The 46,165-nt window shown below is 51.2% G+C and carries 53 protein-coding genes and 4 pseudogenes (1 of these 57 running past the window's edge); 38 read left to right on the top strand and 19 right to left on the bottom strand.

The window, feature by feature from the left end; all coding sequences use genetic code 11:
* Both HV355_RS22725 and HV355_RS22720 read left to right on the top strand, forming a co-directional pair.
* On the top strand, positions 1-370 hold a 370-nt coding region (locus HV355_RS22725; RefSeq protein ID WP_182403592.1), incomplete at its 5' end, for a family 1 glycosylhydrolase.
* A 1,216-nt stretch (positions 371-1,586) separates the two neighbouring features.
* On the top strand, positions 1,587-3,131 hold the full coding sequence (locus HV355_RS22720) for a cyclic diguanylate phosphodiesterase (protein ID WP_182403590.1): 1,545 nt from the start codon (positions 1,587-1,589) through the stop codon (positions 3,129-3,131).
* On the opposite strand, the gene HV355_RS22715 is transcribed toward HV355_RS22720, so the two are convergent.
* The 7 genes and pseudogenes from HV355_RS22715 to HV355_RS22690 all read right to left on the bottom strand — a co-directional run bounded on the left by HV355_RS22715 (position 3,128) and on the right by HV355_RS22690 (position 13,181).
* Positions 3,128-5,383, bottom strand: a complete 2,256-nt coding sequence (locus tag HV355_RS22715) for a P-loop NTPase fold protein (RefSeq protein WP_182403589.1) — start codon at positions 5,381-5,383, stop codon at positions 3,128-3,130. The genes HV355_RS22720 and HV355_RS22715 overlap by 4 nt on opposite strands.
* 2 nt (positions 5,384-5,385) lie before the next feature.
* Positions 5,386-6,480 (bottom strand): transcriptional regulator, encoded by a 1,095-nt coding sequence (locus HV355_RS22710; protein ID WP_182403598.1) that lies wholly within the window; start codon positions 6,478-6,480, stop codon positions 5,386-5,388.
* Between the two features lie 604 nt (positions 6,481-7,084).
* On the bottom strand, positions 7,085-9,295 hold the full coding sequence (locus HV355_RS22705; RefSeq protein ID WP_182403587.1) for an AAA family ATPase: 2,211 nt from the start codon (positions 9,293-9,295) through the stop codon (positions 7,085-7,087).
* Positions 9,296-9,704: 409 nt separating this feature from the next.
* The gene (locus HV355_RS22700) at positions 9,705-10,637 is read right to left on the bottom strand and encodes an S-4TM family putative pore-forming effector (RefSeq protein ID WP_182403585.1); all 933 of its coding nucleotides are present in this window, start codon (positions 10,635-10,637) and stop codon (positions 9,705-9,707) included.
* Between the two features lie 3 nt (positions 10,638-10,640).
* Positions 10,641-11,636 (bottom strand): nucleotidyltransferase, encoded by a 996-nt coding sequence (locus HV355_RS22695; RefSeq protein ID WP_182403583.1) that lies wholly within the window; start codon positions 11,634-11,636, stop codon positions 10,641-10,643.
* A 612-nt stretch (positions 11,637-12,248) separates the two neighbouring features.
* Positions 12,249-12,438, bottom strand: a pseudogene (locus HV355_RS24325) (N-acetyltransferase); the annotation flags it as partial.
* Between the two features lie 143 nt (positions 12,439-12,581).
* A complete protein-coding gene (locus tag HV355_RS22690; RefSeq protein WP_182403581.1) occupies positions 12,582-13,181 on the bottom strand; it encodes a TetR/AcrR family transcriptional regulator in 600 nt (199 codons plus the stop codon).
* 137 nt (positions 13,182-13,318) lie between these two features.
* Between HV355_RS22690 and HV355_RS22685 the strand changes: the two genes are divergently transcribed.
* The 8 genes from HV355_RS22685 to HV355_RS22650 all read left to right on the top strand — a co-directional run bounded on the left by HV355_RS22685 (position 13,319) and on the right by HV355_RS22650 (position 18,240).
* Positions 13,319-13,648, top strand: coding sequence for a multidrug efflux SMR transporter (locus HV355_RS22685; RefSeq protein WP_319026229.1), 330 nt, complete (start codon positions 13,319-13,321; stop codon positions 13,646-13,648).
* Positions 13,649-14,016: 368 nt separating this feature from the next.
* Entirely contained in the window at positions 14,017-14,346 is a 330-nt protein-coding gene (locus tag HV355_RS22680) for an SMR family transporter (protein ID WP_182403577.1), read from the top strand.
* A 25-nt stretch (positions 14,347-14,371) separates the two neighbouring features.
* Positions 14,372-15,007: a GNAT family N-acetyltransferase gene (locus tag HV355_RS22675; protein WP_182403575.1), complete on the top strand. Its 636-nt coding sequence runs from the start codon at positions 14,372-14,374 to the stop codon at positions 15,005-15,007.
* Between the two features lie 717 nt (positions 15,008-15,724).
* Positions 15,725-16,060 carry a hypothetical protein gene (locus HV355_RS22670; RefSeq protein ID WP_182403573.1) on the top strand — a complete coding sequence of 112 codons (336 nt, stop codon included), beginning with the start codon at positions 15,725-15,727 and terminating at the stop codon, positions 16,058-16,060.
* A 33-nt stretch (positions 16,061-16,093) separates the two neighbouring features.
* Positions 16,094-16,423: a hypothetical protein gene (locus HV355_RS22665; RefSeq protein ID WP_182403571.1), complete on the top strand. Its 330-nt coding sequence runs from the start codon at positions 16,094-16,096 to the stop codon at positions 16,421-16,423.
* Positions 16,424-16,453: 30 nt separating this feature from the next.
* Positions 16,454-17,113, top strand: coding sequence for a hypothetical protein (locus HV355_RS22660; RefSeq protein WP_182403569.1), 660 nt, complete (start codon positions 16,454-16,456; stop codon positions 17,111-17,113).
* Between the two features lie 3 nt (positions 17,114-17,116).
* Positions 17,117-17,464, top strand: a complete 348-nt coding sequence (locus tag HV355_RS22655) for a hypothetical protein (RefSeq protein ID WP_182403567.1) — start codon at positions 17,117-17,119, stop codon at positions 17,462-17,464.
* Positions 17,461-18,240, top strand: coding sequence for a site-specific integrase (locus HV355_RS22650; RefSeq protein WP_182403565.1), 780 nt, complete (start codon positions 17,461-17,463; stop codon positions 18,238-18,240). Before HV355_RS22655 ends, HV355_RS22650 begins: the two co-directional genes overlap by 4 nt.
* Positions 18,241-18,345: 105 nt before the next feature.
* Here HV355_RS22650 and HV355_RS22645 read toward each other — a convergent pair whose 3' ends face one another.
* Both HV355_RS22645 and HV355_RS22640 read right to left on the bottom strand, forming a co-directional pair.
* Positions 18,346-18,624: a hypothetical protein gene (locus HV355_RS22645; protein ID WP_022650037.1), complete on the bottom strand. Its 279-nt coding sequence runs from the start codon at positions 18,622-18,624 to the stop codon at positions 18,346-18,348.
* On the bottom strand, positions 18,624-19,262 hold the full coding sequence (locus tag HV355_RS22640; RefSeq protein ID WP_045891871.1) for an AAA family ATPase: 639 nt from the start codon (positions 19,260-19,262) through the stop codon (positions 18,624-18,626). Before HV355_RS22640 ends, HV355_RS22645 begins: the two co-directional genes overlap by 1 nt.
* Positions 19,263-19,500: 238 nt before the next feature.
* Here HV355_RS22640 and parM point away from each other — a divergent pair, with 238 nt between their 5' ends.
* Together parM and HV355_RS22630 are read left to right on the top strand one after the other, a co-directional pair.
* A complete protein-coding gene (gene parM, locus HV355_RS22635; protein ID WP_049221677.1) occupies positions 19,501-20,472 on the top strand; it encodes a plasmid segregation protein ParM domain-containing protein in 972 nt (323 codons plus the stop codon).
* A gap of 4 nt (positions 20,473-20,476) precedes the next feature.
* Complete coding sequence (locus tag HV355_RS22630) at positions 20,477-20,866, top strand: plasmid partitioning/stability family protein (protein ID WP_045891868.1); 390 nt, start codon at positions 20,477-20,479, stop codon at positions 20,864-20,866.
* Between the two features lie 3 nt (positions 20,867-20,869).
* Here the strand turns inward: HV355_RS22630 and HV355_RS22625 are convergent, their stop codons facing one another.
* The 3 genes from HV355_RS22625 to HV355_RS22615 form a co-directional block, all read right to left on the bottom strand.
* Positions 20,870-22,141 (bottom strand): Y-family DNA polymerase, encoded by a 1,272-nt coding sequence (locus HV355_RS22625; RefSeq protein WP_045891866.1) that lies wholly within the window; start codon positions 22,139-22,141, stop codon positions 20,870-20,872.
* Positions 22,141-22,569, bottom strand: coding sequence for a translesion error-prone DNA polymerase V autoproteolytic subunit (umuD, locus tag HV355_RS22620; RefSeq protein ID WP_045891864.1), 429 nt, complete (start codon positions 22,567-22,569; stop codon positions 22,141-22,143). The genes HV355_RS22625 and umuD overlap by 1 nt, the downstream gene beginning before the upstream one ends.
* A gap of 185 nt (positions 22,570-22,754) precedes the next feature.
* Positions 22,755-22,907 (bottom strand): hypothetical protein, encoded by a 153-nt coding sequence (locus HV355_RS22615; RefSeq protein ID WP_182403601.1) that lies wholly within the window; start codon positions 22,905-22,907, stop codon positions 22,755-22,757.
* A gap of 28 nt (positions 22,908-22,935) precedes the next feature.
* Between HV355_RS22615 and HV355_RS22610 the strand changes: the two genes are divergently transcribed.
* The 16 genes and pseudogenes from HV355_RS22610 (at position 22,936) to HV355_RS22545 (ending at position 32,695) form a co-directional block, all read left to right on the top strand.
* The gene (locus HV355_RS22610) at positions 22,936-23,403 is read left to right on the top strand and encodes a hypothetical protein (protein WP_045891863.1); all 468 of its coding nucleotides are present in this window, start codon (positions 22,936-22,938) and stop codon (positions 23,401-23,403) included.
* A 395-nt stretch (positions 23,404-23,798) separates the two neighbouring features.
* Positions 23,799-24,491: a DNA methylase gene (locus HV355_RS22605; RefSeq protein WP_022650030.1), complete on the top strand. Its 693-nt coding sequence runs from the start codon at positions 23,799-23,801 to the stop codon at positions 24,489-24,491.
* Positions 24,488-24,709 (top strand): hypothetical protein, encoded by a 222-nt coding sequence (locus HV355_RS22600; RefSeq protein WP_022650029.1) that lies wholly within the window; start codon positions 24,488-24,490, stop codon positions 24,707-24,709. Before HV355_RS22605 ends, HV355_RS22600 begins: the two co-directional genes overlap by 4 nt.
* A gap of 55 nt (positions 24,710-24,764) precedes the next feature.
* Positions 24,765-25,187, top strand: coding sequence for a DUF1380 family protein (locus tag HV355_RS22595; protein ID WP_182403563.1), 423 nt, complete (start codon positions 24,765-24,767; stop codon positions 25,185-25,187).
* Between the two features lie 363 nt (positions 25,188-25,550).
* Positions 25,551-26,330, top strand: a complete 780-nt coding sequence (locus tag HV355_RS22590) for a hypothetical protein (protein WP_182403561.1) — start codon at positions 25,551-25,553, stop codon at positions 26,328-26,330.
* Between the two features lie 392 nt (positions 26,331-26,722).
* Entirely contained in the window at positions 26,723-27,223 is a 501-nt protein-coding gene (locus HV355_RS22585) for an antirestriction protein ArdA (RefSeq protein ID WP_045891854.1), read from the top strand.
* Between the two features lie 40 nt (positions 27,224-27,263).
* On the top strand, positions 27,264-27,455 hold the full coding sequence (locus HV355_RS22580) for a hypothetical protein (protein WP_045891852.1): 192 nt from the start codon (positions 27,264-27,266) through the stop codon (positions 27,453-27,455).
* Between the two features lie 161 nt (positions 27,456-27,616).
* Positions 27,617-27,871 carry a DNA polymerase III subunit theta gene (locus tag HV355_RS22575; protein ID WP_182403559.1) on the top strand — a complete coding sequence of 85 codons (255 nt, stop codon included), beginning with the start codon at positions 27,617-27,619 and terminating at the stop codon, positions 27,869-27,871.
* Positions 27,872-28,252: 381 nt separating this feature from the next.
* Positions 28,253-28,454 (top strand): annotated as a pseudogene (locus tag HV355_RS24320) (single-stranded DNA-binding protein).
* A gap of 144 nt (positions 28,455-28,598) precedes the next feature.
* Positions 28,599-28,814: a DUF905 family protein gene (locus tag HV355_RS22570; protein ID WP_045891942.1), complete on the top strand. Its 216-nt coding sequence runs from the start codon at positions 28,599-28,601 to the stop codon at positions 28,812-28,814.
* Positions 28,815-28,882: 68 nt separating this feature from the next.
* On the top strand, positions 28,883-30,868 hold the full coding sequence (locus HV355_RS22565; RefSeq protein ID WP_182403557.1) for a ParB/RepB/Spo0J family partition protein: 1,986 nt from the start codon (positions 28,883-28,885) through the stop codon (positions 30,866-30,868).
* 42 nt (positions 30,869-30,910) lie between these two features.
* Positions 30,911-31,333: a conjugation system SOS inhibitor PsiB gene (gene psiB / locus HV355_RS22560; protein ID WP_182403555.1), complete on the top strand. Its 423-nt coding sequence runs from the start codon at positions 30,911-30,913 to the stop codon at positions 31,331-31,333.
* Positions 31,333-32,064, top strand: a complete 732-nt coding sequence (locus HV355_RS22555) for a plasmid SOS inhibition protein A (protein ID WP_048210051.1) — start codon at positions 31,333-31,335, stop codon at positions 32,062-32,064. Before psiB ends, HV355_RS22555 begins: the two co-directional genes overlap by 1 nt.
* Positions 32,055-32,285, top strand: a complete 231-nt coding sequence (locus tag HV355_RS22550; RefSeq protein WP_182403553.1) for a hypothetical protein — start codon at positions 32,055-32,057, stop codon at positions 32,283-32,285. The genes HV355_RS22555 and HV355_RS22550 overlap by 10 nt, the downstream gene beginning before the upstream one ends.
* A 190-nt stretch (positions 32,286-32,475) precedes the next feature.
* Positions 32,476-32,625: pseudogene (locus HV355_RS24315) on the top strand (DUF5431 family protein); the annotation flags it as partial.
* A complete protein-coding gene (locus tag HV355_RS22545; protein WP_224753136.1) occupies positions 32,570-32,695 on the top strand; it encodes a type I toxin-antitoxin system Hok family toxin in 126 nt (41 codons plus the stop codon). The pseudogene HV355_RS24315 and the gene HV355_RS22545, both read left to right, overlap by 56 nt.
* A 342-nt stretch (positions 32,696-33,037) precedes the next feature.
* Here HV355_RS22545 and HV355_RS24310 read toward each other — a convergent pair.
* Positions 33,038-33,224 (bottom strand): annotated as a pseudogene (locus tag HV355_RS24310) (hypothetical protein); the annotation flags it as partial.
* A gap of 348 nt (positions 33,225-33,572) precedes the next feature.
* Here HV355_RS24310 and HV355_RS22540 point away from each other — a divergent pair.
* The 4 genes from HV355_RS22540 (at position 33,573) to HV355_RS22525 (ending at position 35,470) form a co-directional block, all read left to right on the top strand.
* The gene (locus HV355_RS22540; protein WP_045891937.1) at positions 33,573-33,845 is read left to right on the top strand and encodes a hypothetical protein; all 273 of its coding nucleotides are present in this window, start codon (positions 33,573-33,575) and stop codon (positions 33,843-33,845) included.
* A gap of 44 nt (positions 33,846-33,889) precedes the next feature.
* Positions 33,890-34,249, top strand: a complete 360-nt coding sequence (locus HV355_RS22535) for a hypothetical protein (protein ID WP_045891845.1) — start codon at positions 33,890-33,892, stop codon at positions 34,247-34,249.
* Between the two features lie 87 nt (positions 34,250-34,336).
* Positions 34,337-34,600 (top strand): hypothetical protein, encoded by a 264-nt coding sequence (locus HV355_RS22530; RefSeq protein ID WP_045347622.1) that lies wholly within the window; start codon positions 34,337-34,339, stop codon positions 34,598-34,600.
* A 39-nt stretch (positions 34,601-34,639) separates the two neighbouring features.
* Complete coding sequence (locus tag HV355_RS22525) at positions 34,640-35,470, top strand: N-6 DNA methylase (protein ID WP_182403551.1); 831 nt, start codon at positions 34,640-34,642, stop codon at positions 35,468-35,470.
* 18 nt (positions 35,471-35,488) lie between these two features.
* Here the strand turns inward: HV355_RS22525 and HV355_RS22520 are convergent, their stop codons facing one another.
* The gene (locus tag HV355_RS22520) at positions 35,489-35,716 is read right to left on the bottom strand and encodes an XRE family transcriptional regulator (protein WP_346010243.1); all 228 of its coding nucleotides are present in this window, start codon (positions 35,714-35,716) and stop codon (positions 35,489-35,491) included.
* Between the two features lie 784 nt (positions 35,717-36,500).
* On the opposite strand from HV355_RS22520, the gene HV355_RS22515 reads away from it, so the two are divergent.
* Together HV355_RS22515 and HV355_RS22510 are read left to right on the top strand one after the other, a co-directional pair.
* Positions 36,501-36,743: a hypothetical protein gene (locus tag HV355_RS22515; RefSeq protein ID WP_045891840.1), complete on the top strand. Its 243-nt coding sequence runs from the start codon at positions 36,501-36,503 to the stop codon at positions 36,741-36,743.
* Between the two features lie 82 nt (positions 36,744-36,825).
* Positions 36,826-37,392, top strand: a complete 567-nt coding sequence (locus HV355_RS22510) for a DUF5983 family protein (protein WP_052696093.1) — start codon at positions 36,826-36,828, stop codon at positions 37,390-37,392.
* A gap of 91 nt (positions 37,393-37,483) precedes the next feature.
* Here the strand turns inward: HV355_RS22510 and HV355_RS22505 are convergent, their stop codons facing one another.
* On the bottom strand, positions 37,484-37,792 hold the full coding sequence (locus tag HV355_RS22505; protein WP_182403547.1) for a molybdopterin-guanine dinucleotide biosynthesis protein MobC: 309 nt from the start codon (positions 37,790-37,792) through the stop codon (positions 37,484-37,486).
* Between the two features lie 230 nt (positions 37,793-38,022).
* On the opposite strand from HV355_RS22505, the gene mobA reads away from it, so the two are divergent.
* The 4 genes from mobA (at position 38,023) to HV355_RS22485 (ending at position 41,938) form a co-directional block, all read left to right on the top strand.
* A complete protein-coding gene (mobA, locus tag HV355_RS22500; RefSeq protein WP_182403545.1) occupies positions 38,023-38,358 on the top strand; it encodes a plasmid mobilization protein MobA in 336 nt (111 codons plus the stop codon).
* 21 nt (positions 38,359-38,379) lie between these two features.
* Positions 38,380-41,079: a relaxase/mobilization nuclease domain-containing protein gene (locus HV355_RS22495; protein WP_182403543.1), complete on the top strand. Its 2,700-nt coding sequence runs from the start codon at positions 38,380-38,382 to the stop codon at positions 41,077-41,079.
* 185 nt (positions 41,080-41,264) lie between these two features.
* Positions 41,265-41,402 (top strand): hypothetical protein, encoded by a 138-nt coding sequence (locus HV355_RS22490; RefSeq protein ID WP_182403541.1) that lies wholly within the window; start codon positions 41,265-41,267, stop codon positions 41,400-41,402.
* A 26-nt stretch (positions 41,403-41,428) separates the two neighbouring features.
* The gene (locus HV355_RS22485; protein WP_182403539.1) at positions 41,429-41,938 is read left to right on the top strand and encodes a type II toxin-antitoxin system YafO family toxin; all 510 of its coding nucleotides are present in this window, start codon (positions 41,429-41,431) and stop codon (positions 41,936-41,938) included.
* Positions 41,939-41,999: 61 nt separating this feature from the next.
* Here HV355_RS22485 and HV355_RS22480 read toward each other — a convergent pair whose 3' ends face one another.
* The 4 genes from HV355_RS22480 to HV355_RS22465 all read right to left on the bottom strand — a co-directional run.
* Positions 42,000-42,269: a hypothetical protein gene (locus HV355_RS22480; RefSeq protein ID WP_182403537.1), complete on the bottom strand. Its 270-nt coding sequence runs from the start codon at positions 42,267-42,269 to the stop codon at positions 42,000-42,002.
* 72 nt (positions 42,270-42,341) lie between these two features.
* Positions 42,342-44,642: an F-type conjugative transfer protein TrbC gene (trbC, locus tag HV355_RS22475; protein ID WP_065189788.1), complete on the bottom strand. Its 2,301-nt coding sequence runs from the start codon at positions 44,640-44,642 to the stop codon at positions 42,342-42,344.
* 3 nt (positions 44,643-44,645) lie between these two features.
* Positions 44,646-45,830 carry a thioredoxin fold domain-containing protein gene (locus HV355_RS22470; RefSeq protein ID WP_182403535.1) on the bottom strand — a complete coding sequence of 395 codons (1,185 nt, stop codon included), beginning with the start codon at positions 45,828-45,830 and terminating at the stop codon, positions 44,646-44,648.
* Between the two features lie 52 nt (positions 45,831-45,882).
* Positions 45,883-46,165 carry the 3' portion of a conjugal transfer protein TrbA gene (locus tag HV355_RS22465; RefSeq protein WP_182403533.1) on the bottom strand. It continues 926 nt past the right edge of the window, so 283 of the gene's 1,209 nt are visible here — the last part of the coding sequence; its start codon lies beyond the right edge, outside the window; its stop codon occupies positions 45,883-45,885.

The raw sequence follows: 46,165 nt of genomic DNA, 5'->3' as shown, positions 1-46,165 counted from the left end.
TCTGTTAAACATGCTGTGGGATCGTTATCAGAAGCCGCTGTTCATTGTCGAAAACGGACTGGGTGCCAGAGATATTCTTCAAGACGACTTTACGGTTGACGACAACTACCGTATCGCTTATCTGAATAACCACCTGTACCAGGTCCGGGAAGCTATCGAAGATGGCGTGGATGTGATGGGATACACATCATGGGGCCCCATCGATCTGGTCAGTAACTCCACCGCGGAATTAGGTAAGCGTTACGGCTTTATCTACGTCAATCGCGATGATACGGGACGGGGCGATCTTAAGCGCTACAGAAAAGCGAGCTTCTACTGGTATGCCGATGTTATAAAAAGTAACGGTGAAACGCTGGTGCCAAATATCTGAATATCCGGATTTTGTCATACAGAAACGATGAAGTGAATACGACTTTTATCTATCGCTGAATGACTGTCTGGCCGCCGGATGGCGGCCAGACTTCGTTAATTCACCCAGGGTTAATTTATAACTTCATTATTTTTCATTTAAAAGAGAACGCAATTCGTGAATAGTGAATAGTGAATAGTGAATTATTGGTAGTCATCCTGACGGATAATTTTCGGCTGTACAGAGGACTTTCCGCTTTAATGCGAGACATAACCTGCCTGCAGTTATGCTTTAATCATTGCAGTCTGCCAGATAGCATTAAAGGCGCTGATCGAATACTTGTCATTATTGATAGCCATATCATTTTCCGGGGTGACTGGTCAGCGCTAAATGAAATTCGAACAGAAAGATCAGATGCCACCTTGATTTGGCTAACAGGAAAGGTTACTGGTCGGGTGTTCCCGAAAGGAATTCTAGGGAGTAGAACTGTTTCGATAAAACAGACATTAGCCTCGCTTCATGTGAGTTAAACCAGATACTGCAGTGTCCTGAGTCGCAAGGTGAGCGCGCCGAGGGTATATACCTGACGCATACAGAGAGTCGTCTGCTGCCATATTTTGTATCTGATTTACACATTAATGAGATTGCCCTGTTAATTGAAATGCCAGTCAAAACGTTATATGCACATCGCCAGAATATTCTGAACAAAACGGGATTGAGACAGCCTTCTTTTTTACGGTTTGTCTATGAACGAAATAAAGGGCTACCGGGTATCCAGGAAGGATTCATGAGTAATGTGATTAGTGAGGCGGTCAGCTAAAACTGGTCATCGCGAGAGCGAATATTAGAATATTCATTTTGAGAGCCATTACTCTGTTTTCCTTATTGGTCTGTCGCTGGTTGGTGGTCCCCGCAGCAATTTTTACTTCGTGGCCATAACTGGCATACTTTTTCTCACTGCAGCAGATAAAGACTTATCATCATTCCCATACGCCACACCACACTGGCCGAGCAAAACCAGGTTTCTGCGGCAATGATAAGCAACGCCAAGATTGTCAGCGCAATGTCAAATCTGTTCAAAAATATTTACCCAATCCGAACTCTGCGATTATATTCATTACAGATTACCCCAGGATGGTTTTACTTTCTTAAATAACCATGAAACAAGGGTGGTTTAATGCTTAACAAGCCATTAAATGGTGATAGGGTATTTATGAAACCACCTACAGGATGAATAATGAAATTTAGAAAATCGGTGCTGGCTGCCGGAATTCTCGTGCCCGCACTCCTGATCACACTATTGTCATCAGGTATGGCTTATCGACAGCTGGACAGGGACACTGCCGTGACGGCGGGTATTCTGATGAGCCAGGTCGACCACATCACATCCATTGCCCTGCGCGCGAATCTGGTGACTGCCAGGCTTTCCACGCGGCCCTGTGAAAGCGTCCTGCAGCAGATGACGGAGAACGGGGCCCTGACGCCCTATATCCGCAGCACCGGACTTATCCGGGATGGTATATTAATCTGTTCATCCGTGACCGGTGCCAGGCAGCAAAGTGCCGATGATATTTTCGGTGTTACCGTTTCAGCCCCTCCGGGTCGGATAAAAGTCATCGCTACAGAAGGAACCAGCAGCGTGCCAGGCCATGCTGCAGTTATCTACGCATTCGGCGTCGGCAACCGGACCACGGCGTTCAGTGTGGTGGATGCACGGTATTTCGTGGACCTGATGGACTCCCTGGATGATGAGGATCATTCGGCTCAGCAGCTCCGCTTTAATGGCGGACCCATCATTTCCGGTCGGGAGAAAACCGCCCCCCGATCCAAAGTGTTCACCGCTGAGTTCAGCTCTGATGTGAGTCAGGCGCAGCTTCGGATCCTTACCCCGCCGCTGTCGCTTCGCCATTACATCCTGCGCAACCTGATTTTCCTCGGCCCCCTGTCCTTGCTTCTGACGTTAGCCATGCTGTACATGTGGCGCCTCTGGGATACCAGAAAGATGTCTCTGGCAGAAGAAATCAGGAAAGGGATGGCAGATGGGGAATTCAGCGTGCACTACCAGCCGTTCTGTGACACCGAAACTGGCATCTGCTCCGGCGCCGAAGCCCTGATGCGCTGGCAACGTCCCGACGGCAGGAGTATTTCACCGGAGGTATTTATCCGGGCCGCTGAAGAGGAAGGTCTGATTATCAGTCTGACGCAGCATTTGTTTGGCCTGATAGAAGAGGATGTCAGAGTCTGGCAGGTGAACGCCCCTTTCCATCTGGGTGTCAATATTGCGGCCCCTCACCTGGCGGACCGGTCGTTTACTGCTGATGTTCTGAGACTGCGGGTATCTCTGGACGCCGCATTTCGCCTGGTGCTGGAAATTACCGAGCGCAGCCTGGTTGAGGACACAGAAACGGCATCAGTGAAACTCAATGAGCTACGTCAGAAAGGCTGTCAGGTGGCCGTGGATGATTTTGGTACGGGCTACTGCTCACTGAGCCTGCTTCAGAGCCTGCCGGTGGATTACCTGAAAATAGACAAAATATTCATCGACAGCCTGACGTCAGCCGATGTGGACACACCGGTACTGGACACCATTGTCGGCCTCAGCAGGCGTCTGAACCTTACCACCATTGCGGAGGGCGTGACGGCAGCACATCAGGTTGACTGGCTGATTAAAAATCAGGTGCCGTACGTGCAGGGATATTATTATGGCAGGCCCATGCCTGCCGCCGATTTTTATCGATGGTACAGTCCGATATGCATGCATAAGGCCCCGCCAGGGCCTTAGCGATCGGATTGTGAGTACCGGAATCCTGCAATGGCTTGCTCGACCTGGGCAACCAGTTCTGCATAATAGCCTGTCTTTTTGATATGCCTGATACGTATTTTAATCAGCTCTTCCTCCCCCAGAATTTCGGTCAGGCTGGCCAGTTTCAGGGTACGGTACCCCCTCTTTACTGATTTGGTGCGATGATCCCGCAATTGTAAAAGCAACTTCAGAAAAGCCTCATCTTCCTGGATCTGAGAGGTCACCCATTCCCGTACGGCGTGCACTCCGCTAATGTCACACCATGCATGGATATACCTGTTCAGCAGGGTGAAATCCGGCAGTTTATCGGTGATGGCTGTACTGTTCAGCCTGAAACCAAGCGTGTCCCGAAACGTCTCTAATGTGTCCTGGGACATCCACTCTTCCTGTTCATCTTTCGATATGCCCCCGGCCATCCCGTGTTGCCACAGCAGGTGATGCACATATTCTGTCATCCAGTACCAGGCCCGGCCGTTCCGGGCCAGTTCTGTCAGGAAGACCAGGGTATCGTCTGCATTATCCTGTAACATCCGCCTGATGAGGCGGTCAGCCACGCTGTAGGTGTCCAGGTCATGCAACTCAAACCGCGGATCTTCCGCCTGGTAGCGCCTTAGCATTTCATCGCCGTAGTCCAGGAAGAATCGCAGCAAACCGCGGCATTCAGCGGGAGTGCGGGATGCGATATGTGGCTGGGTCAGCTGGGTCAGTATGTGCTCAAACCAGGTCCTGGAAGATAAATTTATGTTCTGGATATACCCCAGCAACAATTCGGCGAGTTCCTGCTGTTTTCCCGGATGACCTGCCACCGCGAAGATTTTGTCGAAAACCTCCGGTTGCAGGACGTTTTGCGGGGCCGAAAAGGCGAAATAGTATCGCCAGTACGTCAGGCTACCCAGCCGCCTTCCTGCGGTCAGCAAGGATTTTTCCTGTTCGTTTCCCGTCCTGAACAGGTGGATGGAAAGGTCCGTCACCCCGGTAGAGATCCCCGGAACCCACTGACTCAGCGCATCGATGGTATGCGCTGAGTCAGGAAAATATCGGGACAGGTGAGTCTGCAGGCTCCCGGTCATTACTTTCAGCTCTTCTTCACTGACATAGCCTTCGCCGGACTCCACCACTGCCCGTTCAGACAGGTATGCTTCCACCCAGTCATACAGGCCGACATTCGTGGTGCGGAGCAGTTGCAGAAAGCACAGATCCGGGAAATAAACATAGTCCCGCATGCTCGCATAGCGGAATTCCAGCGCATTAATGGCTATCCGGACCTCCCTGGGGGTTTTTAGTGCTGCACCATAAATGTCGGCGACGCTCGTCAGAGCGGCCCGCATAACTGGCTCTGCGGCTTGCCCGTTTACCGTTTCGTATAACCTGATGGCCTCTTCCCTGAATTGCCGGCGCAGCACAAAGGTTTCCGGACGCGGCAATCCGAAGGAGATCTGCACAATTTTCTGTAAATACAGGTCGCCATCAGGAATTCCCAGCCCCTGACTGATAGCCTGTGACAGGACAGCTTTGTCATAACAGAGCAGGTAGCGAAAACGGGGAAAATCGGCGACCGATTTCACCAGCCTGACCACCTCCACCGCCTGCGCCGGTTCAAGACGGTCAAGATCGTCCAGCAGGACGATGAAACTCAGATCCAGCTCCGCGATTTTCTTTGCGATTTCGGCGCGCATTTCTGCCGTGGTTTTTTCTTTTCCTTTCAGCCAGTCCGAATCCGACAGGGCTTTCAGGGCTCCGCTGGCATCGGGGACCCCGGGTATCACGGCGGCGATCTGCGCGAGCGGAGCCAGTCTTCGGGCGGTCGCTCGGGTGTAATCCATGAGCGTGCGGGTAGTGTCAGTCAGCATTTCCTTCTCTTTAAGATCTGCCCGTTCGACGTCTGTAAGCCGTTTTTTTTCTTCTTCGGCAATGATGCCTGCGACCGGCAACAGAAGTGATGCCACCAGTGACGTATCACTGCCGTCAAGCCAGGGGGAAATGCTCAGGACATACGTCCGTTCTTCTTTCTGTTCATCCAGTGCCGTGCGCAGCAGGTTCAGGAGGCTGGTTTTTCCCGTCCCCCAGGCTCCTTCGATACCAACTACGGCACTGCCCTCCCGTCCGATCCCCTGAATGGCACGGGCTAGCTCGGTGGCAATGTAGGTAAATCCGTAGCGATCTTCCTCCGGTGTGCTGACGGCCCGGTCGGGGTGTTTTCCGGACAACTGCGGTTCTGTTGAATGAGCCATGGTTACAGATCTCCGTACAGGCCACGCAGACCATTCAGCGCATCAGCCAGGATTCCTTCACTGCAGCGCGCAACCAGCTCACGAATCAGCGTTTCGAAGTCGTCTGGCGGCAGGAAGATCCGCAGCCCGTCGAGGCCAAAAAAGCCGTCCTTTGAGGCGTTACCCGGTGGTGAGAACATCACGTGCTCACCGTGGTGGCCATGCGCGAGTGCGTCCGGATGGCGGGCATACAGAGTGAACAGGCCCAGCAGCTCCGAGAAATGAGTCCATCCGAATGGCACGACAAAATCCTGGCCGGTGATCAGCAGGTGCAGGCGCGGAACTTCATACCAGCCGCCGGGCCGCGGGGCGATCTCCTGTCCGTCCACCTGAATATCAAACCGCAGTGTACCCGCTTCTATCGTCTCCCTAACTGCCGGGATCACGGGGTGAGTGGCCTCTGCCAGCTGGCGCGCATCCTCCTCGCACCAGGACTCGCCCCGCAGCGCCAGCGGTAAAAGCGCCTGCAGGCGTGGCAGGGTGAAGATCTGCGCCAGGGCCTCCTCCGGGAAGGTACGCAGATCGAAGCACTGTGACGCCAGCGGGCGCAGCAGCCGTTCGGCGTAGCCCTGGTCGATGATTGGACGCTGACGCAGCGTCGCGAGAAAGTCCGTGTATTCAGCGGCCGGCGCCGTACCCTGCAGGTGAAAAATTCCCTGCAGATAGGGTAGATCGATGGGCATATTATGTTCAGCCTGCCAGGCCAGCAGCTCGCCGGTAATGTCCAGCAATATCTGCAGGGCCGGACGGGTGACCAGCCGGTTGCGGCCGTGGACACAGCCTTCCTGGGCCAGTCCGAGCAACAGACGCAATTCATCACGCGTGACCGGGGCTACGCCGAAGGTCTGGCCAAGAATGATTTTACGGTACATCTCACGAATGGCGCCCTCCCGGTCAGCCACCAGGGCCAGATAGCTGTCATCCGGCGCGGGGGTTTTCAGGGCTGTGTCCAGAAAACGTTCAGCGAGGGCATTGACGGAGGTGTTTTCGTGGCCAGCACGAATTTTCAGCGCCTCGATGAGTTTTTTGTGAAAGCGCAGGGTCAGCTGGCTCAGCATGGTTGCTCCTGTCATCGGTAGTATTTAAAGTGAGGTAAAATACATTAATGAATGTGTATCACATGAGTTAATCATCAATATTTAATTCAGTCAATTTGATGACATGATGTCACTTATCATCATGTGATACCTCGCGGTTCTTCTTTTTTTCACTGAGATCCGATTTCTCCCAAAGCCGGAAAAAACATGCTTGGTTGCTAGCGAGGGGACTGGAGTGCGGGACAGACGTTAACTGCATGAGCTCTGGCTTTCCTTAGAATTGGTTATAAAAGGCTGGATGTGCATTGTTGTTAGTTCCGGGAATAGGAGCTCTGCTTTTCCCTCTTTCAAATGTGGAAATGATTTACCTCAAACCGGAACGGTGTTTATAATCAGCTGTCGTCATCTCGGGTGTTCCCCTCTGCGCTTTTTACCGCCTGTAAATGGTTACAGGGACTTCCGGCAGTAGCCGGACTGTAAAAGGAAACCCGCCATGAAACCGAAAATTGTACCCGTTGTACGGTATACACGTTTTCGTTTCGGGCGCGTAGAGCATGTGCGTAAGCACATGCGCTCGCTCCCGACGCGTTAAGTGAACGGTACCCGCAGATGACGGCGCTGCTTGTTACTCCACTGTTTCCGACAGGTCTGCTGATTCCCCCATCATGGCAAGATAGTGATCATCGTCGTCTGTCTGAGTAAACACTTTTCTGAACATACTCAGATAACGTTCCTTATCGATGACCCCTGTAGAAAAGAGATTTCGGCCATCAGAATGAGAGTGCCGGTTGATAGCCCGATAAAATGAATCGTATTCTCCGGCATCGCTGTGTTCACTTGCCAGAGACTCCAGGGCCTCTTTAAGTTTTTCAGTTTTGCAGGCAAAACTGAAATAGTACTCAAGAATATTCCTCATCGTATTAAAAAGCACAATAGGCTGGGTTTTTCCATCTCTGACGTCTTTCAGGGTCTGCCATAACGCCTGATATTCATTGAGTATCTCGTGCATGGAGAGCTTCTCGCAGGAACTGTAGTCAGACTTAATAATTCGAAGCAGAGACCAGTTCACCGGTGCCTCTCTGTTATCCTGCAGGCGGCCGCTGTTTAAGAGTATTTCCTGGAAGAAAAACATATTGTGAGTCAGTATCACTACATGTCTCGCTGCACCTGACTTTATAACTTTCCGTTTAATAAGAGCTGCGACTTCATAAATATAGTTATGTGACAGGCTGGAAATCGGATCGTCAATAACAATAAGTTTATTCTCCGGGTGAATGGTTTCAGGGGTGAGACTGCCGGAGCATGATTCTATGAAATAAAGGAAAGAAACCATTGTTTTCTCACCCTCACTGAGGGATTTGAATACTTCCGCCTTCTCAGGCTCGCTTCCCCGGCGCAGACGGTATAGTTTCATCTCAGCATCATGGCAGATGATCTCAAAGCCGGTGATCCCCAGCAGCCTGAGATTCGCGTTGATACTGTCAATAGTGGGTTGTATGTCGGAGAGTTGTCCGGTCAGGGCATTCGTCTCGTCATCCAGCTGCTTCTTGTTTGCTTCGAGGATCCCGCCATCACGCAACCTACTGTTAATTTCATTCTGTAGTTCACCAAGCTGCCTGTCACGTTCGGTAAAGAACTCTTCGCAAATCCCTCTGAGATGCGCCATGATATCAGCGTACAGGGACTTTTTTTCCTGGGTAAAGTTTTCAGCCAGTCGGTTATTTTCCCGTACCCGGGTATTGAACGCATCCACTTCATTCTGGAGTAAGAACAGGGATTCCTGAAGGTTCTCAGGCTGTACCTTCAGAGACGGTTCTTTAATTTTATTAAGGAGTTGCTGTAACAAAATCTGAAAGCCTTTATTTACCGCTTTCACCAGAGATAAAATCTGACTTCCCTCATCAACGAAAGAATGAGTTGCAACGCGGTGTTCAAATTCGGCCAGGGCATCACAGTCCTGAGCCAGCCCTTCTGCTGCCTGGCTCAGCACTCCAAGAGAAGTCTGATAAGATTCATCGAACATCTGAGTGAGTTCGCGCAAAAAGGCCATGACATCAAAGGGCTGCTGGCAGAAGGGGCAAACATCGTCGTGTATATAATGTTGCCCCTGGCGCACCCAGTCTGCATTACCGATTTTCTGAATGAGTGAAGAGAATTGCGTGCTGCTTGCAGGCACAACAGGTTCCCGCATCAGTTTTATTGTTTCTTCCGTTAAGACAGTTGTTCGTGGAATATGAATTTCGCTGACAAGCGTTCCTTCGCTTTGACTTAACATTCGCCATTTATCAGTCAGTTCCTCAGTTGTGGTACGCACGTCTGAAAGCGGTGTTGCAACCATACGTTCGTAAAACGATCTTTTAATTTTGGCACCATCAAGGAAATCGCTGAGGATTTTCCTGTCATTGACTGTCCGGTTGAAAATATCCCTGGCACAGTGGTCGACGATCGTTTCTTTCATCCCTTCTTTTTGTGCAATCTCCTCATTAAGCTTCTCCAGGCGGGCACTCAGTTTTGTTCTTTCTTTATTATTACTGTTTATTTTATCCTGGCTTTCCTGATTGGCCTCACTGAGAGTGAAGATCCCGGGCTGATAGTCCGCACGGGCGAATTTGCTGTCAATATATTCCTGATTAAAGACCTGAAAGTGGCTGATGTGCGGGCTCTCAAAGGCGCAGTGTCGGTATTTATCCGCCTGCCGGTCATAAAAATAGCCTGATACCGTGGATTTCCCCGAGCCGTTCTGGCCGTAGATGAGTGTCACCTTACTGCTGAGATCAAAGCAGATATCCCGGTCAGGCGCGTAGCTTCTTACGCCCCGGATCCTGAGTTGAGCCATTTTTTTCTCCTTATCCCTGAGTTCTTTGAGCCTTTCTATCGTAGCCCACTTTTCATTCTTGTTGTGTCATCCTGATCAGATTTATCTGAACCACTCTTGCGTTCCAAATCTGACATGACCGGAAGTGATGGCCTTCGTGAATTAATTGAAGTGAAATTGCTTTAATGGCAATAAATTCTTTTGTGCTTTTTAGTCATTAATGTTTTTTGAGCAACAATATTAATCAATTACTGTCTTATATGTATCAGTGCGCATCATCCCCAATGAAGATCCGAAAACCCTGAAAGCCGGATGCTAACTATCTGAGGTGAAGGTGACTATGTGTTTATGCTGGCAGCCAGGCAACCTGAATGGTTTTATCGTGATGTGCTCCGGCATACGTAAATCCCACACCGGAGCTAAGGAGGGATTACTTCTGAAGGTGCAGCTCCTTCAGATTCGTTTCAAAGTAATCAACATAAATTCGCTCATTTTTGGGCTTCATTATCAGCTGAATACCGTTGGGAACGGGCGGACATGAGGCCCGGTAGGCGAACATCTCATCCTGGATATTCCGTAGCGTATAACCCAGTTGCTCTTCTTCTGCCCTTCCGGACACCCTGATGCCGGATAATTCCTTCTCAACGTACTTTTTCAGCTTCTCGCTTCTTTTCATACTGCTACGATTATCCAGAAACTGAAGCAAGAAATAGCGGATGACCGGCAGTGTGAACACCACATAGAAGAGGATCTCATTCAGTCCGGATTTCATGGCGATGCCGTAAACAAGCATCGCGACAGGCGAGACAATAAAAGCTGAAAGATAAAACACGTGCAGCACCTCCCTGAGCGATTTGTCCCAGCCGAGGTTTTTTCCGTGGCACAGGAGCGCCATTACGGCCAGCGGCGCGTCATACACCTTACTGACGTACCACCCCTCTTTGCCAAATCGTTTTCGTGCTTTTTCCGGACTGTCCCTGAAATAGGCAGCTTCCCGGATGATGTCATCGCGAGGGATCTCCTCCACCTTCAGGTCATTGCGCCGGATGCCCAGTACCCGGCAGTCGTACATTTCCTGGATTGAGGCTGCCTTCCTGCGCAGTGCAGCGATGTGTCCGCTGATGATAATGTTAAAAGTAAGCACCAGCAGTCCATACAACCCCAGCAGTGAAGACAGCAGCTCTGAATCGACAAAGCCCCGGCTCCGGTTGTATACGGTAACGAGCGAAAGCAGGAGCGGCACGATGATGCTGAAGATAAAATTCAGCCTGTTCCAGTATTTTACCCTGTCGTAAACACGGGCCTGCGCATACAGTAAATCCAGGTTTTCTCTGGTCGACTGGTTCGTGTAAATGGCATTCATAGTTCACCCGTAAACAGGAAAGAACGGCCCGAACACATCGCGCCATTTATTGATGGATTTTTCATACTCTTTGTTCTCCTCAAACCATCTCGCCTCCGATACCTTCTGCGCATCGAGATAACATCTGTCAGATATCGCCTTACGCGCCTCGGCTGAAAGAGAGTTGATATCTCCTTGTATGCCTTTGGGATCGTTGACGGAGAACTGTACGTACAGACCGAGATGGCGGAAAAGCGCTTCCAACTCCATATCGACAAACGATGAGCAGACTGCCTTGCCGGCGTAATAGTCCAGAATCATCGTCTCCAGCAGGTAGGAACTCATGGAGGGCATCGTCGGTCGCCGCTGCCAGTACTTGACTGCTCTGATGACATTCAGCACATTGCCGTCATTCTGCACATTGACAGTTGTGACTCTGTCCCTGTCTTTGCGGGGGTCGGTAAACTTCCAGTGGCCTTTGCCGTCGGGGATCAGATAGTAAGTCCGTCCAAAGGCATCTTCGCTGGTAATAAAGCAGGGTACGATGTCAAAATTCCAGTCCTTGCTGACCAGTTTCAGCGTGACGGCTTCCTGGTTACGCCTGATATCAGCCTGGGCATACTGGGCAATGTCCTGCAGGTGGTTTTTAAAGGCATTCAGAATTCTGACGGAGCAGATAGTGTCAGCTCCGGAATGCCGATATCCGTGCAGGCGCGACCCCTCGCCGGAAGAGGTCAGAGTGATCCGGTCACTCAGAACGTTATAGGTGGCACTCTGCGCGGATAAGCCGAACATCAGATCGATATCGTCCAGAGGACGGATTTTGGTTCTTCTGGCAAAGGATCCAAAGGCAATATGGATCGCTGGATAACTCACCGGAAATTTATCGTCCTTCTCAAAATCATTCATCTTACCGATAAGCCAGTCGCGACTTGCACGCACGTCATCGGTATCTGCCTTTTTGAGATTCACGATATCTTTCATAAATTCGTTAAAGGCAGCTATTACTGTGGTCGCCATGTTCAGTCCTTTAATTATTTATTGCAAAAGGCGCAGGGCTCTGTCGTACATCTGAACACTCCAGTGCCCTGGAAGAGTCGGTACAGTTTATTCTTAGTACCACAAGTTCACTACCGTCTCGCTCTCTACAAGGGCATATAATTTACATGGGAAGTAAGAGCCTCGTTCTTTTATTGAAGATAATACAAATATTTCTAATCATTCATGCCAAATAAGCAATAATGCGATTGTGTTCAATATTTATCATTAGTATTGCGTTATCAGTACAAATCCTTCTTCTCTCCTCCTTAGATCCGAAAAAAGTAAAGTCGGATCTGGACTAAGTCATCGTAAGGAAAGGTGAAAGAGATACGGCAGGAGAGAGTTCAAAGCTAAATGCAGGTGTAAACCGAAGGTCTGCTTTGAGCGAGAAACGGAAGTTGTCGCATAAGAGAATTAAGCGGTTGAGAGCGTTATTGGGGTGAATTATGCCGCTTGCGCGGCATTATTTTCTTTTATTTCCTGAAACATTTAACCGTTTTTATTGCTTTTAGAACACTTTGAGCGAGCTGCGCTCCTTAACGGCGCAAGAGCAAAATAAGCTTGGACTGAGAGTTTGCAGAGCAAAAATTTAAGCATTCTCATAAGCTTGGCTGGGTTGTCAGCACACACTCCCTTTTCCAGCACAGACTTTGTAACCACGCTGCTTGCCCCACTCACCGTGCCACTGCTAATTTCCTTTATTAGAATTGTTGCTCCACTTCCCACTACTACGGCGTTGCCTGATACTAAATATCCAGTTTTCTTTAGAGAAATCGGGACCGTCACTCGCCAAATTAAAATTCGGATTGAGCGAACAACTGTACATATAGTCATTGTGTATTATTCTTGGAACAATGTGATGACTCAGTGCGCAATTAAAATAACCATTCCCGATTTGCGATGACGCTTTTATAAAAAGCAGTTTCAATTGGCCTGGACTATGAATTCATCAAGAAAATGCTTCAAGTCCTCATCAATAGTCTTTGTGACACCCTGTTCAAAATTAGTAATTAAGACATCGGAGTAACCATTCAAAATCGCCATCAACTGACGCGACGTGCGGGCACAATCAGCAGCATGGAATACATTAAGACTGACACCTTCGATAAGAATTTTTTGCATTTCACTTAACCACAAACCAGCGACTTTTCTACTAAGTTCATCATAAGCAGGGTTGTGAATGCCAAGGTAGTTGACTGCACGATAAAGATACCAGCTTGAGTCGTTGTGGCCCGGAAGATAGTAATCAGTAAAAATATGTAACTTCGTTAAAGGGTCTTTCTTATCAGCGGTTTGGATAAAAGTCTCTACCTCTTTTTCAAGATGCTGCGAACAGGCCTCCAGGCAAAGTTGTTGCCAGTCACTGAAGTAATGATAGATATGACTTCTTGAAATCCCCATAAAATCAGTTAGCTGTCTGGTTTTAACGTTTTCAATCCCGTCTTTTACAAACAATTTGACTGCTGCAGACAATAACTCTTCTCGTAACCCTGGCGCTTCCATAAAAACTCCCATCGTTGACATTGAGCGAACGCTCAAGTAGATTTGCGCTCAATCTTGAGCGGATGCTCAACACCATTATACATCTGTGGTATGAATTGTCATTCTAAGCTTGTCGGCATGACTATCTATCACTTCAGAACTGGAGAAGGCGGGTGCATATTCCATATCTTTATCTCACCCTCGCTATACTTGCCGAAGTGTGTGCAACTATGTCTATAAAAGCGATCAGTGGCTTGAAAGCACCCCTTCCATTGATAGGGGTTGTCTTCGGCTATGGTGTCTCATTCTGGATGCTGACTCTTGTGGTAAAAAGTATCCCTGTTGGGATTGCGTACGCAATATGGGCAGGTGCAGGTATTGTTCTGGTTGCCTTATTGTCTGCGCTTTTTTATGGACAAAAACTCGATGCTTACGCGATGACAGGTATGTTTTTCATCGTAACCGGTGTGGTCATGATTCAACTTTTATCTTCTTCCGCAGGACACTGATGTTATGCCCGTTATTTGTAAAATGCGTGGAGCATTGCTGCTTGTCACAGCCCTTGTGACAGAAATGTTCGGAATGATATCCCTTAAAGCTCATTCACATTCATCTGAGCTGGTTGGAAAAGCGGCGATATATCTTTGTCTAATTTGGTCTGTTTATTTTCTGGGTAGAGCGAATGACTATTTTCAGTCTTTCTTGATAATACTTGCAAGTAATCTGACTATAACTTTAACCGTAACGATTTGTGGACTATATATGTTTAATGAACCATTTACATGGTTACGTTTTACAGGTCTATTCATGATTGTAACCGGAGTTGCACTATTGAGTTTTTTCAGTGACGACTTGATTTCTCTGCGGAGTGATATTGATGACGGCTCTACATGTTAACCAATATATTGCGCTGACTCTGTCAGTGATTATGGAGACTACAGCAGGTGTGCTGGTTACTGTTCCGCTAAGGTTTAATATAGCAGTAAAAAATGCTGCCTTGTTCGGGAGTATTTTTGTTTCCTTTATGGCGCTGGACTATGCTTTATCCGGCATCAGTTTCTCGGTAGCTTACCCGGTATGGGCAAGCGCAGGGCTGGCATTTACTGCTGTCATTTGTGCAGCATTTAAGGCCAAAGGATTAGTTAAAGCTGGCGCGCTTGGCATATTTTTAATCATTGCAGGTGTCATGGTTATTTTGTTTTCTTAGCCTTAACAATTATGGAATTACAGGTATGAATAGAGACGTTCTTTATCGCGAAATGGTGCCTGGAGACTACAGTAATCTCCTGAAACTGGTTATAGATACTTGGCGATATAATGAATGGGTGACTGAGAAACTTGTTGCCCCACTTGCTGAGAAATTCATGGTAGAGACACTTTTGAACTCATCTCAGCGTATCGTTGCGACATATGACGGGAATTTAATAGGAGTTTTAGCCGCAGAAACTGCTATTGAGGATCCGTTTTCAATTTTATGTAAATGCAAAGAAATTGATGCCTTGTTAAAATTAACGGAGAATGATACTGGTGACTCCACAATCTTACATCAGTACTTGAAGACAAAAAGGCTAAATCTGGATATGCTTGAATCCCGATATGAATGTTATCAGGGGTTAATAAGTTTGCTCATCGTCAAGGATGGGTATAAAGGGTTAGGTATCGGCTCTAAATTATTTGGAATGGCTAATGATTACTTTCATGATAATAATGTCAGTCGTTTTTATCTGTTTACAGATAGTGCATCAAATGTACGCTTTTATGAAAGCAAAGGTATGCGCAGAGTGAGAGAGATAAGTTACAAATGGGATGAAAATGATGTTCAGTCAATCGAAGAATATTACATGTATGAAGGGTTTACTTTAGAATAAGAACTGACACTCTAAGAATCTATAAAATTATTGTTTCGAATTGCAGTGAGACAACTCTATTCAATACGCCCATGATGTCCGCTTCTGGCACAAAGCGGACTTTATACTGACAGGACACGATGACAAAGGGCGGGAAGGACGTTCAGGGTGAAAATGATGCCTGCCGCTTCGTCGCTGATCCGCCGTCAGGATCACTTATCCATTCAGGGCAATAATGATCGTATTTTTGTTACCCAAAGACAATAATCCCCTCATCGCAACAATCCCCCTCAATTAGTGCCTGTCTTGCATCAGTCCCTCTCCTCTTTTACTCAGATCCGAAAAAAGTAAGTTCCGGATCTTCTTTCCTGCCCACAGCGCGCAGCGGCGCAGAAACACAATATGTAGCGGTGTAATCAGCTGCTCATGACGCTATATGTTGTGTCTCTCCCCTGCCGCGTGACCTGGTGCCCAGCGGCCGATATTGCCGCTTTGCTTATTTCTCCGCCGTGGTACACTTCCGGAAATCTGTTATACGCCAGAAAATCGGATCTACCGGAAACGGTCATCCTGTAATTTAACGACGTGGTTATATGGCTGCTTATTATCAGCCTGAAAATTATTACGGCAGGGAAAATCATCCGGGTGACAGACGCAGGGTTGTGCTTAGCCGATTATGCTGCACGTCATAATTGCTCTGAGTGACTATTTATTACGAAAGTATTGCAGAGGGCAGAAATGGACGAAGTGGAGCTTTTTCACGAGCTGATGGATAGTGGTCACAAATTCGTCTGGTATCTCCGTGAACCAGGCGTCAGCAATCCGGATGGTAATTCTCCTGACGTTCAGCTAATTGTCGATCTGAACGGAAAAGAACTGGCCCGTCGCATTGATATCCCGGAAACGCCAGAACATGGCTGGCGCATCGATTCCTGGCATGCGAGAGATTTTGGGGGGCTGCCGAAAGGTGCTCTGAAGGTGGATTTACATCTGCTATTAACCCGGCGTCTTCTCGGAGAAACGGGTTCGATGTTCTCGCGGCCCTTTTTCCTTTCCGCTGAGCAATGTTCATAACAGCGGGCGGGATTTCTTATTAAAGGAAAGGCTATGTGTGATTTATGCAGGGCGGACGGGAATTACTTCCATACGCCGGAATGCGTGTATGACCAGCTGGTCAGCGAGTACCCCGTGATGTGGCTGCGGGACTCGACCCGGATTGGCGCCTGCTACACCCTCCGTGAACTGCTGTCGCCGGAAGGGATGGTGCTGGCCATACAGAACGCGCCTCCCGTGACGGGATGGCGGCTTCGTATGCGGTATAACGAGGCCACTGACGAAGAGATAGACCCGCAGCGCGGGGACTGTATTGAGCTGCCCTCCAGGGCGGACGCCCTGCGGGCCTTTGAGCCGTTCCGTGGAAGCGCGGCGTCAGTATGACCGGCGGGATTTTTCAGTAAGGAAGCAAATATGGCTGACTGGTTTATTGCGACCGAAGGCGTGAAGGTGGTGAAGGACAGTATTGGCCTGGCACCTCAAATTATCACGGCTGTTACGTCGGTTGGAGCTGCTTTTGGAGGTGTCGCGCTGACGCATTACTTCACCCGCAAGCGTGAGGAAAGAGCGGCTGAAGAGAAGCTGGTCCGCGAGCGCCTCTTTATCGGCACGGAACTGATCTGCCTGCTGGAGCACTTTGCTGACCAGTGCAGTGATGTTGCCTGCGATACTGAGCCCGACAAAGAAAAGTGGTCGGTTAAAGATCTGCCTCTTCTGAGTCTGGAAGGAATCGAAGGTGACTGGCGTTCGCTTCCATCCGAACTGCTTTTCCGTATCCGTAACCTGCCGGCGCTGAACAAAGAAGCCCGGTACGTTATTGAAAGCGTATTCCGGTACGAATCACCACCTGACGTCGCGGAATCCGCCCGGTACCAGTATGCCCGTCTGGGGCTGAAAGTGCTGCTGATAGCCTGGCGTCTTCGCCGGATCTGCGATCTTCCTCCCCCGCGCGAAGGGGAACTGTGCTGGCGGATCGGGTCCATCATGTGGCGCAACCGGCGCGCGCTGTGGCGCCGGCATGTGCAACGCCAGCGGAAGATACAGAACGACCTGTCCCCTGATGAGAAAGGATAACCAGTGAAACCCAATTATCTCAACGATCCGCATGCAAACGAAGCCGCCGATGACATTATTGGCCTGCTGAAACTGTGCCAGCAGCTGCAGTCAGAAAAGGACGGCAGGGTACGGCCGGAGCCCGGGGCTTATTCCCGCGATGAGGATGCGTTTGCCGATCGTATCCGCACAGCATGCGGACATGCCCAGCAGCTGCGCCGGCTGCTGCCGATGATGATGACGCTGAGCGCCATTGGCGCCGAAATGGAAAGCCGGGGAGAAATCAGTGTACTCCCGGGCGAGGATTACGCGCAGAAAGCACTGGCACGACTTACAGAGCAATACCTGTCCGGCAGGGACAACAAGCAATGATGCCGGCAATACCAGGCCAGGGTGTCTCATTTTCGGCCGCGCAGCTGCCGGTGGCCATCGACTACCCTGCCGCACTGGCCCTGCGCCAGATGGCCCTCGTTCAGGACGAACTGCCGAAATATCTGCTGGCGCCGGAAGTGAGCGCCCTGCTCCACTATGTACCCGATCTCCACCGCAAGATGTTGCTGGCAACCCTCTGGAATACCGGCGCGCGCATTAACGAGGCGCTTGCGCTGACCCGGAGTGATTTTTCTCTGGCGCCGCCCTACCCGTTCGTGCAGCTGGCCACACTCAAGCAGCGGGCGGAGAAAGCGGCCCGAACGGCCGGCCGCTCACCTGCCGGCAGTCAGGCTCACCGGCTGGTACCGCTTTCCGATGCGAACTATGTCAGCCAGCTGGAGATGATGGTGGCCACGCTGAAAATACCTCTTGAACGACGTAACAAGCGAAGCGGTAGAACCGAGAAGGCGCGCATCTGGGAAATTACCGACAGGACGGTGCGCACCTGGCTCAGCGAAGCGGTTGAAGCAGCAGCGGCTGACGGGGTGACGTTCTCCGTGCCGGTGACACCGCACACATTCCGGCACTCCTATGCGATGCACATGCTGTACGCAGGCATACCGCTGAAGGTGCTGCAGAGTTTAATGGGGCATAAGAGCATCAGCTCGACGGAGGTGTATACGAAGGTGTTTGCGCTCGATGTGGCGGCACGTCACCGCGTGCAGTTCCAGATGCCGGAGACTGAAGCTGTGGCATTACTCAAAGGAACCATTTAACTTCTCTGTAAGCTATGAGGATCTGCATGATATAGGAAAGGCCGCTAATGCGGCCTAAGTCATACTTCATACTTCACATATCATACTTATGATGTAATATCGTTCTTACTCGCCAGTTTTCTGAAAGTAAAGTTCAAGGGCTTCTCTGACTATTGCACTGACGTTTTTAGGATCTTTCCCGTTACGCTTGTTCCGCAGTGCTATATCTTCGACCTTCACTAACATAGACTCCCCTAATGAGATTGTCGTGCGGCACTGTTTTTCAGGTTCCGGTTTTTCTGGTGCTCCGTAGGGTTTATCGGCAAGGCGCTGCGCGAGGGCTTCAGCTTGTTCTGCTGTGACACCTGTTCTGCTTGTCGCTTGCTGGCTCGGCTTTTTAACCATTATCCGAATACCTCTTTCATTAACTGCATAATTTCTGCTTTAGCCGCTTCATTATTCGTTTCTACGACACCTGTTCCATTGCTCATGCAATCTCGATAGACCTTGCGGAAACAGATTACTGTTTGCAGCGTTTCAATAGTTGGAAACTCTTCAAGGTATTCCAGAAACTCCTTCCGTTCATTTCCCCTAAGCACTGGGTTTGTTGTGGCCATGCTTTGTAAGCAATAGACTTTCAGCTCAGGGTTGAGATCACGCATAGCTTCAATCTGCTGAGCAAGTTCCGTCAATGTATCAAGGTCGGGCTGTGAGCATTGTAATGGTGCAATGATCTGATGTGCGACTACTCCACTAGTAATGAACTCTCTTGAGTTTCTGCCTGCCACATCCACGATTACATGATCATATTTTTCGTCTAAAGCTCGAAGGGTTTGTGTCAGATTATCGAATTTTTCGATGAGCGTGAAAGTTGGCTCTACCCCAGATGCTTCACGCTCAGCATGGTGCTTAGCGGCCGTCCGTTGTAAGTCTCCATTTAACAGGCATACGTCGTGGCCCTCATGGGCTAGAGCTATTGCTAAGTTTGACGCCGTTGTAGTTTTACCTGAACCGCCTTTGTTTCCACCTACGACAGTAATCATTTCTGCCTCATAAATGTGATGTGTGAAGTATGATTTATTTTGTCACATACGTATTTATAGTCAATAACTGCAATCAAAAAAATATGAAGTGTGAAGTATGATGTGTGATTTATTTTATAATACATCACAAATAATACTTGTGTTTTAATATTTCATACTTATGATTTGATACTCAATCTGAGTGCTTAGGCACTTAAGCTCAATCATTTTTCTCAATTTGAGTATCAAGGGGTTCAGGATGAAAGTGTATTGTGATGATGGTTCTACAACTGTAAAACTTGCATGGCTCAACAATAAGAAACTTTATAAGTCATTGTCATCTAACTCTTTTCGTCAGGGTTGGAAGGTGGAAGGGATGGGCGTACGTCAGACCTTCAACTATGAGCTTGATGGTAAAAAATACACTTATGACGAAGTCAGTAATGAATCCATTCTTACTACTCATATTGAGTATCAGTATACCGATGTAAACGTTCTGGCGGTTCACCATGCACTTCTGAACAGCGGTCTGAAACCTCAGCCTGTCTCACTGACTGTGACCTTGCCTATCAGCGAGTTCTACACGAGGGATTGTCAGAAGAATGAGCTGAATATTCAGAGGAAAATCGACAACCTGATGCGTCCAGTCAAGTTGAACAAAGGCGAGGTGTTTACCATCGAGCACGTCGAAGTCATGCCAGAATCCTTGCCTGCCGTATTTGAACGCCTGGTGAAAGACAATGTAGGGCAGTTCGAAAAGTCTCTGGTGATTGACCTCGGTGGTACAACTCTCGACGTTGGCGTTATCGTTGGACAGTTCGACTCTGTCAGCGCGATACACGGAAACTCTGATATCGGCGTATCGCTGGTAACGAAGGCTGCACTCACGGCGTTAAAAATGGCATCCAGCAACACGAGCGCTATGGTCGCCGATGAACTTATCAAACAGCGTACAAACGCTGACTTCGTCCGTCAGGTTATTAACGATGAAAGCAAGACAGCACTGGTATTGGATACCATCGATAGCGCGATCGCTACACTGGGTGCCCAGGTTGTCGATGAGCTGGCAGGATTCAAGGACGTTAACCGGGTTTATATTGTTGGTGGCGGTGCCCCTCTGATCGAGGATGCTGTTAAAGCTGCATGGCATCATCTGGGCTCGAAGGTTGTCATGATGGATTCGCCGCAAACATCACTCGTTGAAGCCATCGCTGCATTCAAAGGGGAATAAGACTGTGAGCGAGGAACGGAAGAAGTTAACGGTTTATCTTCATCCGGACCAGGTGGCGGATAATGTGTCTTTAGACATTATTGATTCTGTCCCACGGAACGATAGAGGGGATTTATATAGGAGGGCACTTATCTCCGGCTTAGCACTTCACCACCTCGACCCGCGGCTTCCTGGCTTACTAGCACAGTTGTTGGATAAGAGTTTCACGGCTGATAGCCTGGTAGGTTTAATCAGTCAGACAACGGGATGGAAGCCATCCCAGGCCAATATCCGTGATGTGCTTGCTGTACTGGGCGCGGGTAAATTTGATTCTGCAATCAAGCCTGAAATTGCTGAAGATGATGAGCAGCGCCGACTGGAAGAGGCCCGGGTCAAAATGAAAGACCTCTTCTGATACTCAAATTGAGGCTTTGGGGATATCGGACCACCTGGTCGTGTATGCCGGAGAAAGCATCTCTCTTTTCATTTGCCATTCTGGTGCAATTCCGCGGCCAGCAAACCATACCTTCCCGAGCCCTGAATGGTTTATACCATCCAGGGCTTTCATTAGATCCTCGCTTCGTTCCTGCGGCTTAACGTCATCGAAAAGATTTAACTGTGCTACTCCCGTAGGGGTGAAATCATTCAGCATTACGCCAGCCTTTGCATATCGATGCCCGTCGAGCCAGATACGGTCCAGGGCCTTTACTGAGGCATTAATGATGTCCCGGGTGTCACGGGTAGGCACGAGAAGCTTTTCACTGGCCACGTTGCCGTAATACGCTTCGTTGACTGCGAAAGGGGAGGTTTTGATAAAGACCGATATGTGCCGGCAGAACTGATGCTCTCCCCGCAATTTTTCAGCAGCGCGTTCGGCGTACTGGCAGATAGCCTGCCGCAACGCTTCGTAAGTCGTGATGCGCTCCCCGAATGATCGGCTGCAGACAATCTGCTGCTTCGCGGGTGGTGCCTCTTCGAGAGATATACAGGCCTCACCGTTCAGCTCGCGTACGGTTCGCTCTAGCACCACGGTAAAGTTCTTGCGTATAAAGGAAGGATTCATGCGCGCCAGCTGTAGCGCAGTCGTCACGCCGTATGTATTCAGCTTTTTACCTATGCGTCGACCAACCCCCCAGATTTCCTCCACTGGCTGCAATGAGAGCAGTTTCTCCGTCCTACGGAGGTTGCCAGTGGTAAGGGCCAGTACGCCCCCGAATTGAGGCCACTCCTTAGAAGCCCATTGCGCTGATTTTGCTAGAGTTTTTGTTGGGCCCATCCCGACGCCAATTGTCAGTCCGGTTCCAATGAGGACATGCTCGCGCAGCTGCCGTCCGAAATCTTCAAAGTCGGTACAGCCATCGATGCCGCGAATGTCCAGGAACATCTCGTCGATACTATACTGCTCAACGCGGGGTGCCAGTTCTTCCAGATGTGCCATGACCCGGTTGCTCAGACTCGCGTAAAGCTCATAATTGCTGGAAAACGTAAGAATTTTCTCCGGGAACTGCATTGCCTTCAGTTGGAACCAAGGGATCCCCATTTTGATCCCAAGCCGCTTCGCTTCCTTCGATCTGGCTATTACACAACCATCGTTATTGCTAAGAACGACCACTGGTTTATCACGCAAGTCAGGACGAAAGACTTTCTCACAACTCGCATAGAAGCTGTTCACATCTGCGAGGGCGAACATTAGTCATGTCCCCGGGTTTTGTGTACAAAGGCAGTTACAACACCGAAAATTTGTAGCTGCTCAGGTTCTGGCCACAGAGTAGGGTAGGCTGGATTCATTGCCTGCAACCCTGGCCTCGGTTTCAACAGTAATCGCTTGACAGTAAATTCACCTTCAATCTCAGCAATAACGATATCGCCGTGGTGTGCCTTTTCGGCTTTATCAACGATCATCAGATCGCCAGAATGTAGCCCTATATCAGTCATGGAATTACCAATAGCTCGCACAAAATATGTCGAACTGGGCCGAGATATACAGTAATCGTTGAGGTCAAGTTCGGCTTCGACATAGTCCTGGGCCGGGGACGGGAACCCCGCCGGACACCTCTCGCTATAAAGAGGGATGGGGATAATTTCTGGCTCGCAATCGACACGCAATAATTCAAACATAGGCACCTCCGCACTGTATTTATATACAGTATTATTGCTTTGTTGAGTGTACTTTCAAGTTTTTGCTTTGCCCATTTTTTAACTCTATGTTGCCTAAAGAAGTTCCCCGCCGTGCCTTTACTTTAGCCCGAACGCTTCAGATGCAAGGGTTCGCTACGCCGCCATCCTCGCCCGGTCGCAGTGATTTATTGCTTCATGCCGTTCTTCCCGTCGTTCTCCCGCTCAATATTCGCGGGAGAACCGTCCAGACCGTCATCGCTGTTTACCTGCGCTGCGGCCTCCGGTGTCGCCCCTGCATTTTCCGCTCGATGTCGGGCTGTCGTGTCGGCACGGTGCAACTGGGTGCCGGATGCTTAGGACACAGCCATGTTCAGACTGACCTGTATTGAACTCAACAACGGCGAGTTTGCCGTGTATATCAACAACCATTATCTGTGGAGTGAGGATGCCTGCGGAGAACGACTTTACCTGGGGGAGGTGCTGGAGCAGCTTTCCCTGATGCCGGGTGTGGAAACCTGCACTATTCAAGAGGCAGTTCCGGAGGACGAAGAGTGGTGCTGGAATGACATTGCCAATCGCGTGCTGCCGTCGCTATCCGCCAGCCGCGAGGGTGTAACCGTGGCAGCTCTCATCGCGCGGTTACAGCAGTATCCGCCGGATGCGCTGTGTATGGGAACGTTCTGGCTGGCTGATGATTTTCTGTCCCTTAATGACAGCCTGACAGAGGGGGAGATTGCTGATGCTATGCGTGTCTGTTACCACAGCCATGATGCCTGCATCGGTTTTAACTGGGACACATTGCAGTTCGCTATCGACCAGGTAAAGGGGCGCTGACGGAAAAAAGGGCGCCTCCGGCCGGAGGCGTCTAAAACATACCAGGCTTATGACCATACAAAGTGGTGTACTGACACGCACTTATGGTCATTCTGTCATACACGGGAGGCGCCTTCAGCTACCCGAATCATTACCAAATGATGTCGGTGCCCTCCACCTTTCTGCCGCCAGCCGGCGGCGTGTTCAACGCCGTGCCTTCACGCTAACCCGGCCGCTGCGGTCGCAAGGGTTCACGTTGTCTCCGTCCTCACCCGTTCGCACCTTTCACGGCGCATTCAGCCCGTGAAAGGCTTGCGCTGCGGCTTGCGGCGTCGCCCCTGCGCCCTCCGCTCAGAGCCGGGTTTTTGTGGCGGCACGGCGCAACAGGGTGCCGCATATCAGAGAGGAGTGTGTCTATGTCCCGTTATATCCTGGGTGACTGCGTGCAGGTGATGTCCCGTTTTCCGGCACGTGCCGTTGATTTTATTCTTACCGATCCCCCGTATCTGGTTGGCTTTAAGGACCGTACCGGCCGCACTCTGGCCGGGGACAATTCGTCGGAATGGCTTCAGCCAGCGTGCCACGAAATGTACCGCGTACTCAAAAACGACAGTCTGATGGTGAGCTTTTACGCATGGAACCGCGCAGATCTGTTTCTCAATGCGTGGAAATCGGCTGGGTTCCGTGTTGTTGGCCATATCGTTTTTGCGAAGAGTTATGCCTCCAAATCAACGTTCGTGGGCTACACCCATGAGAACGCTTACCTGCTCGCGAAGGGGCGACCGCAAACCCCGGACCGCCCCATCCCGGACGTGATCCCCTGGAAATACACGGGCAACAGACACCATCCGACGGAGAAGCCGGTGCAGAGCCTGCGGCCACTGATTGAATCGCTCACGCGTCCGGGGGCCATTGTCCTTGACCCGTTCGCCGGTAGCGGTTCCACCTGCGTGGCCGCCGCCGAAGCCAGCCGCCGCTATATCGGGATCGAGATGCTTGAGCAGTACCACGCCGCCGGCGTTCGCCGTCTGGCACAGGTTGAACGGGCGAGAAGGATGCCGGCGGCCAATGACGGTACGTTTTACCCTGATTATCCGGAGGCGGCATGAACTACCCAGGCCTTGAATCCCTGCGCGCGGACGTGGCCGAGCTCAGCAATGCCATGTGTGACGTGCGGATGCTGCTGAACCGCCTCGAATCTCAGCACCGGCACGACGCGGCAACGCTGGCTGAACGTATGGCCGCCCAGACCCTGCGCCGGATCAACACCCTGCTTCTGGAAGCCTACCGCGAAGCCCTGGTGCTGGACGAAACCTTTCAGGGCTGACTGACCCTGCCGGGCTGATGCCCGGCCTGTAACCACTTACGAAAGAGATAAAAAGATGTACGGAACCCGCAAAGAACTTTGTGTACAGCTTGAAACCATGTTCACGTCTGACGAACCCCTGCTCCTGCTGGTCTGGACGGAAGAGGGGATTAGCGTGGCCTGCCGTGAAACCCAGCCAGAACCGGACGAGGCTGAAATCCGGGCGGTGATGAAGGCGCTTGGTGAAATGAAAATGACGCAATACCGCCAGGAGGGGATAAATAATCTGACTGTCAGCGATCTCCTGACCCGTCAGCGGGAAGCGGCAAACCGTCAGGTGAGTGTACCGGCAGCTTTACTTGCACGCGTCCTGCGCGACTATGAGTGTGAGCTGGAGCATCGCGCCGGAATGGCCTGGGAGGCCGGGCGGCCTGAACCCGATTCCGTAAAGGAAGCAAGGAATGACGTCTACGCACTGAAAGACGCGCTGGTAGCCTGAGAACGGGCCGGGGGAGCGTCCCCGGCAACCGGTGACAATTCACAGCGAAAGAGGATGTCGTTAACTCCGCTTTTTATGCCGCGCTGGCGCGGCGGATGTGGGCGCCGTGCCTTCACTTTAGCCCGAACGCTGCAAATGCAAGGGTTCGCTACGCCGCCGTCCTCGCCCGGTCGCATTGATTTATTGCTTCATGCCGTTCTTCCCGTCGTTCTCCCGCTCAATATTCGCGGGAGAACCGTCCAGACCGTCATCGCTGTTTATCTGCGCTGCGGCCTCCGGTGTCGCCCCTGCATTTTCCGCTCAATGTCGGGCTGTCGTGTCGGCACGGCGAAGACGTCGCCGCATTCAGAAGAGGAGAATATCATGACCATTGCTTACCGCTTTATGCACCGTCATACCCGAAACACGCTCGTAGCCCGCGGCTGGCCAGCTAACATGGATATCGATACAAGCCTGAATTACTCCAGAGGAGAAGGCGTTGCGTTCTATGGCCAGCTCGATGCTTTACAGTTGCAGCGTCTGTTACCTGAGATTGCACTGCGTGGTTTGATGTCCGATCAAGCAATGAAGGTGCTGCTGCCATTACTGGCAGGAAGTGAACTGATTGTCCGCCTTTATCGTAATTCGCTGGGGCATCGTAAGGCTCATGCCGGAACCATTTCGCTTGAATATGATAATTGCCCTGAGGGTATGTCCACGAAACATATCCTCTGCCTGCTGAAAGCCCTGCGTGACGAGATTAACCACGTCTGTAGCTGCGTGGCATCCGCCGGATACCGTCTGATGGAAGCGTTGCGTCCCGCCGCTGAACCGCTGGTATTTACCCGCCGAACCCGTAATTTCCTCTTGACAGTAACGGAAGTGGAGCAGGTGCAGGATGATGCGCAGTGGGATAATGAGACGCTCGACGCGCGTCTTAAAGCGGTACTCGACGGGAAGGAAACCTTTCGTCGTCTGCAAATCCGCCTGGAATGTAATGGCCGCACAGTCGGACAGACCCACGTGCCTTATGCGCTTCGTCACCCTGACAGCCCATCCCGCGACTGGTTTGACAGGCACTGGCTGCGGGATGTTGTAAGCAGCGCCCGCACCGAGATTGACTCGATGATGAAATCTTTCTCCAGCATACGAATTGCCGCCTGATTTTAGGCGGGGCAGCGCGCCCCGCCTAATTGCGAAAAGGATGTCGCACGCTCCGCTTTACCGGCGCACCCTCCACGATGTTACGGGCACGCAGGTGAAAACGTCCGTGCGGTCTGCGGCTAACGCCGTGCCTTCACTTTAGCCCGATCGCTTCAGATGCAAGGGTTCGCTCCGCCGCCATCCTCGCCCGGTCGCAGATTTTTACGCCTGATGCCGTTCTTCCCGTCGTTCTCCCGCTCAATATTCGCGGGAGAACCGTCCAGATCGTCATCGCTATTTATCTGCGCTGCGGCCTCCGGTGTCGCCCCTGCATCTTCCGCTCGTAGTCGGGCTGTCGTGTCGGCACGGCGTAAGCCGGAACTCAGACGACACTGACACTGGAGGAATATTTAATGAACACTACCACCCCGGCAATTTATGTAGGTACGTACCACAAATACAACTGCGGTAGCCTTTACGGTAAATGGTTTGACCTCACCGATTTTGATGACAAGTCGGAGTTTCTGGAAGCCTGCAACGAGCTGCACGCCAATGAATCCGACCCGGAACTCATGTTTCAGGACTGGGAGGGGATCCCGTCTGCCTTTGCATCCGAATCTTCCGTTGACTGGAATTTCATTGAAGCCTACAAGCGTGCGCTGGAAAACGGCCAGGATGCTGCATTTATTGCCTGGGTTGAATACTCCGGCGAATGTGATTATGACGCGTTCGAGGATGCATATTGCGGAGAAGCTGAGAGCGAAGAAGACTACGCCTGGACTATGGCTGAAGAGTGCGGCCTTCTCAATGACATTCCGGAATCGCTGCGGGGATATTTTGATATGGCGGCTTATGCCAAAGATATGTTCTTGAGCGGTCTGGTGTTTCTTGATGGATATGTGTTCAACGGTTGATTGTAAAGGCGGGGCAAAGCCCCGCCAAACAGGAGAAAAAATGAAACTTGATCCACAGACCCGTGACATCCTGCGTCAGTACAAAAATTTGATTAACGCCCGTCGACGTGAAAATGGTCAACGGGAACTAAGAACGGAGCAGGTGATCGACGAAATATGCTATTACATGACCTGCCAGTGCTCGGTTTATATTGGCGGTCACTTCATTTTGCAGGGTGGAAAAGGTCACTGATGACCTGGCAGGCGGTATCATCCGCCTGTTAGTCCGCGCGAAAACCCTGGCAGGCTTTGCCTGCCGGCGATTGTCACCGCGCCTGCGGCGCAGCAACTAACCGCCATGGCAAATAATGTCAGCGAGAATAGCTGTGCTGTCGAATTCTAAAGAGGAAAAACATGAGCGAAATTAATATTTCGAAGCGTTCAAAAGAGGATCAGGACCGGATCGCCGTCGACCTTGCTGCGTCAGGTGTGGCTTATAAAGAGAGGCTAAATCAGCCCATAGTGCCGGAAATTGTGGCGCGTGAGCAGCCCGAGGAGCTTCGTGAATATTTCCTGGAAAGGTTGCGCCATTATCGTCAGCTGAGCCAGCAGTTACCGAAAGCCAGCGATCCACAATATTTAGAAATGGCTGAGGCAAATAAAAAGTAATTTTTTCAGTCAGATATGCTGTAAATCAAACTCATTGCCCTTGTTGCAGTGGGCGTCCGGGCGGGCTGTCATGCTTCGCACAGAGCCAGCAAAGCTGTCTCTGCCCGGCCCCTGCGGGGCAGCGGGTGTCCATCCCATGACGCAACCCCCATCGCTTGCAGCAGCCGTTCCGGCTGCGCCGCTCAGTCGCGCCGTTTCCTGCGCTCCCTGCATCACGCCGTAAATACCCCGTCGTGATGTAGGGGGCAATGTCGTTTCGCCGCGCGCGGCTTCCCGTCATTGCGGCGTGTCCCTGCCCATTCCATCCGGTCCTTTTACACCCCTTTGAGTCCCTCCTCCGGGTGCTGAGACCGCCACAGTCCTCGTGGCTGTCCAGGGTGAATGCTGACGCACGGCCACCAAAACTTTTTGCAGGCAAAAACTTTTAGCGTCCGCCCCGGACATCTGCCTCGGCCGGTGTCGTTTACGCACCTGCGGCGAAGGTTCTCAAACGGGTGATGTTTTATCCCCCGGGAAAGTTCAGCAGGTTCCCGCGAAACGTCAAAACCGCGGCTCCCGTAACTCAACGGGTGATGGGTTTTAAAACCAGCCACTTTTTTAAAGGAAGTATGCAGTGGGAAAAACATTACAGGAATTTCTGAATCAGCCAGTGCTGCTGCGCGAACCCACCGCCGAAGAAAACGAACTGGCGGCTCTATTGAATGGCAGTACCGTCACTGCACCCGTGATGCTGCCTCAGGGGCCGTTTACCCGTGAAGAGGCGACCGCCCTGGTGGCGCAGTACACCAACGTCAGTATTGAGAACGATCAGGGTACTTATTTTCAGCTTGTTGTGCGGGGTGAAGAAGGGTTTTTGACGAAGTGCGCGTGGAACTTTGAGAACGACGTGGGGGCATTGCTTAACCGCGCCCTTGCCAGTTACAGAGCCAGAAAACAGCAGTAAGAAGGTGCCCTGTCGGAGCTGTCACTCCGCAGGGCAAGACAATCATTAATACTGAGAGGTACTAAATCATGACAGTTGCAGATGTTAAATCAAAAGCACCCAAAAAAACCAGCAAGAATAAAACCGCCGGAAACGAGGCGCTGAAAGCTGCCCTCGATGCGGCAGTCATTGAGTATGTTCCGCTGACCGATCTCATTAAATCACCGCTAAACGTGCGCACGATTCCCTACACCACCGAGAGCGTTAAGCGACTGGCTAACTCCATTGAAAGCCTCGGACTGCTTCACAATCTGGTTGTCCATGCCCTGCCCGAGGGAAAATACGGTGTGGCAGCAGGTGGTCGGCGTCTGACTGCGCTGACGCTCATGTCTGAAATGGGGCGTATCAAACCGGATTATCAGGTTCCGGTTAAACGTGTCAGCGACGAGCTTGCTGTTGAGGCTTCTTACGCCGAGAACAACGAACTTGAAACCATGCACCCTGCCGAGCAGATCACTGCATTTGGTACGCTGGCGGCGCAGGGGAAAACCCCCGCACAGATTGGCGACGTGCTTGGCTACGGTTCCCGCCACGTCCAGCGCATGCTCAAACTTGCCAGTCTTGCCCCGTCACTGCTCACACTGCTGGCAGAAGGTCAGCTTGATGTTGAGCAGTGTCAGGTGTTGTGTCTTGAAAGCGATTCTGTACGTCAGGTTGCTGTTTACGAAAGCGTAAAGGAGGAATGGGGACGCACTACCGTAAACGCACTCAAAAACCGAATCACGGAAAGTGAAATTTCTGTCTCGCATCCACGTTTCGCATTTATCGGGCGTGATGTTTATGAAGCCGCAGGCGGAATTGTTCGTGAAGATCTGTTCAGTGAGCAGGAAGGGGATGGAACAGTAGACAGTCTGCTTGTTGAACGTCTGGTACTGGAAAAGCTTGAATTGATCGCTCAGGAAATCCATCAAAAAGAGGGCTGGATGTGGGCTGCCGGACGTCTGGCTGCAATTAACCTTTACGGACCTGACGGAAAGGACTACCGCATTCTGCCGGAGCCAGATGCAATCTACAGCGAAGATGACAGCCGCCGTATCGACGAACTGTCCGACAAATTTAACGCTCTGGATCCTGACAGTGATGAAGCCGAGGCCATTAGCAGCGAAATATCCCTCATTGAACATGCCGCTGAGCTTCGTGGGTGGACAGAAGATCTGAAAGCAAAATCAGGCGTGGTAGTGAGCTTCATGCACGGTGCGCTTCGTATTCAGCGTGGTATATGCCGCATGTCTGATTTACCTGACCATGACAGTAACGGGGAGGATTCCGCGCAGTCTCCTGCCGTGACTCATATGCATCGACCTGATGCAGCAGAAGGGATCAGCATCCCGCTGCTCACCAAAATGTCATCCGAGCGCACTCTGGCGGTACAGGCCGCGCTGATGCAGCAACCTGAAAAGGCCGTGGCGCTTATGGTCTGGCGTATGTGTACCTGCGTCTTTGCTGGATGTGTGACCACGCCGCATCCGTTCCGTATCAACCTGACCGTTTCTCACAGCAGCCTCACAGAGAACGCCCCGTCCGGTAAAGAAGGCGCAGCGTTTGAAGTCCTGATGACCGAAAAAGAGCGCCTGAAAACCCTGCTGCCAGCAGGATGGGAGAAGGACTTCACGACCTTCTTCGCCCTGAACGGAGAGGTACTGATGTCATTGCTGGCCTTCTGTGCAGCTTGTTCCGTCGATGGTGTACAGACGCGTGATAATGGACACACATCACGCAGCCCTCTCGATACGGTTGAGGCCGCGATAGGTTTTCACCTTCGCGACTGGTGGCAGCCTACAAAAGAGAACTACTTCGGTAGCCTGAAACATTCACAGATAGTCACTTCACTTAAAGATGCAGGTCTGACTGGTGCCGCTGCTGACGCAGAAAAAATGAAGAAAGGCGACGCGGCAGTGCATGCGGAGTTCTTTATGAAGCAGAACCGTTGGGTTCCTGCATGGTTACAGTCACCGCAGCCTGATGCAAAAGACAGCACCGATACCGACACTGACAACGCGGCAATTGCCGCCTGATAAGGATAGCCGCCCTACGGGGCGGCAATAAGGAGATACCTGATGAATATGCCAAACTTTAAGCTTTCCTCCATGATCGGTGAAGATTTCGAAACCTGCCGCGCCGCTGGTTACTCCTATCGCCGTGAGATGACACACGCTGTTATGGGGGCACTGAGTGCGCCTGCAAACTGGGATGTTAACGGGGAGTATCGTAGCGAGTTCGGGGGCTTATTTCCCGTGCAGATCCGTTTTTCACCCACTCATGGCCGATTTGAAGTGGTTCTGTGTAGTCCTGGTGAGTTTAGTCAGGACTGGATCACGCTGTTGGTCTGGAGAAAAGGGCAGGAAGTATCCTGTATCCGCTCATGCCCACAATTTGACGCTGCTGTGATAAACCATGTGCTGAGCCTGACCAGCAGGCTGGACAGTGATGGGTACTCAATATTCGATATTCTCTCAACGCTGCGAATGGAGGTGGCCTGATGATCCCTCGTCACCTTTCTCTTGTCACGCAACTGCCGGAGCGTGAGGCAGCGTTACGAGCCATTATTGCCGTAGAAGAGGGGGGCGGGCGGTACGGAAGCCGACACCCGCAGCCATATCCCTATGCCAGAGCATTTTTCCGGTTCCTGAGTGGTAGCAGTAAAATTAGCGGAAAGGCGATCAACCAGGTGCGCGGGGCGTACTGGCTGAAGGGGGATAAAATTTCTCTGGCCCGATATGAAGAGGCGTTTGACATACTGATCAGTAGCCGCGGTCGCCTGTGTTACCCTCCGCTCGGTACCGACATGGTGCAGAACCTGTTTCCGGAGCAGGCGTTCAGCATCAAAGAACGCCACACGCAGCGGGAAGTGCGCGAGGATAATCTTTATTCCCGTCAGGAATCACGGCGACACCGTGAAAAGGAAGAGAAATACCAGAACCGCGTGGGGCAGGCTGAAATCGACCTGGCATTTCAGACACCGGAGACACTGCGCGCATGGTATGAGTTCTGGTCCCAGCAGGATATACGGGACTATGACATCCAGCGAATGTTGTGGGCGTGGACGGAACGCAGCCCGTCACTGTCTCATCTGGTGAAGGCTTACTACGACCGTGCGCATGAGATCGTACTTGATGTACATGATGTGGCGGAGTCTTCGACACCGGCGGAAAAAGAGCTTGAACGGTGGATGGTACCAAACAAAATTACGCTGAGGTCGGTATGGCCGTAAGAAACAACCCGTGGAAAACAGAGCTGAAGGTTGCCCGCAGCCAGCGTAATAAGCTGAAAACCATGTCGGAAAAGCTGAAAGACATGTGCTGTGAGTGGGACGGGTTAAGCGGCTGGCTGGAAACAGAAAGTGAGCGACTCGCAGAAAGCATTGATCAGCATCTTGAGGCGCTCGACGAACAGATACACAACTGGTCCACAGGCAAAAGTGATCCTGATTAAACCTGTCAAAGGTGACGATTTATCCAGTAATCAGTCTGTTATTCCTGGGCAGAATCCGCTCGTCGGGATATAATGGCGATGGCGCTTGAGGCTTTTTGCCTCATGACGTGAAGGTGGTTTGTTGCCGTGTTGTGTGGCAGAAAGCAGAAAGCCCCGTAGTTAATTTTCATTAACCCACGAGGCCCCCTGTATGTCTCAACAACAACAGTATGGCCTCTTACCGAGCTTAATGCAAGGAGGAGTAAACCATGAAACTGCCGCGAAGTACCGTTATCTGGTGCGTACTGATAGTGTGTCTCACACTGCTGATATTCACTTACCTGACGCGGAAATCGCTTTGCGAAATTCGCCTGAGGGACGGACAACGGGAGGTCGCTGCAATTCTGGCTTACGAATCCAACGGTAAGTAGCAACCTGGAGGCGGGGGAAACCCCGCCTTTTCAGGGCTGAGTTGGTTTGACATGCCTGAAGCGCCTTTATGAAGGGGTTGCCGGTTCGCCGGTAGCCCCTTTTTCCATCCCGACGCGACCGCACGCCTGAACTTCCGGGACGGACCGTACCCCTGCGGGGGCGGGGGAAGCGGGGCGCGCCTCCGGCGCTGCCCCTCTGCTCCGTCTGGTATGTCCTCGCTCAATCACTCAATTCACGGCTGCTGTTAATTCACACTGTTGCGATTAGTCTGCTGAGGCTGTGCTTCAGGCTGGACTTTTCCGTGTGCCTCATCCTGTCTGTTTTGATCGATTTCCTGCTGGTTAGTTCTCTTCGCTACAGTTCCGTGATGGCCAAAGCCAGAAAGACGGGCAGGGCAATGGCCACCTTCGGCTCCTGGCCCGCGTGGCGGTCCAGTCGTCGAGCCCCACTCCGCCAGGCAGCTGCTTACGCACCAGCCAGTCTCCGCCGAACCCGCAAGCGGTTTCGGGCTATCGCTAGGGTCTGATGGCAAAGGTCAACAGCTGCGGCTTCTCCGGCCGTACCGTCCGGAACGCCTTCACCGCGTCGGCGAAGCCGTCGCTTTAATGGCGCCACGCCGTTCCGACGTGTCGGGTGTGTGCATCCTGTTCGCCCGCGTGAGCCCATCCCCCGTGTGTCCTCACGCGGAGGGCTGGTCGTAGCACCGTCAGGTCGTCATCCAAAGGGTTAAGTGAACGCCGCCAAAACTTTTTGCAAGGGACTGCAAAAACTTTTGTCTGCGCCCTTTTCCTGCCGCCCCGCCGTCGCTCCTTTGCCCTTTGCCGCGAGAGAACTCACCAGGGAGATGGGCAACCATCACCACAGGAGAAAACCAGGATGCACACACGAAACGTCAACGTCAAAACCGCCGCTCAAGAATCTTCCAGGAAGATGGAGGAAGAACAAAACCCTGTTTCTGTCGCGCAGGAATGGGTGGCACAGGCCACTGCGCTGAAAGCGGGTGTCACTGTCACCGTGTCTGAAGTATCCCGATACGGCGATGTGCAGGTGGAAATCCGCACCAACGGAACGCTTAACTGGCGCGCCTGGTCGTTTGAACCGGATTTTCTTTTTGATCTGAAACGCAACCTGCAATACGTACAGCAGTAACCCACGCCGGATATCCGGCATGTACTAATAAAAGGAGATAAACCATGCATTTACACACGACTGATTCTTTCGCTTCTCTTGATTCCAGCGCCAGCGCTGAATCTGAAATGGCCTACTGGCTGAGCCGCGAAAAGTCCGCACTGATCGCCCCCGTGGAAATCGATGTGAACAAATTCCACGATGCGGCGGGAATGCACCCACCGATGATCAACTGGCGTTGTGATACCGCGCAGGACACTGAAACCTTCATGCTGGCAGAGATGATCTGTATGAACGTGACGGACATTTTTGTCCGTATTGGAAAGCGTTATTTCCGCGTACGTGATTACAGCAACCTGAATCACGCCGATATCGTGGAGAAGGTGAAAGCAGCATTCAGCCCTGAGAACCAGAGCCAGAAATGAAAAAAGCAGGCTTACGCCTGCTCCATCCACGCCGGATTTGAGCGATTCCAACGAAAAAATCCGGCCTTCACCAAAAGGAACAAACCCATGCAATTCAGTGAAGTTTCGATTGTTACACCAACCGCCCTCTATGTCCAGATGCAGGAGGCTCAAAACGCGCCCGTGAAAAAGCAGGTGCGTATCAAACGCGGTGAAATTGCCAGCAATGCCCTCAGTCCGGAAATGAGGGCACTGGGGCGTCATATTGCGCACTGCCGGAAAAAGGGGCGATCCGTACGTATTCCCGCCATGCGCGGGAGCGAGTGGGGTCATGTGCTGCGTACGCTTGAACTGAGCCGCGCCTGTAACTGACAACAACGCCGCCCCCGACGGGGCGGCAGGAGAAAAGCCATGACCCAGATTAGTTTTGCCGATTTCTTCAATGAGACAAAAAAGCGCGGAGCCGCCCGCCCTGTCGTGCAGGCGGCTCCGGCTGTCCAGTCCGAGCCAGCCCTCACGCGCCTTATCAGCATCGACACCGCGCGTAAGCAGTTTATCAGTCTGTTTAACCAGACTGCCCGCCACCTTCACCGCTGGGATGTATTCAGCGATTTTGTCAGACTTGCCGCGAGCGAACTGGATATTGCGCGGGTGAGAACGCCAGAGAACGCGGAAAATTGCTGGAAGATCTGCGCGCGATACGACGCTGACGATATCCGCAATTTTCATGAGTTGTTCCGCCTGATGGTGTGTGCGCTGGAGGCTAAATTCCATGACTTCATCGGCTCAATTTTTATGGAGCTTGAGCTGGGGTCGGGAGGTATGGGGCAATATTTTACCCCCTATTCTGTCCAGTCAATGATGGCCAGAATGCTGGTTTCCGGCATTAAAGAGACGGTCACGCGGGAGGGTATCGCGACGATAAGCGATCCGGCCTGCGGTTCGGCAGGAATGATTATTGCCTATGCTGAATGTCTGCTTGAGGCGGATATCAATCCGTCCGCGCACCTGTTCGCCAGTTGCATCGATATTGATCCGGTTGCTGCCGATATGGCATTTATCCAGTTGTCTCTTTTGGGGATTGCGGCGGAGGTGGTGACAGGGAACACGCTCACGATGCAGTTCAATCGTGTACGTTATACGCCTGTGTACTATCTCAACGACTTTGAAGCGAAGCTGAACACTCAGCGCAGACTTAAAGCCATGATGGACTTTATGCGCGATATATCGAAAGCCGCCTGATAAGGGCAGGGGAGGTGCTCAGCGCCTCCCGATGAGTCCAGCTGCGCCGGTTTGTGTCTGGATCATGGTAATTATCTTTTCTTTGGTGGTTTTCCGGTGTCCGAAGGAAGGAACAGCAGCAGCGATAGAAAGTGTCACGGTTGCCAGCTCTACTACCCGCGATACCTTTTCCGACTTCTCGTAAACTTTCCATGTTCGCAGGCTGACTCCAAGCTCTTCGGCCGCCCTGTCACTGCTCCAGTTCATACCTTTTCGCCATAAACGAAGTTCGTAACCCGTCATTTTCTGATACCTAAATAAGTGCAGATTATGCACTTATTTTAGTGTTTTTTTTGTGGGGAAGTACATATGAAAAAAGTGCAGATTCTGCACTTTTCTGGATTTTTTTTTGTGGATTAATTTGATGCTAAATGACGACGAAAAGCATGTCGTCAGGACTGACATCTGGGTACCTTCGGCTCCCCGTCGCTGCCGGGTCGTCGCCTGCACTTCGCGTGGTGGCCGTACGCCCACCGCGCTACGCGGAGCCGCACGCGTCTCCGTCCTGACGGATAGCAAGCGATACCTTAACCGATCCCGCTTGCAGCTGCCGTTCCGGCAGCGCCGCTCCCACTGACCGCCACGGCGGCCGCAAGGGAACGCCGGATTAACCGGCGCCTTCTGCCGTCCTGTCCGTTTCTGCCGTGAAAGCCTTTCATTACTTATGCACTCTGACAGAGCGCCTCTGTTCAGCAAGGGACGCTGACGCTTTCCGTCCAGATTTTTTCTCGCAGGCTCCAAATAATCTGTCCTTCACCCCTGCTTTCCATCGTCACCCTGTCAGGGCATTAGCGTAATGAAGGCATTTCCCTCATTGCAAGAAAACGGAAAAGGACGACGGCAGAAAAGGCCGGGTGGCCTGCAAGATTTGCGTCGTAAGACGCGCAGGATATTGCCGAAAGACTGGCAATAAAAAAGCAGGGCGGGTGCCCTGCCTGTTTACACGAGCTGCTGTAACAGCTCGTTATCACAATGACTCTGAGGAGGCACTATGAAAGACCAGTTCATCGTCGCATGTCGCGAATACTTTGTAAAGGAGCGAGTTAAAACCCGTCATCCACGGAAAACCCGCGAAACGTTGAAACCAGACGCTATCGCGCCACATCTGAAACAACTGGGGACATCACTTGTCCGTTGCGGGCGTATTCATAAACCGATCCATATTCCAGCACTTAACGGGGCTGAATGGGATCACGTCCTGAGTACGCTTGAGCTTTCCCGTGCGTACGCCTGATAACCACCGCCCTGCAACGGGGCGGTAATTTAATAACACAGTGCCGGAGTATTATCCGGCACATTTTTGGAAGGAATGGAACATGCCATACTACATATCCAGTGCGCCTCATGGCGTCACCTGTATCCGTCTTGATAACGGTGATGAAGCTCTCTTTGTAAATGGAGAACTGATTTCCTCATGTACAGCCAGTGAACTTTATCCGCGTATTATTGCATCAGGGTTGAACCTGTCGACGGCACTTAGCTTGCCATTTAAACAGCTTACTGCTCAGGTTCCTGATAACCCTAAATGGACATGGGAGGATGTTACTGCATCGCTCGGATGGGTACAGCGTACTGAAATTAATCACAAAGTTTTGCGTTCTGTTCTGGAATGTAGTCTGAGCCATATTACGCGGAGGGATAGCGAGATTCTGAGCGAACTATGTCACGCCGAGTATGAAAGCGAATGGATCCATGAATCCGATTTGGGTTACATCATTCGTGTTGATGCCGTCAGTTATCCGCTTCTCATTCTGAAACGTCATGGTATTTCAAAAGCGGCGAGAATAGTGATTTACACTGCCATGATTAAGGCTGATATCAGCATGGTTCATTTTACTTCATGGGGAGAAATGTTGGCTGGCGTTCCGACGTTCGAATGGTAGTTACTACATCATTTTTCTTCGAACCTGGCTGAAAAAAAATTTCAGCCAGGTAAGAAAAGTATCAGTACATCACATCTTCAGGATGCAGGAATTATTTCATTGGTGATGACGAATTCCCTGCCGTCAACCTGCGATTTTTACGGGCTGGTTTGTTTTTATCAGCATCACGTACGATTTCACGAAGCGCTCTCTCACTGATTTCATACCCCGTGGTTTTTAGTGTCTCTTTAATGTCTGAGACCGTGTAACCTTTCGTTTTGACCAGTGCTAACAGGTCGTCACGGATTGCATCCAGAAATTCCTTTTGTGATTTTCGCTGAGGTGTCAGATCCGGTAATCCAGCCAGAGCAACTTTTGCCAGCTCGATATCTTCATCTGAATAGAATGCCTTCTTACTCATCTTCTTACCTCTTTCAGAATATTGTCATCTAAATCATAACATTGACCAAAGAAAAGTGGCAGTGCTACGCACTGCCTATGCCGTCAAATCGCCACTAGGCGAAACAGACAGCGAAGCGTATAATGTCTCAAAAGACGGGACAGGATGTGCATTTGTAATACCGCGCACGCACGATATTACAAATGCCACCTGGTCAGGGCTCCGCCCCGACACCCGAGTAAGGAGCACACATGAGCGACAAAGCATCCCGAAGGGGAAGTGATAAACGGCAGAAAACCGTAATCAAGACCCTGAGATTCACGCCGGATGAAATCGAAGAGATTGAACAGAATGCGGAAGCAGCGGGGCAAAGCGTATCGGCTTATATCCGTAACGCAGCGATGAACAGAAAGATGATTTCACTCATCGACGACAGCTTTATGACAGAGCTTTTAAGGCTGGGGAGACTGCAAAAGCATCTCTTTGTTGAAGGTAAACGAGTGGGGGATAAAGAGTACTCCACGGTCCTTGTCGCAATAACAGAACTGTCGACCACGCTCAGAAACAAACTCATGAGTAACGATTAGCACGGAGAGAAGAACAACATCATGATCCCGGTTATTCCACCGAAACGACAAGACGGCAAGTCCTCCTTTGGGGACCTGGTGTCGTACGTTTCTGTTCGTGATGAACCGCGCGATGATGATTTAATGGAAGCCGTGATAGCTTCCGGTACAAAGCCAGAAATGCCGCACAGCAGTCGCTTTTCCCGTCTGGTTGACTACGCCACTAAGCTGCGCGATGAGTCGTTTATCTCGCTGGTTGATGTGATGCCTGACGGCGGGGAATGGGTGAATTTTTACGGTGTGACCTGTTTCCACAACTGCACATCAATTGAAAGTGCAGCAGAAGAAATGGAGTTCTCCGCCCGTAAAGCGAAGTTTGCCCATAACAAAAGCGACCCTGTATTCCACTATATTTTGAGCTGGCAATCTCATGAAAGCCCGCGCCCGGAACAGATTTACGGTTCGGTCAGCCATACACTTTCCCGTCTCGGTTTAGTCGGCCATCAGTTCGTTGCTGCCGTTCACACTGACACGGATAATCTCCACGTTCACATCGCTGTAAACCGCGTACATCCGGAGACTGGTTATCTTAACCGTCTTGCTTACAGCCAGGAAAAACTGAGTAAGGCCTGTCGTGAGCTGGAGCTCAAACATGGCTTTTCGCCAGACAATGGCTGCTATGTGATTGCCCCTGATAATCGTATTGTTCGTCGTACTTCTGTTGAACGCGATCGTCAAAGTGCCTGGAAACGTGATCGTAATCAGAGCCTGAGAGAATATATCGCTGACACGGCAATAGCTGGTTTACGGGAGTCACCTGTTACCGACTGGTCTTCTCTCCATCAGCGTTTTGCGAAAGAAGGTCTGTTTTTGACAAAGGATAGCGGCGAGCTAAAAGTGAAGGATGGGTGGGACAGTGAACGTCCTGGTGTTACGCTTTCCGCGTTTGGTCATGCTTTTGATACCGATAAACTTACTCGTAAACTGGGCGAGTTTGTTCCCCCTGCACAGGACATTTTCTCGCAAGTTCCGGCTGTCGGTCGCTACGAACCAGACAAGGTTATTATGCCGTCTCGCCCTGAACGGATGACAGAGAAAGAATCCTTATCTGACTATGCGATAGCACGTTTACGTGCGCCGCTGATTGCACTTGATCAGGATCCAACGCAACGAACCATACAGTCAGTGCATACGCTTCTGGCACAGTCTGGACTGTATCTGAAAGAACAGCATGACCGTCTGGTTATCTGTGACGGGTATGACCCAACGCGCACACCTGTCAGGGCGGAGCGTGTGTGGCCTGCACTAACGAAGTCTACTCTGGACTCGTATAAAGGAGGCTGGCAGCCGGTACCGAAAGACATTTTCCAGCAAGTTCCCCCTGCGGAACAGTTCACCGGCGGCGGTCTGGAAGCCACTCCAGTATCCGATCGGGAATGGCGAAAACTGCGAACAGGTTCGGGCCCGCAGGGAGCGCTGAAACGTGAGATTTTCTCTGATAAGGAAAGCCTCTGGGGTTATGCGGTTTCACACTGCCGTAAGGACATTGAGTTGCTTATCGGCAGTAAACAATTTTCCTGGGAACGCTGTCATGAGCTACTGGCTCGTCAGGGATTACTGCTGATGCGCGAGCAGCAGGGACTGGTCGTGATGGACGCTTACAATCACGAACAGACCCCTGTAAAGGCCAGCCACGTTCATCCTGATCTGACGCTTGCGCGTGCGGAACCTCATGCTGGTTCGTTTGTTTCGGTGCCGGCAGACATCTTTGAACGTGTTAAGCCGGTCAGCCGTTACAATCCGGAACTGGCCGTGAGCGACCGCGATATTCCTGGTATGAAGCGTGATCCTGAATTGCGTCGCCAGCGCCGTGAAGCGCGCGCAGCTGCGCGAGAAGATCTGAAAGCCCGTTATGCAGCCTGGCGGGCTAACTGGCAGCGCCCTGATTTGCATGGCCGTGAACGTTACCAGGCGATTCATGACGAATGCAGGATGCGTAAAGCGCGCATCCGCATCGAACATCGTGACCCTCTGGTGAGGAAGCTGCATTATCATATTGCAGAGCTTCAGCGCATGCAGGCACTGATTGCGCTGAAAGAAACCATGAAGGCTGAACGAGCTGAGCTTATCGGGCAGGGGAAATGGTATCCGCCGTCTTACCGGCAGTGGGTTGAAGCTGAAGCGGTGAAAGGTGACAAGGCTGCTATATCGCAGCTGAGAGGATGGGATTACCGGGATCGTCGTGGTAATGCGGTGAAATCCACAACAGACAACCGCTGTGTCGTTATCTGTGAGCCAGGCGGAACGCCGATGTATTCTGGTGTTCCTGGTCTGCGGGCTTCACTGAAGAAGAACGGTCGCGTCCAGTTCCGCGATCCGGAGACAGGCCGTCATATTTGTACCGACTATGGCGACAGGGTAATTTTCCGGAACACCGGCGATTACGATGCGCTCAAGCGTGATATGGTCAAAGTAGCGCCGGTTCTCTTTAGCCGTTCTCCTACTGTTGCGATGGCACCGGAAGGGAATGATGAACAGTTCAACACAGCATTTGCTAGGATGGTGGCATGGCACAATGTGAACCATCGCGATGACGGTGAATATCAGATCTCGCGGTCGGATGTCGACCAGTTACGTGTTGAAAGCGAGATGCGCTTTGCTGAAATGGCGATTCATGGTAGCAATCCGGAACCTGTGCGTAATGAGCCAGGATCAAACTGGAAGCCGCCTTCACCTTTGTAAAGCTTTAACTATTTTTGTACATCCTAAAATATCCGTAACGCTCGTGTGTAATGTCTGTTTCTTAAACAGCTTGATGGCTGGAGGGGGAGGTGTGCTATTATTAGTACATGAAAGAACTTCAGCTCTTGAGGTTGAGTTCTATTAGGCCAGCCTGATAGCCGTAAAACGGCAAGGAGAAAGTGAAAATGGCTGTTAAACAAAGACCTGGTGCCGGTGACGCCAGTAATGAAAAAATGCTCCGTTTAGCTGCGGCTGTTCGTCAGTTGCGAGTTCCTTCTTCCCAAGGGGCTATTAAAGCAGAAAGAAAATTGCACAAGGCATAAACCTCATGGATGTGAGTTGCATGAGAATGGAATCAACTTCAGATGATGGGCATGAGCTTGTCTTTGCTGTAGATGCTGAGCTGGATATTCCTGACGAACGCCTTACTGACTTTCAGGATATTTACAACGATTTCATTGAATACAAATCAGTAAGTGCGGATTTCGGTAACCTACCTCGCCCTCCAGATCATGTCCAAATGGAGTTTCTTACCGCAGTTGACTTATTTGGTAAAGATCTTCCCAATTTTTTTCCCAAGCCGATAGCGAAGCGTGAACAACTCCATCATTTGCATGTTTTTGACGGCACGAATGACTGGAGTGTCAACCGCTGGAAGCAGAGTGAACAGTCTAAAAGAAGTAGTGATAGCCTTTTGTTTTACTCCTACTTTGAGCATAAAAATGTTCATTATTTTTATATCCTTAAATTTATTCAAGCACCTGACGGTCATGCTTTTCAAAGCGAAGAAAATACAACAGGTACGCTATCCAAACGTGCTGCGGTTTATCGACTTCAAACTACCGGCATAAAAAGCTGACTTGATTAGTAAAACTCTGTCCATATGCTACAAACAAAAAAGGCCGCTTTCGCGGCCTTTTTTAGTTGAATGCAATGCGTGGGACTACTTCCCATTCAGCATGGTCATTCTTTAAAACACATTTGTATTCCGAACCGTCATGTTTTATCTGCAGCCCGACGGTATATAGCTTTTCGCCATCGGAACAGGCGTACACCTTCTGCTGGTTCGTGAGGAGGATGTTGCGGATTTCTGTCAACTGCGCCACGGCATCGGTGTCGATAACGGGCTGGGGCGCTGCAGCGGCAACGCATGAAAAACCAAAGAGGGCGGCAAATAGTAGCTTCTTCATTTCATTTCCTTCAGTTCTATATCATTTTGTTTATCGGCAGCGGTTCCTGAAACAAGACAATTTTTTGAACTATCACTCTGGCCACTCCATATCCGGATGTGGTGAATCAGGCAGTTTCGGGGAGATAAATGGCTCGTTTCGATATCTGGAAGGAGGAATATAAGCCGGCTGCGGGAGTGTCAGCGTTCTCAGTATCGCATCTGGTGCGAGCTGAATTTCTTCAGCGCTTACTTGCGTCGGTTCCGATTCAGGCTTATTAAGCGTGATGTACCGTATTGTACGTTCCGCCATAGTGGTTGTTCTGATTACCTCCAGCGCTTCTTCCCAGAGGTTTTCTTCCCGTCCACGGTGGTCCGTATCATATTCAGTCATCAGATTATGCGCTTCCTGGCGATTGGCCAGACGCTGCTGAAAGGTATCGATTATCTTCCAGGGTTCAGCTTTTGCCGCTTTACGCCGACGCGAGGGCTTTTCTGTCAGAACACCAATGATTTTGCTGACGTTCTCCGGAGCCGGAAGACGGCGCTGCGCTGTTCGTGGAACAAGTTTACGTAGTTGCTTAAGGTTCGGAGGGTTAATCGTGATGTATCGGTTGATAATGACGGGTGCATTGCACGTTTTGTCCTGCGGCTCGATGTAGAAGGATGCTCCCGGAACCGGATCGCCCTGAAACACCGTGTAGTTCTCACCTGGCTGCAATTTAATCAGATCCTGCACATTGATTTTGTTCTCCATCTGAATATTGATGTGGTCGCCATCGATCCAGGAGGTACCAATGATACCGTCACGCCGTTGCAGACTGACCATGTTCGCCCGGGCTTCCTGTCCTGCGGCATTAGTGATTGTCTTTGCCGTTTTATCATCACTTACGATTTTACCCGCAACCTTAGTGCCGGCGTTTTGCATCAGGGTGGCAACGTTTGTGGCTGAGGTCTGGCTTTCAATGCGCTCCTGGTCCTGGCTCATCATGACGATAGAAAAGTCCAGGGAACGTACCTGTGTGGCCTGAACGGCAATACGCTCGGTATAATAGGCTCCCACCTCGTCGAGATAGTTCATGTAGGGGAAGGGGCCTTTGTATTTGGTGATTTCGAGAGCTTCGGAATCTAGCCCTTCCAGACGATGTCCCAGGTCCCGGGCCAGTATCATGCTCTGCTGGGTAACAAACATTCTCCCCAGTGCAGAGGTTGTGTGCTGAGAGGTGTTCATTGCCGGGATAAGGACCAGGAGTATCCGGTCGCTGTGAATGCTGTCGCGAATATCAATGTCACCGGCATCCTCAGCGAAGATATTACCGAACGTTTCCGTAAATGTGTTGAAGGTTTCTAGAAACTGCCCAGTCAGGTAGCTGTGCTGCTTGCGCGGCTCTTCTGTCCAGGCTGAAGGCTGGCGAACGGTGGCCATATCGAAACCCGGTACGTCTACCAGATAATTATAGATCGGAGAGACAGCTTCCTCTGGCCATTGATCGTCTATGGCACGGCAGTAAAGCTCTGCCAGCTTCTCCAGTGGCATAAACTCGCGCAGCAGCTGCAACGACATGGTTTTGTTTTCACGGACGCAATAGAACTTTGTGCCAAAAACCAGCGCCTTGTTCATTGCAATTGCTCTGGACTGCCATTCTCCCCCCTGTACGTTGGTCGGTAGCATTGATTGCATCGTCTCAGCAACAAAGGCCTCAGTGCTATAGCAGAAGGGGTTCCACTGGTGAGACTGTGGCCGACTTTTATCACCGTTGTGGATCATCTCACTGCGGGACATGCCGCTATTCATGAAGTTGATGTACTCCACATCATCCTCACGCCCAAAGCGGCGGGCCAGGTAGTAGCAGGTGCGCGCCGTGTCGTTCTGCGCCTTGCCGTCAACAAAGGTGAAGCCCCGACCCCAGCAAAATGAATTGAGCATCCACGCATAGATGGTTTCGGTTTTCCCTCCACCGGTCGAGGCAAAGAACATCACATGACGGGTCAGGTCATCAATGGTGAGCCAGAGTTCGCGCCCGATATCATTCATTCGCCTGTAGCCGAGATAGAATATTCCCTTACCTTTACTTTCCTGCGTTGTTTCATACTGAAACAGTGAGGGGAACCTTCTGAACAGGCTGCGCCGTACCTTCCGGTCTTCAGAGGGGTCTACTTTATTCAGGTGGACAGGCATTCGCATGGGCATACGCCAGCGGTGTGTTCCAAAGCTGATGCTGGCCACGATGGCTAGCAAAAGCAAAAGCGGTATGGCGAGTGGCCAGATAAACCCCGCCACCACACTTCCTGCCATAATTCCGGCATACAGCAGGTGGTCGCGCAAAAGCTCAAGAACAGGGGAGTTCCAGGCATTGCGCTTCATGAGCGCCTGGTTAACGGGCGTATAATTCATGGTTTACTCCTGGATACTGAGGGAACTCACAAAGCGGTCGACCTGTTCTGGTGACATTGGATCTGTAATTTTCAGGAAGTGATCAATTTTATCCGGCGCGGTCAGCATGCCCGTTGCCAGGCGAATGCCCGTGTCAGTCAGCACTGTCGGCGTACCTGAAAAACCAAAGGTGCGGAAGCCAGTATCGTTTACGGCTACTACGGCCTGAGCCGACGCGGAACACTCTGAGCTCACCTGTGGAGGTGTTGTCTGTCCCGGAACCAGCATACCTGCGTCCGGTCGGAAAAGATCACTCCATGCAACAGCACGAGCAGTCTGGTCCTTCTCGCATAAAACCGGAATGATCTTCTCTACAGCATCGCCGCCGTCATTCACGACTGATACAGGGAATACAACAACGTTGTAACGCTGCGCCAGCTGTTCGATTGCCGGCTCCATACTTCTGCAGACCGCACAGGTTGGATCGAGGAATGCATACAGCGTACGCTCATGCCCGGTTGAGAGCTGGATGGTGAACAGACCTCGATCGGTACTGCGCTTCAGTATTTCCACCATCTTCTGTCGCGCTGGCTGTTCCGTCGCTTCTTTTTTTACTGATGTGGTTGACGTTACCGCTGCCGGTGCTGTTTTCAGGGCTTCAGAAGGCGAAGCCGGTAAGGATTTATGACTTTCCTTCATAATATTCTGCATGTTGTCGGATTCAGCCTGGGCAGCCTGAATGACTGTATTGCCTGCCGCCGGGTTGGCTGGCTCCTGAACAGCGACAGTCTGCCGCGGCCGGGCCGGTGCGATTGCGCCTGGTTCTGCCGGGATAGTCATTGTCTGGTTTCCCACATTGAGTGAGAAATGGTTGTCCGTACCCAGGAGCCATAACGAAGATGCTATCAGCGCGCCGCTCACAAACAGGGCAAGGGACTTAATACGGCGTTTCATTATTGCCTTACTCTGGGTTTTGAGGTGTCGCGCTATGGTGTTGAAGACTTCCGCCGCATCGTGCATCGGGTCATCAAGAAGTGTCACGGCTTCTGCTGAATATGGATAAAAAGCGATGAGCTTTTTATCGTGGATGGCCATACGCTGAGGCTCACGAAAGGTGAACAGGGCCTGAGGAACACCATGTCCGTGTTGATGTAAAACCACAATGGTGTCGTTACAACGAAAGGTGGTGTAGGTGCTTTCTAGCGACATAATGAGACTCCAGTAGACAGTAAGTTAATTAGCGTCAGAAATGAGCGAAATTTCAGAAGATGAGATCGTAATCGTCACCCGGGCGAGCGATGACGTCTTCCGTGAGTGACCAGTTGGTCCGGATGCGACGCCTGCGGTCGCGGTCTGGCTGAGGTTCGTTCCAGATTAGCCCCAGAGACAGCATATCGATGCGCAATCCCTCAATGGCTTCATCGACGCAGGCTTGCGGGCAGGGGAGGCCAAGTCGGATAGCCTCGCTCTCGGTGCGGGCGACGGCGACGATACCTGCACCTTCAATAAATCCTTTGGTGGTGTTTGCCCGGTGCAGGGCATAG

Source organism: Enterobacter sp. RHBSTW-01064 (genome assembly GCF_014103035.1).
GTDB lineage: Bacteria > Pseudomonadota > Gammaproteobacteria > Enterobacterales > Enterobacteriaceae > Enterobacter > Enterobacter mori.
This window is presented reverse-complemented; position numbering and strand designations above follow the sequence as displayed.

Excerpts from the sequence above, each read along its gene's own strand:
- HV355_RS22600 (WP_022650029.1), top strand. The coding sequence starts at position 24,488 with ATGAACTACCCAGGCCTTGAATCCCTGCGCGCGGACGTGGCCGAGCTC.
- HV355_RS22540 (WP_045891937.1), top strand. The coding sequence starts at position 33,573 with ATGCACACACGAAACGTCAACGTCAAAACCGCCGCTCAAGAATCTTCC.
- HV355_RS22705 (WP_182403587.1), bottom strand. The coding sequence starts at position 9,295 with ATGGCTCAACTCAGGATCCGGGGCGTAAGAAGCTACGCGCCTGACCGG.
- HV355_RS22585 (WP_045891854.1), top strand. The coding sequence starts at position 26,723 with ATGAACACTACCACCCCGGCAATTTATGTAGGTACGTACCACAAATAC.
- HV355_RS22610 (WP_045891863.1), top strand. The coding sequence starts at position 22,936 with ATGTTCAGACTGACCTGTATTGAACTCAACAACGGCGAGTTTGCCGTG.
- HV355_RS22470 (WP_182403535.1), bottom strand. The coding sequence starts at position 45,830 with ATGTCGCTAGAAAGCACCTACACCACCTTTCGTTGTAACGACACCATT.
- HV355_RS22515 (WP_045891840.1), top strand. The coding sequence starts at position 36,501 with ATGAAAGACCAGTTCATCGTCGCATGTCGCGAATACTTTGTAAAGGAG.
- umuD (WP_045891864.1), bottom strand. The coding sequence starts at position 22,569 with ATGTTTGAATTATTGCGTGTCGATTGCGAGCCAGAAATTATCCCCATC.
- HV355_RS22660 (WP_182403569.1), top strand. The coding sequence starts at position 16,454 with ATGGCTGACTGGTTTATTGCGACCGAAGGCGTGAAGGTGGTGAAGGAC.
- HV355_RS22710 (WP_182403598.1), bottom strand. The coding sequence starts at position 6,480 with ATGCTGAGCCAGCTGACCCTGCGCTTTCACAAAAAACTCATCGAGGCG.
- HV355_RS22595 (WP_182403563.1), top strand. The coding sequence starts at position 24,765 with ATGTACGGAACCCGCAAAGAACTTTGTGTACAGCTTGAAACCATGTTC.
- HV355_RS22570 (WP_045891942.1), top strand. The coding sequence starts at position 28,599 with ATGCTGCCTCAGGGGCCGTTTACCCGTGAAGAGGCGACCGCCCTGGTG.
- HV355_RS22555 (WP_048210051.1), top strand. The coding sequence starts at position 31,333 with ATGATCCCTCGTCACCTTTCTCTTGTCACGCAACTGCCGGAGCGTGAG.
- HV355_RS22650 (WP_182403565.1), top strand. The coding sequence starts at position 17,461 with ATGATGCCGGCAATACCAGGCCAGGGTGTCTCATTTTCGGCCGCGCAG.
- HV355_RS22670 (WP_182403573.1), top strand. The coding sequence starts at position 15,725 with ATGGACGAAGTGGAGCTTTTTCACGAGCTGATGGATAGTGGTCACAAA.
- HV355_RS22485 (WP_182403539.1), top strand. The coding sequence starts at position 41,429 with ATGGAATCAACTTCAGATGATGGGCATGAGCTTGTCTTTGCTGTAGAT.
- HV355_RS22505 (WP_182403547.1), bottom strand. The coding sequence starts at position 37,792 with ATGAGTAAGAAGGCATTCTATTCAGATGAAGATATCGAGCTGGCAAAA.
- HV355_RS22490 (WP_182403541.1), top strand. The coding sequence starts at position 41,265 with ATGGCTGTTAAACAAAGACCTGGTGCCGGTGACGCCAGTAATGAAAAA.
- HV355_RS22625 (WP_045891866.1), bottom strand. The coding sequence starts at position 22,141 with ATGTTCGCCCTCGCAGATGTGAACAGCTTCTATGCGAGTTGTGAGAAA.
- HV355_RS22525 (WP_182403551.1), top strand. The coding sequence starts at position 34,640 with ATGACCCAGATTAGTTTTGCCGATTTCTTCAATGAGACAAAAAAGCGC.
- HV355_RS22535 (WP_045891845.1), top strand. The coding sequence starts at position 33,890 with ATGCATTTACACACGACTGATTCTTTCGCTTCTCTTGATTCCAGCGCC.
- HV355_RS22605 (WP_022650030.1), top strand. The coding sequence starts at position 23,799 with ATGTCCCGTTATATCCTGGGTGACTGCGTGCAGGTGATGTCCCGTTTT.
- HV355_RS22645 (WP_022650037.1), bottom strand. The coding sequence starts at position 18,624 with ATGGTTAAAAAGCCGAGCCAGCAAGCGACAAGCAGAACAGGTGTCACA.
- HV355_RS22700 (WP_182403585.1), bottom strand. The coding sequence starts at position 10,637 with ATGAATGCCATTTACACGAACCAGTCGACCAGAGAAAACCTGGATTTA.
- HV355_RS22695 (WP_182403583.1), bottom strand. The coding sequence starts at position 11,636 with ATGGCGACCACAGTAATAGCTGCCTTTAACGAATTTATGAAAGATATC.
- mobA (WP_182403545.1), top strand. The coding sequence starts at position 38,023 with ATGAGCGACAAAGCATCCCGAAGGGGAAGTGATAAACGGCAGAAAACC.
- HV355_RS22580 (WP_045891852.1), top strand. The coding sequence starts at position 27,264 with ATGAAACTTGATCCACAGACCCGTGACATCCTGCGTCAGTACAAAAAT.
- HV355_RS22690 (WP_182403581.1), bottom strand. The coding sequence starts at position 13,181 with ATGTCAACGATGGGAGTTTTTATGGAAGCGCCAGGGTTACGAGAAGAG.
- HV355_RS22510 (WP_052696093.1), top strand. The coding sequence starts at position 36,826 with ATGCCATACTACATATCCAGTGCGCCTCATGGCGTCACCTGTATCCGT.
- HV355_RS22530 (WP_045347622.1), top strand. The coding sequence starts at position 34,337 with ATGCAATTCAGTGAAGTTTCGATTGTTACACCAACCGCCCTCTATGTC.
- HV355_RS22640 (WP_045891871.1), bottom strand. The coding sequence starts at position 19,262 with ATGATTACTGTCGTAGGTGGAAACAAAGGCGGTTCAGGTAAAACTACA.
- HV355_RS22680 (WP_182403577.1), top strand. The coding sequence starts at position 14,017 with ATGACGGCTCTACATGTTAACCAATATATTGCGCTGACTCTGTCAGTG.
- psiB (WP_182403555.1), top strand. The coding sequence starts at position 30,911 with ATGAATATGCCAAACTTTAAGCTTTCCTCCATGATCGGTGAAGATTTC.
- HV355_RS22495 (WP_182403543.1), top strand. The coding sequence starts at position 38,380 with ATGATCCCGGTTATTCCACCGAAACGACAAGACGGCAAGTCCTCCTTT.
- parM (WP_049221677.1), top strand. The coding sequence starts at position 19,501 with ATGAAAGTGTATTGTGATGATGGTTCTACAACTGTAAAACTTGCATGG.
- trbC (WP_065189788.1), bottom strand. The coding sequence starts at position 44,642 with ATGAATTATACGCCCGTTAACCAGGCGCTCATGAAGCGCAATGCCTGG.
- HV355_RS22520 (WP_346010243.1), bottom strand. The coding sequence starts at position 35,716 with ATGAACTGGAGCAGTGACAGGGCGGCCGAAGAGCTTGGAGTCAGCCTG.
- HV355_RS22575 (WP_182403559.1), top strand. The coding sequence starts at position 27,617 with ATGAGCGAAATTAATATTTCGAAGCGTTCAAAAGAGGATCAGGACCGG.
- HV355_RS22675 (WP_182403575.1), top strand. The coding sequence starts at position 14,372 with ATGAATAGAGACGTTCTTTATCGCGAAATGGTGCCTGGAGACTACAGT.
- HV355_RS22550 (WP_182403553.1), top strand. The coding sequence starts at position 32,055 with ATGGCCGTAAGAAACAACCCGTGGAAAACAGAGCTGAAGGTTGCCCGC.
- HV355_RS22715 (WP_182403589.1), bottom strand. The coding sequence starts at position 5,383 with ATGGCTCATTCAACAGAACCGCAGTTGTCCGGAAAACACCCCGACCGG.
- HV355_RS22665 (WP_182403571.1), top strand. The coding sequence starts at position 16,094 with ATGTGTGATTTATGCAGGGCGGACGGGAATTACTTCCATACGCCGGAA.
- HV355_RS22480 (WP_182403537.1), bottom strand. The coding sequence starts at position 42,269 with ATGAAGAAGCTACTATTTGCCGCCCTCTTTGGTTTTTCATGCGTTGCC.
- HV355_RS22720 (WP_182403590.1), top strand. The coding sequence starts at position 1,587 with ATGAAATTTAGAAAATCGGTGCTGGCTGCCGGAATTCTCGTGCCCGCA.
- HV355_RS22565 (WP_182403557.1), top strand. The coding sequence starts at position 28,883 with ATGACAGTTGCAGATGTTAAATCAAAAGCACCCAAAAAAACCAGCAAG.
- HV355_RS22590 (WP_182403561.1), top strand. The coding sequence starts at position 25,551 with ATGACCATTGCTTACCGCTTTATGCACCGTCATACCCGAAACACGCTC.